The 57,671-nt window shown below is 73.8% G+C and carries 47 protein-coding genes and 1 riboswitch (1 of these 48 running past the window's edge); of the genes, 17 read left to right on the top strand and 30 right to left on the bottom strand.

Features of this window, described 5'->3' with window-relative positions:
• Window positions 1-28: 28 nt before the first annotated feature.
• Both MWU57_RS10130 and MWU57_RS10135 read right to left on the bottom strand, forming a co-directional pair.
• Window positions 29-3,064, bottom strand: coding sequence for a UPF0182 family protein (locus MWU57_RS10130; protein WP_106266983.1), 3,036 nt, complete (start codon window positions 3,062-3,064; stop codon window positions 29-31).
• 144 nt (window positions 3,065-3,208) lie between these two features.
• The gene (locus MWU57_RS10135) at window positions 3,209-4,405 is read right to left on the bottom strand and encodes a PDZ domain-containing protein (RefSeq protein ID WP_243400953.1); all 1,197 of its coding nucleotides are present in this window, start codon (window positions 4,403-4,405) and stop codon (window positions 3,209-3,211) included.
• A gap of 135 nt (window positions 4,406-4,540) precedes the next feature.
• On the opposite strand from MWU57_RS10135, the gene MWU57_RS10140 reads away from it, so the two are divergent.
• Window positions 4,541-6,010, top strand: a complete 1,470-nt coding sequence (locus MWU57_RS10140; protein ID WP_246909049.1) for a zinc-dependent metalloprotease — start codon at window positions 4,541-4,543, stop codon at window positions 6,008-6,010.
• Between the two features lie 9 nt (window positions 6,011-6,019).
• Here the strand turns inward: MWU57_RS10140 and MWU57_RS10145 are convergent, their stop codons facing one another.
• Window positions 6,020-6,601, bottom strand: coding sequence for a M48 family metallopeptidase (locus MWU57_RS10145; protein WP_246909050.1), 582 nt, complete (start codon window positions 6,599-6,601; stop codon window positions 6,020-6,022).
• Window positions 6,602-6,696: 95 nt separating this feature from the next.
• On the opposite strand from MWU57_RS10145, the gene MWU57_RS10150 reads away from it, so the two are divergent.
• Complete coding sequence (locus MWU57_RS10150; protein ID WP_246909051.1) at window positions 6,697-7,752, top strand: ThiF family adenylyltransferase; 1,056 nt, start codon at window positions 6,697-6,699, stop codon at window positions 7,750-7,752.
• 45 nt (window positions 7,753-7,797) lie between these two features.
• On the opposite strand, the gene MWU57_RS10155 is transcribed toward MWU57_RS10150, so the two are convergent.
• Both MWU57_RS10155 and MWU57_RS10160 read right to left on the bottom strand, forming a co-directional pair.
• On the bottom strand, window positions 7,798-8,169 hold the full coding sequence (locus MWU57_RS10155) for a WhiB family transcriptional regulator (protein WP_106266990.1): 372 nt from the start codon (window positions 8,167-8,169) through the stop codon (window positions 7,798-7,800).
• 479 nt (window positions 8,170-8,648) lie between these two features.
• Window positions 8,649-10,697, bottom strand: a complete 2,049-nt coding sequence (locus MWU57_RS10160; protein ID WP_246909052.1) for an ATP-dependent DNA helicase UvrD2 — start codon at window positions 10,695-10,697, stop codon at window positions 8,649-8,651.
• A 60-nt stretch (window positions 10,698-10,757) separates the two neighbouring features.
• On the opposite strand from MWU57_RS10160, the gene MWU57_RS10165 reads away from it, so the two are divergent.
• A complete protein-coding gene (locus MWU57_RS10165) occupies window positions 10,758-11,024 on the top strand; it encodes a mycoredoxin (protein ID WP_106266994.1) in 267 nt (88 codons plus the stop codon).
• 12 nt (window positions 11,025-11,036) lie between these two features.
• Here MWU57_RS10165 and nudC read toward each other — a convergent pair whose 3' ends face one another.
• On the bottom strand, window positions 11,037-11,984 hold the full coding sequence (gene nudC, locus MWU57_RS10170; protein ID WP_246909053.1) for an NAD(+) diphosphatase: 948 nt from the start codon (window positions 11,982-11,984) through the stop codon (window positions 11,037-11,039).
• Between the two features lie 118 nt (window positions 11,985-12,102).
• Here nudC and MWU57_RS10175 point away from each other — a divergent pair, with 118 nt between their 5' ends.
• Window positions 12,103-13,026, top strand: a complete 924-nt coding sequence (locus MWU57_RS10175; protein ID WP_246909054.1) for a phosphotransferase — start codon at window positions 12,103-12,105, stop codon at window positions 13,024-13,026.
• A 50-nt stretch (window positions 13,027-13,076) separates the two neighbouring features.
• On the opposite strand, the gene MWU57_RS10180 is transcribed toward MWU57_RS10175, so the two are convergent.
• Entirely contained in the window at window positions 13,077-16,682 is a 3,606-nt protein-coding gene (locus tag MWU57_RS10180; RefSeq protein WP_374108546.1) for a UvrD-helicase domain-containing protein, read from the bottom strand.
• Window positions 16,679-20,023: an ATP-dependent DNA helicase gene (locus tag MWU57_RS10185; protein WP_246909055.1), complete on the bottom strand. Its 3,345-nt coding sequence runs from the start codon at window positions 20,021-20,023 to the stop codon at window positions 16,679-16,681. The genes MWU57_RS10180 and MWU57_RS10185 overlap by 4 nt, the downstream gene beginning before the upstream one ends.
• Window positions 20,024-20,177: 154 nt before the next feature.
• On the opposite strand from MWU57_RS10185, the gene MWU57_RS10190 reads away from it, so the two are divergent.
• Window positions 20,178-20,402: a DUF3107 domain-containing protein gene (locus MWU57_RS10190; protein WP_246909057.1), complete on the top strand. Its 225-nt coding sequence runs from the start codon at window positions 20,178-20,180 to the stop codon at window positions 20,400-20,402.
• A gap of 89 nt (window positions 20,403-20,491) precedes the next feature.
• Here MWU57_RS10190 and MWU57_RS10195 read toward each other — a convergent pair whose 3' ends face one another.
• Entirely contained in the window at window positions 20,492-21,262 is a 771-nt protein-coding gene (locus tag MWU57_RS10195) for a ferritin-like fold-containing protein (protein ID WP_106267002.1), read from the bottom strand.
• 235 nt (window positions 21,263-21,497) lie between these two features.
• Here MWU57_RS10195 and MWU57_RS10200 point away from each other — a divergent pair, with 235 nt between their 5' ends.
• From MWU57_RS10200 to MWU57_RS10235, 8 genes are all read left to right on the top strand, one after another.
• On the top strand, window positions 21,498-23,165 hold the full coding sequence (locus MWU57_RS10200; RefSeq protein ID WP_246909059.1) for a DEAD/DEAH box helicase: 1,668 nt from the start codon (window positions 21,498-21,500) through the stop codon (window positions 23,163-23,165).
• 210 nt (window positions 23,166-23,375) lie between these two features.
• Window positions 23,376-24,338: an ABC transporter substrate-binding protein gene (locus MWU57_RS10205; protein ID WP_246909061.1), complete on the top strand. Its 963-nt coding sequence runs from the start codon at window positions 23,376-23,378 to the stop codon at window positions 24,336-24,338.
• A gap of 1 nt (window position 24,339) precedes the next feature.
• Window positions 24,340-25,275 carry an amino acid ABC transporter permease gene (locus MWU57_RS10210; protein WP_246909063.1) on the top strand — a complete coding sequence of 312 codons (936 nt, stop codon included), beginning with the start codon at window positions 24,340-24,342 and terminating at the stop codon, window positions 25,273-25,275.
• The gene (locus MWU57_RS10215) at window positions 25,272-26,048 is read left to right on the top strand and encodes an amino acid ABC transporter ATP-binding protein (protein ID WP_106267012.1); all 777 of its coding nucleotides are present in this window, start codon (window positions 25,272-25,274) and stop codon (window positions 26,046-26,048) included. The genes MWU57_RS10210 and MWU57_RS10215 overlap by 4 nt, the downstream gene beginning before the upstream one ends.
• Window positions 26,045-27,283 (top strand): M20/M25/M40 family metallo-hydrolase, encoded by a 1,239-nt coding sequence (locus MWU57_RS10220; RefSeq protein ID WP_246909064.1) that lies wholly within the window; start codon window positions 26,045-26,047, stop codon window positions 27,281-27,283. The genes MWU57_RS10215 and MWU57_RS10220 overlap by 4 nt, the downstream gene beginning before the upstream one ends.
• Window positions 27,280-28,563: a cyanophycinase gene (locus MWU57_RS10225; RefSeq protein ID WP_246909065.1), complete on the top strand. Its 1,284-nt coding sequence runs from the start codon at window positions 27,280-27,282 to the stop codon at window positions 28,561-28,563. Before MWU57_RS10220 ends, MWU57_RS10225 begins: the two co-directional genes overlap by 4 nt.
• 88 nt (window positions 28,564-28,651) lie before the next feature.
• Entirely contained in the window at window positions 28,652-29,527 is an 876-nt protein-coding gene (locus MWU57_RS10230) for a MurR/RpiR family transcriptional regulator (protein WP_181340727.1), read from the top strand.
• Between the two features lie 42 nt (window positions 29,528-29,569).
• Window positions 29,570-29,869, top strand: coding sequence for a DUF1905 domain-containing protein (locus MWU57_RS10235; protein ID WP_246909066.1), 300 nt, complete (start codon window positions 29,570-29,572; stop codon window positions 29,867-29,869).
• Window positions 29,870-29,876: 7 nt separating this feature from the next.
• On the opposite strand, the gene MWU57_RS10240 is transcribed toward MWU57_RS10235, so the two are convergent.
• Window positions 29,877-30,512, bottom strand: coding sequence for a MarC family protein (locus MWU57_RS10240; protein ID WP_246909067.1), 636 nt, complete (start codon window positions 30,510-30,512; stop codon window positions 29,877-29,879).
• Window positions 30,509-31,360 carry a PHP domain-containing protein gene (locus MWU57_RS10245; protein ID WP_246909068.1) on the bottom strand — a complete coding sequence of 284 codons (852 nt, stop codon included), beginning with the start codon at window positions 31,358-31,360 and terminating at the stop codon, window positions 30,509-30,511. The genes MWU57_RS10240 and MWU57_RS10245 overlap by 4 nt, the downstream gene beginning before the upstream one ends.
• 97 nt (window positions 31,361-31,457) lie before the next feature.
• Between MWU57_RS10245 and MWU57_RS10250 the strand changes: the two genes are divergently transcribed.
• Complete coding sequence (locus MWU57_RS10250) at window positions 31,458-32,279, top strand: alpha/beta fold hydrolase (RefSeq protein WP_246909069.1); 822 nt, start codon at window positions 31,458-31,460, stop codon at window positions 32,277-32,279.
• A gap of 43 nt (window positions 32,280-32,322) precedes the next feature.
• Window positions 32,323-33,867 (top strand): aminopeptidase P family protein, encoded by a 1,545-nt coding sequence (locus tag MWU57_RS10255; RefSeq protein WP_246909070.1) that lies wholly within the window; start codon window positions 32,323-32,325, stop codon window positions 33,865-33,867.
• A 66-nt stretch (window positions 33,868-33,933) separates the two neighbouring features.
• On the opposite strand, the gene MWU57_RS10260 is transcribed toward MWU57_RS10255, so the two are convergent.
• The 8 genes from MWU57_RS10260 to MWU57_RS10295 form a co-directional block, all read right to left on the bottom strand.
• Window positions 33,934-34,917 (bottom strand): hypothetical protein, encoded by a 984-nt coding sequence (locus MWU57_RS10260; RefSeq protein WP_246909071.1) that lies wholly within the window; start codon window positions 34,915-34,917, stop codon window positions 33,934-33,936.
• 181 nt (window positions 34,918-35,098) lie between these two features.
• Window positions 35,099-35,965: a general stress protein gene (locus tag MWU57_RS10265; protein ID WP_246909072.1), complete on the bottom strand. Its 867-nt coding sequence runs from the start codon at window positions 35,963-35,965 to the stop codon at window positions 35,099-35,101.
• A gap of 86 nt (window positions 35,966-36,051) precedes the next feature.
• Window positions 36,052-38,916, bottom strand: coding sequence for an FAD-binding and (Fe-S)-binding domain-containing protein (locus MWU57_RS10270; RefSeq protein ID WP_246909073.1), 2,865 nt, complete (start codon window positions 38,914-38,916; stop codon window positions 36,052-36,054).
• Window positions 38,907-39,848, bottom strand: a complete 942-nt coding sequence (locus MWU57_RS10275; RefSeq protein ID WP_246909074.1) for a BadF/BadG/BcrA/BcrD ATPase family protein — start codon at window positions 39,846-39,848, stop codon at window positions 38,907-38,909. Before MWU57_RS10275 ends, MWU57_RS10270 begins: the two co-directional genes overlap by 10 nt.
• Entirely contained in the window at window positions 39,845-40,768 is a 924-nt protein-coding gene (gene murQ, locus MWU57_RS10280) for an N-acetylmuramic acid 6-phosphate etherase (protein WP_246909076.1), read from the bottom strand. The genes MWU57_RS10275 and murQ overlap by 4 nt, the downstream gene beginning before the upstream one ends.
• 35 nt (window positions 40,769-40,803) lie before the next feature.
• On the bottom strand, window positions 40,804-42,303 hold the full coding sequence (locus MWU57_RS10285) for a sodium:solute symporter (protein ID WP_246909077.1): 1,500 nt from the start codon (window positions 42,301-42,303) through the stop codon (window positions 40,804-40,806).
• A 56-nt stretch (window positions 42,304-42,359) separates the two neighbouring features.
• Complete coding sequence (locus MWU57_RS10290) at window positions 42,360-43,553, bottom strand: anhydro-N-acetylmuramic acid kinase (protein WP_246909078.1); 1,194 nt, start codon at window positions 43,551-43,553, stop codon at window positions 42,360-42,362.
• Complete coding sequence (locus MWU57_RS10295) at window positions 43,550-44,269, bottom strand: GntR family transcriptional regulator (protein ID WP_106267036.1); 720 nt, start codon at window positions 44,267-44,269, stop codon at window positions 43,550-43,552. The genes MWU57_RS10290 and MWU57_RS10295 overlap by 4 nt, the downstream gene beginning before the upstream one ends.
• Before the next feature lie 112 nt (window positions 44,270-44,381).
• On the opposite strand from MWU57_RS10295, the gene MWU57_RS10300 reads away from it, so the two are divergent.
• Both MWU57_RS10300 and galK read left to right on the top strand, forming a co-directional pair.
• Window positions 44,382-45,563 carry an Mrp/NBP35 family ATP-binding protein gene (locus tag MWU57_RS10300; protein WP_106267038.1) on the top strand — a complete coding sequence of 394 codons (1,182 nt, stop codon included), beginning with the start codon at window positions 44,382-44,384 and terminating at the stop codon, window positions 45,561-45,563.
• 89 nt (window positions 45,564-45,652) lie between these two features.
• The gene (galK, locus tag MWU57_RS10305; protein WP_246909079.1) at window positions 45,653-46,882 is read left to right on the top strand and encodes a galactokinase; all 1,230 of its coding nucleotides are present in this window, start codon (window positions 45,653-45,655) and stop codon (window positions 46,880-46,882) included.
• A gap of 49 nt (window positions 46,883-46,931) precedes the next feature.
• Here the strand turns inward: galK and MWU57_RS10310 are convergent, their stop codons facing one another.
• From MWU57_RS10310 to MWU57_RS10360, 11 genes are all read right to left on the bottom strand, one after another.
• Complete coding sequence (locus tag MWU57_RS10310; protein ID WP_106267042.1) at window positions 46,932-47,192, bottom strand: hypothetical protein; 261 nt, start codon at window positions 47,190-47,192, stop codon at window positions 46,932-46,934.
• 26 nt (window positions 47,193-47,218) lie between these two features.
• Complete coding sequence (locus MWU57_RS10315) at window positions 47,219-48,457, bottom strand: Na/Pi symporter (RefSeq protein ID WP_246909080.1); 1,239 nt, start codon at window positions 48,455-48,457, stop codon at window positions 47,219-47,221.
• A 157-nt stretch (window positions 48,458-48,614) separates the two neighbouring features.
• A complete protein-coding gene (locus MWU57_RS10320; protein WP_246909081.1) occupies window positions 48,615-49,433 on the bottom strand; it encodes an exodeoxyribonuclease III in 819 nt (272 codons plus the stop codon).
• An 89-nt stretch (window positions 49,434-49,522) separates the two neighbouring features.
• Complete coding sequence (locus MWU57_RS10325; RefSeq protein ID WP_246909082.1) at window positions 49,523-50,005, bottom strand: VOC family protein; 483 nt, start codon at window positions 50,003-50,005, stop codon at window positions 49,523-49,525.
• A gap of 78 nt (window positions 50,006-50,083) precedes the next feature.
• The gene (locus MWU57_RS10330; protein WP_246909084.1) at window positions 50,084-50,947 is read right to left on the bottom strand and encodes a PPK2 family polyphosphate kinase; all 864 of its coding nucleotides are present in this window, start codon (window positions 50,945-50,947) and stop codon (window positions 50,084-50,086) included.
• A 67-nt stretch (window positions 50,948-51,014) separates the two neighbouring features.
• Window positions 51,015-51,896, bottom strand: a complete 882-nt coding sequence (locus MWU57_RS10335) for a bifunctional methylenetetrahydrofolate dehydrogenase/methenyltetrahydrofolate cyclohydrolase (RefSeq protein WP_246909086.1) — start codon at window positions 51,894-51,896, stop codon at window positions 51,015-51,017.
• Window positions 51,893-53,173, bottom strand: a complete 1,281-nt coding sequence (gene glyA, locus MWU57_RS10340; protein WP_106267054.1) for a serine hydroxymethyltransferase — start codon at window positions 53,171-53,173, stop codon at window positions 51,893-51,895. Before glyA ends, MWU57_RS10335 begins: the two co-directional genes overlap by 4 nt.
• Window positions 53,174-53,215: 42 nt before the next feature.
• Window positions 53,216-53,303, bottom strand: a riboswitch (ZMP/ZTP riboswitch).
• A gap of 35 nt (window positions 53,304-53,338) precedes the next feature.
• Window positions 53,339-54,403: an arabinan endo-1,5-alpha-L-arabinosidase gene (locus MWU57_RS10345; RefSeq protein WP_246909088.1), complete on the bottom strand. Its 1,065-nt coding sequence runs from the start codon at window positions 54,401-54,403 to the stop codon at window positions 53,339-53,341.
• Window positions 54,400-55,911 (bottom strand): alpha-N-arabinofuranosidase, encoded by a 1,512-nt coding sequence (locus tag MWU57_RS10350; protein ID WP_246909090.1) that lies wholly within the window; start codon window positions 55,909-55,911, stop codon window positions 54,400-54,402. The genes MWU57_RS10345 and MWU57_RS10350 overlap by 4 nt, the downstream gene beginning before the upstream one ends.
• 89 nt (window positions 55,912-56,000) lie before the next feature.
• Window positions 56,001-56,915 carry a carbohydrate ABC transporter permease gene (locus MWU57_RS10355; protein WP_246909092.1) on the bottom strand — a complete coding sequence of 305 codons (915 nt, stop codon included), beginning with the start codon at window positions 56,913-56,915 and terminating at the stop codon, window positions 56,001-56,003.
• Window positions 56,915-57,671: the 3' portion of a carbohydrate ABC transporter permease gene (locus MWU57_RS10360; protein WP_246909094.1), read on the bottom strand. Its footprint extends 218 nt past the window's final position; 757 of the gene's 975 nt are visible here — the last part of the coding sequence; its start codon lies off the right edge, out of view; the stop codon is at window positions 56,915-56,917. Before MWU57_RS10360 ends, MWU57_RS10355 begins: the two co-directional genes overlap by 1 nt.

A 57,671-nucleotide genomic window follows, 5' to 3' on the forward strand; every position in this document is an offset into this window, starting at 1 on the left:
CTGCGTCCCATCCGCCCGGCGCGAGGCATCAGCCCTCGAGCTCCTCCTCGGCCGCGAGCGCCTGCTCGAGCGCCGTCTGGAGCCGCTCCTGCGCCTCGCCGTACGCGGTCCAGTCGCCGCTCTGCAGCGCCTCCTGGCTGTCCGTGAGCGCCTGGTTGGCGTCCGCCAGCGCGGCGTTCAGGCGAGCCTGCGCGTCGCCCGCCGGCGCGGCGGGCTCCTCCGTCGGCTCGGCCGGCTCGGTGGTCTCGGTCGGCTCCGGCTCGGCCGTGGGCTCCGCCGCAGGATCCGTGACCTCGTCCGTCGGGACGTCCGTCGGCACGTCGGTCTCGGCCTCGTCGGCGTCACCGGCCTGTGCACCGGAGTCACCGCCGAACACCTGGTCAAGGGCTTCGTCCAGCGTCTCGGCGTAGCCCGTCTGGTCACCGAACGCCACCAGCACTCGCCGCAGCAGCGGGAACTGCGTCCCCTCCGCCGACTGGATGTAGACCGGCTGCACGTACAGCAGGCCGCCACCCACGGGCAGCGTCAGCTGGTTGCCGCGCACCACCTCGGAGTCGCCGCGGCCCAGGATGTTGAGCTGCTCGGAGATCGTCGGGTTGGAGTTGAAGTTGTTCTGCACCTGACCTGGCCCCGGGACCGTCGAGTCCCGTGGCAGCTCGAGGAGCCTCAGCGTGCCGTACCCCTCGGCGACCTCGCCCGCCGTCGACCCCGCGTCGGCGTCGGCGGCCAGGTAGCCCGTGAGGATCTCCCGGTCGGTGATCCCGCCGGGGATGAAGGTGCTCGTCAGGGAGAACGACGACTCCTCCTGCTCCGGCATCTTCAGCGTCAGGTAGTACGGGGGCTGCTTCGACGCCGCCGCCTCGGACGACGCGACCGGGTCGTCCGGGGTCACCCACTCGTCCGAGCCGGAGAACAGCTGGACCGCGTCGGTGACGTGGTAGCGCTCGAGGAGGGTGCGCTGGACCTTGAAGAAGTCCTCCGGGTAGCGCACGTGCGACATCAGGTCGCCCGAGATCTCCTCCATCGGCCGCAGCGAGTCCGGGAACACCTGGCTCCACGCCTTGAGCAGCGGGTCCTCGGCGTCCCAGGCGTAGAGCGTGACCGTGCCGTCGTACGCGTCGACCGTCGCCTTGACCGAGTTGCGGATGTAGTTGACCTCGGGAGGCAGGTCCACGGGAACGCCCTGGGCGGCCAGGGTGAGGGAGTCCGTGGTCGCCTCCTGCATCGGCGCGGACGTCGAGTAGGGGTAGGCGTCCGTGGTCGTGTAGGCGTCCACGATCCACTTCACGCGACCGTCGACGACCGCCGGGTAGACCTTGTTGTCCAGGGTGAGCCACGGCGCGACCTTGGCCACGCGCTCCTGCGGGTCGCGGTCGTAGAGGATCTGCGACTCCTCGGTGACACGGTCGGAGAAGAAGATCTGCTCGTCGCCGAACTTCAGGGCGTAGAGCAGCTTCTCCAGGAACGTCCCGATCTCCGGGCCGGCCGAGGTCTCGTCGGTCGGGAACTCGTAGAGCACCTGGCGGCCGCCCTCGTCGTCCGCCTGGTAGTCCAGCTCCCAGCCGTCGGTGTTCTCCGGGGCCCCCACGATGGAGTACTCCGGCGCCTCCGGGCTGAAGTAGATCCGCGGCTCGTAGCCGTCCGAGAACATCTCGGTCAGCGCGCCCTCGGTGGGGATCCCGCCCTCGAAGAAGGCGGGCTGGCCGTCCGGGCCGGGCTGGTTGCCGTAGGCCGCGACCACGCCGAAGCCGTGCGTGTACACCGTGTGGTCGTTGATCCAGTTGCGGTCGGCGAGCCCGTCCAGGTTCAGCTCGCGCACCGCGATCACGGTGTCGCGGGACTCGCCGTCGATGTCGTACCGGTCCACGGACAGGTTCTCCGTGAAGTTGTAGAACTGCTTGTTCTGCTGGAGCTGGCGGAACGACGGGCTGACGACCTGCGGGTCCAGCAGGCGCACCGACGCCGTCGTCTCGGCGTCGTCCCGGAGCTGGCCCTCGGCCGCCTCCGTGGTCGCGTCGTACTGCTCGGACTGGACGTCGTCGATCGCGAACGCGTCGAGCGTGGCGTCGATGTTGCGCTGGATGTAGGGGGCCTCGAGGGACTGGGCGTTCGGGTCCACCTGGAAGCGCTGGACGATCGACGGGTAGATGCCGCCGATCGCGATCGCCGAGACGACCATCAGGCCGACACCGATCGCGGGCAGGCGCCACGTGTCGCGGAACGCCGCCACCACGAAGAGGGCGGCGACCAGCACGGCCACGCCCATCAGGATCTCCTTGGAGGGGATCACGGCGTGCACGTCGGTGTACGAGGCGCCGTCGTAGCGCTCGTTGGAGTTGGTCAGGATGCTGTAGCGGTCGAGCCAGTAGTTCGCGCCGATGAGCAGCATCAGCACGGCGCCGAGCACCGCCAGGTGGATGCGGGCCGCCGTCGTGGTCCGGGGCGTCCCGGCCGGCAGCGAACCGATCCGCAGGCCGCCGTAGAGGTAGTGGGTCACCACCGCGGCGATGGCCGAGATGACCACGACCGCCATGAGGAAGCTGACGGCGAAGCGCACCACCGGGAGCGTGAAGACGTAGAACCCGATGTCGATGCCGAACTCGGGGTCGGTCTCACCGAAGGACTGGCCGTTCAGGGCGAGCATCACGGTGCGCCACTGCGACGACGCCGCGACGCCCGCGAAGAAGCCGATCACCACCGGCGCGGCGTACGTGACGAGCTTGCGCAGCGGCTCCACGGCCTCGCGGTACTGGTCGAGCGTGGCCTGCTCCGGTGTCGACGGCGCGTAGACCGGTCGCGACCGGTAGCCGATCGTGAACGAGCTGTAGACGGCCGCGCCCATGAGCAGGAAGGCGACCAGGAACAGCACGACCCGGGCGATCCACTGCGTCCACACCACGTTGGCGTAGCCGACCTGCGTGAACCACAGGACCTCGGTCCAGAAGGTCGCCAGGAAGATGAGGGCGGCGACGAGGACCGCCAGGATCACGACCGTGATCAGCAGCGGGCTCCGACGCCTCGCTGCTGGCGGTCCGTCCGGTCGTCGGGGTGGGGCGAAGGACACGGTGCGGGCACCTCATTCGTGCTCGGGACGGGACACGTGCAGGCACGCAGGGACGTCAGGACAACGTTCGAACGTCTGCCCAGGTTCCCACGATTCCGACACACGGGGGCACCCGAGCCCTCACGAACCGGTCACGATCCCGCGTCAGGAGCAGCGCGGCAGGTCCTGCCCCTCGCCGGCGCCGATCGCCTCCATCGCCGCCCGCGCCTCGGCGAGCGTGCTGACCGACACCACCTCGAGACCCTCGGGCTCCTGGCCGACCACCTCGGGACAGTTGTCCGCCGGGGCGAGGAACCACTCGGCGCCGTCGCGCTGCGCGCCGTACATCTTCTGGCCGATGCCGCCGATGGGGCCCACCCGCCCGTCGACGTCCATGGTGCCCGTCCCGGCGACGACCGCCCCGGCCAGCTCGTCCTCCGGCGTCATGAGGTCCACGATGCCCAGGGCGAACATGGTGCCCGCGCTCGGCCCGCCGATGTCCTCGATCTGGATCGTGACGTCCACCGGGAAGTCGTAGACCGGGTCGATGAGCACGCCGAGGAGCGCACGGCCGTCGCCCTCCCCCGTCGTGACCGTCAGGTCGACCGGCTCGCCCGCCCGCTCCACGCCGAGGACGACGTCGTCGCCCGGGGTGACGTCGTCGAGCACGGCGAGCAGCTCCGGATAGCTCTCCAGGGGCTCACCGTCCATCGACACGATGACGTCGTCGGGCTCGACCACGCCCTCCGCGCCCGTGCCCTCCGCGGCGGCCACGACCGTCATGGTGGTCGGCACCTCGTACCCGAGCTCCGTGAGGGCGGCCACGGTCGCGGACTCCTGCGAGCTGATCATCTGGGCCTGGCCCTGCTCCTGCTGCTCCTCGGGCGTGACCGGCTCGGGGAAGATGAGCTCCACCGGCTGCACCGAGCGCTCGACCGACGACCAGCCCCACAGGACGTCGCCCATCAGCACGTCGCCACCGGGCCCGCCGTACACCGAGACCGTGGTGAGGCGCAGCTCGCCCGAGGCCGGGTAAGTCTCGGCACCGGAGATCTCGATCAACGGCATCTCCGTCGCGCTCTGCCCGGCGCCCTGCTCCTGCACGCCCAGGGTGTCCTCCGTCGGCCCCGGGGTGCGGACCGCGTAGGGCGTCGGCAGCACGAGGAGCACCGCGGCGACGACGGCGGTCACCAGCAACGACACGACCAGCGTCACCGAGCGGCGGGACGTCGGGCGGTGCCGGATCCGGGGGTCGTGGCCGTCCGCGTCGTCCGTGCCCGCCACGGCGCGGTCCTCGGGCAGCGGGTGCGCCTGGGCGTGCCCGTACAGCTCGGCCGGATGATGGCTGCGATCGAAGCTCACCGGCCCATCATCGCCGATCCACGGGCGACCGGTGCGCCGTGAGCGAACGACGGAACTCGGCACCGCGCGTCGTCGTCGGTCATGGATACCGTGAGCGTGCGGTGGATGCCGCACCGGAAGGAGCCGAGGACTGCGATGAGCGACCTGCCCGACGACCCCGACGAGCGCGAGCGCGCGCTGCGTGACGCCCTGCACGGCATCTTCGGCGAGCGGACCGACGAGGTGCTCGGCCAGATGCGCTCCCAGGGCCTCGACCCGGCCGCGCTGATGGGCGGGGTCGCCCCCGACCCCGCCACCATGCAGCACCTCATGGACCAGCTCCAGCGCCTGTTCACCTCCGGCGAGGGACCGGTGAACACCCAGGTGGCGCACGACCTGGCCCGCCAGGTCGCGGTGGCCGAGGGAGACCCGTCGCTGACCGGTGCCCAGGCCCGGTCGGCGCAGGAGGCCCTCAGCGTGGCGGAGCTGTGGCTCGACGCCGCGACCGACCTTCCGCCGTCGGGCGGGCCGGCCCGCGCCTGGAGCCGCAGCGAGTGGGTCGAGGCGACGCTGCCGGCGTGGCAGCAGCTCGTCGCACCCGTGGCGGCCTCGGCGGCCGACGCCCTCGCCACCGTGCTCGGTGACCAGGTCGGCGACGGCGACATGTCCGGCCTCGAGCTGCCCGGGATGCCGGTGTTCCCCGGCGGGAGCCTGGGCGACCTGGACCCGGCGACCATGATGCGCAGCCTCGGGTCGGCGGTCTACGGCATGCAGGTCGGCCAGGCCGCGGGCACCCTGTCCCGCGAGGTCTTCGGCGCGACGGACGTGGGCGTGCCGCTGCTCACCGAGCCTGCCACCGTGCTGGTCCCGACGAACGTGCGTGCCTTCGCCGACGGCCTCGACTCGCCGTTCGACGAGGTCCAGCTGTACATGGCGGTGCGCGAGGCCGCCCACGCCCGGCTGTTCGTGCACGTGCCGTGGCTGCGGGCACACCTGCACGCTCTCGTCGAGCAGTACGCCCGTGGCATCACGATCGACCTCGACGCCCTCGAGGCGCAGGTCCGCGACATCGACATGGCCGACCCGGAGTCGCTGCGCGGCGCCCTGTCGGGGGACGTCTTCGGCCTGCACAACACCGCCGAGCAGCAGGCGACGCTGCTGCGCCTGGAGACGGCCCTGGCGCTCGTCGAGGGCTGGGTCTCCGAGGTCGCCGCCACCGCGTCCCTGCCGCACCTGCCGCACTCGGTGCCGCTGCGCGAGATGATCCGCCGGCGCCGGGCCGCCGGAGGCCCCGCCGAGCAGACGTTCAAGTCGCTCGTGGGCCTCGAGCTGCGGCCCCGCCGCTCGCGCGACGCCGCGGCGCTGTTCGCCCACCTGCTCGCGACCGGCGGCCCGGAGGCGCGCGACGCGGTCTGGGACCACCCGGACCTGCTGCCCGGCACCGAGGACCTGGACGACCCGCCGGGCTACGCCGCGCGCCGGGCCGCCCAGGCGGACGAGCAGGCGGACGTGGACGCCGCGCTCGCCCAGATCTTCTCGGAGTCGACCGAGAGCGAAGAGCCCGGGGACGCCTCGCCGGGCGAGGAGCCCGGGACGGACGAGGGTGCGCCCGGCGACGGGAGGTAGCCGGGTCCGTCAGGTGGCGGACGAGCCGGAGTCGGCGTCGTCGTCCCGCGAGCCGTCGGTGGTGAACGCCACGCCCTCGAGGAACCCGCGCGCCCGGTCGGTGCGCGGGTAGGCCTCGAGCAGCCGCCAGAAGTCAGGCCCGTGGCCGGCGTGCAGCAGGTGCGCGAGCTCGTGCAGCAGCACGTAGTCGATGACCCACTCGGGCATGCCCTGCAAGCGGGTGGAGAGCCGGATCGAGCCGTCCACCAGCGTGCACGAGCCCCAGCGACGCTCCTGGTTGGTGACCCACCGCACGCTGGTCGCGTGCGCGCGGCCGTCGAGGTACTTCTCGGAGAGCTCGCGCGCCCGGTCGACGAGCTCCTCGTCCGACGGGCGGCGGCGACGTTCCTTGTCCTCGAGGCGCGCCACCATCTTCTCGACCCACTCGCGCTCCTGGGCACGCGAGAAGCGCGCGGGGATGGCCACGACGGTGCGGTCACCGTCGCGGTACGCGCTGACCGTCGCGGTCCGACGACGGCTCCGCCGGACCTCGACGGTCGGCATGGTGTCGTGGGCCACACCATGACCATACCGGGATTGCGTCAAGGGCATGTGTCGGGACACTCCGACGGCCCAGTTCGCAGGCCTTTCCACAGCCCTGTGGACGGCGTCGGCGCGGCCAGGTGCGGACGTGTCATCGTGCCGCCATGGCGTCCTCGAGCACGTCCCCCGAACCGGCTGCTCTCCGGCTGCGCCCCGGCGCGCCGGTGCTCGGCCGCGGCCCGGGCGAGGTCCAGCTCGGTACCGACAGCCGCTGGTCGCTGGTGCTGTCCGGCCTCGCCGACGCCGAGACGCGCTGGCTCACGGCGTCGGCCACGACGCAGCACGCCTCCCTCGAACGCACCGCGGCGCGGCACCGCGTCGAAGACGAGCGCCGTCGCGAGATCGGGACGCTCCTCGCCGACTGCGGGTTCCTCGTGCCGTCGCCGCGACGCACGCCCGACGTGCTCGCCACGGCCGGGGGCGCCGCGGACGCCCCGGTCCTCGGCGCCCTGCTGCCCGACGGCGGAGGCATGGTCACGCTCGCCCGGCGAGCCGTGCGGAGGGTGGGTGTGAGCGGGCTGGGCCGGATCGGCGCGATGCTCGCCGCCCATCTGGCCACCGCAGGCGTCGGCACGCTCGTGCTCGACGACGACTCGCCCGTCCAGGTCACCGATCTCGGGACCGGCACCTACCGCCAGACCGATGTCGGCCACCGGCGCGCTGCACGGCTCGAGGCGGCGTTGGGGGCCAGGTACCCGCGCACGGCGTGGGCCCGGACCTGGCACGCGGACGCCCTGCCCGACGTCGTCGTGGCGGTGTGCGACCGCGTCGTCCGACCGGAGACGTTCACGCTCCTCATGAGCGCCGGCATCCCCCACCTGCCGGTCGTCGTCGGGGAGGCCGACGTCACGCTCGGCCCCTTCGTCCTGCCGGGGAGCACCGCGTGCACGGCCTGCTGGCACCGGCACGCCACCGACGCCGACGAGCGCTGGCCGGAGCTCGTCGACCAGCTCGCGGAGCTCCCCGCGGCCCCCGGCCAAGAGACGGTGCTGTCCGTCACGGCGGCCGCCCTCGCGGCAGGTCAGGTGCTGGCCCACCTCGACGGCACCCGGCCGGCGGCCGCCGGCGCCGTGCTGGAGGTGACGCTGCCCGAGGCGGTCGCACGCACGCGGCCGGTCGAGGCGCACCCGGCCTGCCCCTGCACCGTCCCGCCGAGGTAGCACGATGCCCCACGAGGTAGCACCTCGTGGGGCATCGATCGATGGTCAGGCCGCGGCCTGGTCGGTCTTGCGGGGACGGCCACGACCCCGCTTGCGGGCGACGACGACGCCGTCGACGAAGACCTCGCCGCCCCAGACGCCCCAGGGCTCCGAGCGCTCGAGAGCACCGGCCAGGCAGCCGGACTGCAGCGGGCAGGCACGGCAGAGCGCCTTGGCACGCTCCACCTGGTCGGTGTGCTCGGCGAACCAGAGCTCGGGGTCGTTGGTGCGGCAGGGCAGGAGGGCCGCGAACTGTCGCTCGAGCTCGGCCGCCTCCTCGGGGGTCTGTGCCACCGGTTGGTGGGGGGTCCAGCGACTGGTGCCACCGGCGGGGGCAGCGTCGAGCAGCCGCTCGTCCAACAGCTGTGCGAGACGCACGATGTTCCTCCGTCAGGTCCTGGGTGTGGTGTGAACGTCGGTGTTCAGGACCTGCGGACGGCCCTCTGGTGTCAGAGGGACGGATCGTCCGGCCGATGAGGGCCGATTCCCGGTGGGGAAAAGACGAAGGCCGCGGGTCCTGGTGGACTCCGCGGCCTGGACCGGTCAGTGGACCGGATGTCTCCAGGGTGCGGAGTCGGGTGCGAGATCGACGAGGGCTGCCCCAGCGCCGGGACGCGTGCGAACGCGGAAGGCCGGCACGAGCGTGGTCGGGACAGAGTTCTTCCCCGTCGCGATCCCGGTGCCGCCTGTCAGCTGCGTGGTGATGATGTTCATCGTCGTGCCCACCTCCTTCGTCATCTCGGGCCTCTGCCTCTCGGCAGGTGCCGCTCCAACTCGGTCATGACGAGCATAGACGGCTCGGCCGCGCTCGCCACATCTTTTTCCCAACTTTTTTCGGAGAACTTCCTCCGGGGCTCTCAGTCCCTCTCCGCAGCGCTCTCGACGAGGGTGATGAGGGTCGGTCCGTACCGGTCGATCTTGGCCGGACCGATGCCGTTGATCCGCGCCAGCTGGGCCGTCGAGGTGGGGCGCAGCTCGGCGATGGCAGCGAGCGTCGCGTCACCGAGCACCGTGTAGGCGGGCTTGTCGGTCTCCCGCGCCACCGACAGGCGCCACTCGCGCAGCGCGTCGAAGAGCTCGACGTTCGCGTGCCCGGTCAGCTGGGCCCGCGCCTGGCCGCGCTGCGCGCGTCCCGTGCCGGTGCGCCCGCGCCCCCTGCCGTCGTCGGGCCAGATGCCGTCGAGGAACCGGGTGCGCTTGCGCGTCGCGCGACCGCCGGGGTTGCGCGAGCGCGCGTAGGAGATGTCGAGGTGCTCGCGCGCCCGCGTGATGCCGACGTAGAGCAGGCGGCGCTCCTCGGCGACGCCCTCGTCCGTCTCGGCGAGAGAGATCGGCATGAGCCCCTCGTTCATGCCGGCGAGGAAGACGGCGTCCCACTCGAGCCCCTTCGCCGCGTGCAGGGACGCGAGGGTCACGCCGTCGACCGTCGGCGCGTGCTGGGCGGACGCCCGCTCGGCGAGCTCGTCGACCAGACCCTGCAGGGTGGCAGGAGCGTCCTCGGAGGCAGCGGCCGCCAGGTCGTCGGCGAGGCCCACCAGGGCCTGCATCGCCTCCCAGCGCTCACGGGTCGCACCCCGGGCCGCCGGCGGCTTCTCCGCCCACCCCGCCGAGAGCAGCACGTCGCGGACCTGCTCGGGCATCGGCTGGTCCGGGTCGGAGGACCTGGCGGCGCCCCGCAGCAGCACGACGGCGTCCCGCACGTCCCGGCGCTGGAAGAACCGGGCGCCGCCGCGGACCTGGTAGCTCACGCCGGCGTCCGACAGGGCGGACTCGAACGCCGCCGACTGGGCGTTGGTGCGGTACAGCACCGCGATCTCGCTGGGCCGCACCCCGTCGGCGACGAGCCGCGCCGCCCGCGCGGCGATGCCCGCGGCCTCGGCCTCGTCGTCGTCGTAGGTCGTGAAGGACACCGGCGGGCCGGCCGGACGCTGCGCCACCAGCTCGAGCGCACCGGTGACGCGGCCACGCCGCAGGACGTCGTTGGCGAGGTGCACCACCTGCGGCGTCGAGCGGTAGTCCCGGACGAGCCGCACGACCTGGGCGTCGCGGTACGTGCGCGTGAAGTCCAGCAGGTAGTGCGGGGTCGCCCCGGTGAAGGAGTAGATGGTCTGCGAGGGGTCGCCCACGACGCAGAGCTCCTTGCGCCCGCCGAGCCACTGGTCGAGGAGGAAGTGCTGCAACGGCGAGACGTCCTGGAACTCGTCCACCACGAAGTGCCGGTACTGCGAGCGCACCTGGTCGCCGATGTGCGGGTGCGAGCCGAGCATGTCGGCCAGCATGAGGAGCACGTCCTCGAAGTCGATGACGCCGCGCTCGGTCTTGACGTCCTCGTAGGCGGCGACGAGCCGCGCCACCGTCTGGTGGTCGAACCCCGACGGCGCCGGCCGGTCGTCCGCGGCGGCCGCCTTGACGTAGTCCTCCGCCGTCACGAGGGAGACCTTGGCCCACTCGACCTCGCTCGAGAGGTCGCGCACGGCCACCCGGTCGACGCTGGCACCGATGCGGCGTGCCGCCTCGGCCACCGCGGGCGCCTTGTGCTCGAGGATCTGCGGCGGCGCGCCGCCGACCACGCGCGGCCAGAAGTAGCCGAGCTGCCGCAGCGCCGCCGCGTGGAAGGTGCGCGCCTGCACCCCGGCGACGCCGAGCTCGCGCAGCCGGGTGCGCATCTCGCCCGCGGCCCGCGCGGTGAACGTGACGGCGAGGACCGACGTCGGGGGGTACGCGCCCGTCCGCACGCCGTACGCGATGCGGTGCGTGATGGCCCGGGTCTTGCCGGTCCCTGCGCCCGCGAGCACGCACACGGGACCGGCCAGGGCCAGCGCGACCTCGCGCTGCTCGGGGTCCAGCGCGTCGAGGATCGCGTCGGGATGAAGCGGGGCGCCCGGGGAGTTGGTCAGTACTGGCATCGTCTGCGATTGTCGCAGGCGTCCCCGACACGCACGCAGCACCATCCACAGGAGGCTCGCATGACCGCCCGTCCCGCCCTGCCGGACCTCGGCACCGTCACCATGTACTCGACCGCCTGGTGCGGCTACTGCCGCCGGCTCCGCACCCAGCTGGACTCCGCGGGCATCGGCTACACGGTGATCGACATCGAGGAGCAGCCGGAGACGGCGGAGTACGTCGAGCAGGTCAACGGTGGCAACCGGACGGTGCCGACGGTCGTCTTCCCGGACGGCTCGGCGGCGACCAACCCCTCCCTGGCGGACGTCAAGGCGGCCCTGGACCGCTGAGCGCCGGCCGGGTTACCAGGAGCCCGGCAGCCCTTCCCCGTACCACTCCTCGATGAGCGCACGGGCGATCGAGTGCCGTCCCGGCAGGCTGACCTCGCCGGCGGACGCCGCGGCGGCCAGCTCCGCCCGGGTGAACCACCGCGCCTCCGTGACCTCCTCGTCGTCGGTCTGGACGGCCGTCCCCACGGCGCGCGCCCGGAAGCCGAGCATCAGGGAGGCAGGGAACGGCCACGCCTGGCTGGCGCGGTAGACGACGTCGCCGGGTGCGGTGCCGACCACCACCCCCGTCTCCTCCGCCACCTCGCGGCGCACCGTGTCCTCGAGGCCCTCGCCGGCCTCCACGAATCCCGCGAGCGTCGAGAAGCGCCCCTCGGGCCACGTCGCCGCGTGCCCCAGCAGCAGCCGGTCCGCGTCGTCGACGACGGCCATGATGACGGCCGGGTCGGTACGCGGGTACGTCTCGCGCGCGTCGACCGGGCAGTGGCGCGCCCAGCCTGCCTGGACGACGGCGGTCGGCTCGCCGCAGCGCCCGCAGCGGCGGTGCGTCGCGTGCCAGCCCGCGAGCGCGACCGCCTCCACCGCCAGCCCGTGGACCAGCCGGGCAGCGAGGTCGCCGGCCGCGAGCGCGTCGACCTGCCCCTGGGCGACGTCGCGCAGACCCGCCCAGCCCTGCGCACCGGCCGGCGGCGGCGGGTCGTCGGTCTCCGGCAGGACGAGCGCGAGGTGCGCCGCGCCGTCGGACTCCCCCAGGAACAACCACAGTCCGTCGGGCAACCCGGCGGCCGGGAGCAGCGCGGCACGCGGAGCCTCGTGCCCGACGACGGCGAGCCGCCCGCGATGGACCACCAGCACACCGGTGGTCGGGTCGTCCCGCAGTGCCGCCACCAGGTCCGGCTCGGCGCGGCGGTGCGCGGCGCGGTCGTGGGCGGCACGGGAGAAGGGCAGGTCGAGAGGGTGCACGGCACGACGCTACGTCACCTCTTCTCCGGCGGCGCCGGTCCGTCGAGTGCGGGCGGGCCGCCGGACACGCCCGGCGACGCAGCGCGGCAGGGGCCCGCGGCCGCACTACGGTGGGCACGTGCCCCGCAGCCAGCTCGCCCTCGCCGCGTTGTCGACGGCCGCCGTCCCCGGCCTCGACGCCCGGACCGTGCGGCGCGAGGACGTGCCCGGTGACTACGACGTCGCGGTCGTCACGACGGGTTCCGGCGAGGAGTGGATGGTGCGGGCGCCGACCACCGCGCTGGCCGGTGCCGCTCTCGAGGCCGAGATCGAGCTGCTGGAGTCGCTCCACCTCTACGTCGACGCCGGTGTGCTGCCGTTCACCGTCCCGCGGCTCGCCGGCTCGGCCCTGCTGCCCGAGGGTGGGCGTGCCGTCGTCCACGAACGGCTGGGCGGTGCACCCCTGGACATCTCGGCGCTGCGGCCCGGGCCCGGTCTGGCGGCCGACCTCGGGCGGACCCTCGCGGCGGTCCACGAGCTGCCCGCCGCCGTCGTCGAGGCGTGCGGCCTGCCGTCCTACACCTCCGCCGAGTACCGCGAGCGCCGGCTCGTGGAGCTCGACGAGGCCGCCGCGACCCGGCGCGTCCCCCGCGACCTGCTGCGCCGCTGGGAGACGGCGCTGGAGGACGTGAGCCTGTGGCGGTTCCAGCCCGTGGTGGTACACGGCGACCTCGCCCCGGACCAGGTGCTCGTCTCGGGCAACCGGGTGACCAGCATCAGCGGCTGGTCCGACGCCCGCGTCGCGGACCCCGCGGACGACCTCGCCTGGCTGCTCGCCGCCGCCCCGCCGGAGTGCGTGGACGCGATCATGGAGGCCTACCAGCTCCGGCGGACCGAGCTCACCGACCCGCGCCTCGTGGACCGCGCGCTGCTGGTGAGCGAGCTGGCGCTCGCGCGATGGCTCATGCACGGCGTCCGCCGTCGGCTCCCCGACGTCGTCGCCGACGCCGAGTCGATGCTGGCTGACCTGGACGAGGCGACCCGCGAGGACACCCCGGCCTGAACCGCAGCCTCAGGCGTGAGTGCACCGTCTGGGTCAGGGCGCGCCGCGGCCTATGCGCCCCTGACGAGCGCCTCCAGCCCCGCCTCGTCGAGCAGCTCGGCGGGCCGCACCGTCGTCCCGGAGGCCACGTACACGAACGCAGCGCTCACCTTCTCCACGGGCAGGCCCGTCCAGCGGGCCCAGGCGAGCCGGTACGCGGCGAGCTGCACCTCGCGCTGGGCGCGGTCGTCCGGGTCGCGCGGCTCGCGGCCCGTCTTCCAGTCGACGACGACGACGGCGGGCGGCTCGCCGGGTGCGGGCGGCGGCACGTCGGGATCGACGAAGACGGCATCCATGCGAGACCGCACCATCACGCCACCGATGGGCGTCTCGACGTCCTGCTCGATCGCCACCGGCGTCAGGCCCGCCCACGGGGTCTGCTCGAACCGGGAGCGCAGGTCCGACAGCGCCAGGTCGGTCGCGACGTCGAGCTCGTCCGCACCCGGCAGGTCCTCGACGTCCATGAGCGACGCCGACGAGTAGAACTGCTCGACCCAGGCGTGGAACAGGGTGCCGCGACGCGCGTGCACGGTCGGTTCGCTCGGGACCGGACGGCGTAGCTGCCGGGCGAACGCCTCGCGGTCCCGAGCGAGCCGGACCAGCCCGGACGCCGAGACGTGCGCGGGCATCTCGACCGTCGGCTCGTCGCGCTCACCGCGCTCGGCCAGCAGGATCGCGGCCAGCTCGACGAGGTCGTGCTCGGCGCCGTCGAGCAGGACGCCGTCGCGCGGGACCGTGCCCGCACGGACCGCCTCGTGCACCCGGGCAGCGGTCTCGCGCAGGATGTCACGCGGGCTCGGCGCGGCACCCGCGGCGCCACTCTCGGCGCTCGCCGGGTCCGGTTGCTGTGCGGGCCAGACGTCCGTCCGGTCGTGGTCGTCGCGCGGGTTGGAGGTCTCGGCGTCGGGTGCCGGCACCCAGCCGGCGGCGTCGACGAGCCCGGCCTCCGCGAGCTCCGTGAGGAACGGAGAGACGCGTCGCGGCCGGGAGCCCGTGCCCCACCAGTGCGCGGTGCAGAGGAGCTCGCGGCGCGCACGCGTGAACGCCACGTAGGCCAGGCGGCGCTCCTCCGCGAGCTGGTGCGCTCCGCAGTCGAGCCGGAACTCGTCGCGTCGGGCGACCAGGTCCTTGGTGTCGGTGGCGGCGTCGAACCGGAAGACCGGCAGGTCGTGGGCGTCCCCGCGCAGGTGGTACGGCAGCTCGCCGAGGCCGGTGAGCCAGCCGCTGCTCGTGCGGCCCTTCGACGTCTCCGCCTGCGTGGGGAAGACCCCGTCGACCAGTCCTGGCACGGCGACCACGTCCCACTCCAGGCCCTTGGCGGCGTGCGCCGTGATGACCTGGACCGCGTCGGGGTCGGGCTCGCGGACGGGCATGTCGAGCCCGCGCTCCTGGTCGTCGGCGACGCCCAGCCAGGCGAGGAACGCGCCGAGCGTCGCGACGTCGGCGGACTGGGCGAAGCTCGCGGCGACGTCACGGAAGGCGTCGAGGTGCTCGCGCCCCCGACGGCTGATCCCCTCGGCAGCGGGCGCCCCGCCCGGTCCGGTGGCGACGGCGCCGGCCAGGATCTCGGCGGTCGTCACCTCGACGTCCAGGCCCAGCGCACGCTCGGCGGCGACCACCAGCTCAGGCAGCGAGAGGTACGTCAGCGACCGCAGCTCGCGGAGCAGCCGGGCGAGCGCCGTCAGCCGGGTGCGCCCGTCGGGGGTGAGGACCCGGCCGTCCCGGGCGGGACGGCCCGGCTGGGGCAGGTCGTCGAGCGCGTCGACGATCGACCGGTGGTCGACGACGTCGCCCTCGACCACCGGCGCCTGCTCCTCGTCGAGGTCCGGCTCGTCCGCGGGGGCTGCGGTGTCGGCGGCAGACCGAGGGCGGGGTGCGTCGCGCCGTGCGAGGTCGGCCGCCCACGAGCCGAGGGCGTGGAGGTCGGCGGCACCGAGGTTGACCCGCGGGCCGGTGAGCAGCCTCAGCAGCGAGTCGCCGCGGGAGGGGTCGTGCACCGCCTCGAGCAGCGCGACGACGTCCACCACCTCGGGCGTCGTGAGGAGCCCGCCGAGGCCGACGACCTCCACCGGCAGCCCGCGCCGGCGCAGCGCCGTCTCCAGGGCGGCGAACTGGGAGCGGGCGCGGCACAGCACCGCGGCGGTGACCCGGTCCGCGGCGTCGGGCCGGGTGGCACGCCGCCACCGGGCGGCCACGAAGTCGGCGACGGACTCCGCCTCCTCCTCCAGCGTGGTGGCCACGTGCGCCGTCACCGACCCGCTCCCCGCGCCCGGGCGCAGGTCGAGCGGCGGCACCTGGACCGCCGTCGTCGCGCCCGCCACCTCGCGCAGCGGTGCCGAGGCGATGTTGGCCGCGGTCAGCACCGCGGCGTCGTTGCGCCAGGACGTGCTGAGGTAGCGCACGGCCGCGGCCGCACCGTCGGCGTGGCGGAACCGCTCGGGGAACCGGGACAGCCCCGACGCCGAGGCACCGCGCCAGCCGTAGATCGACTGGTGCGGGTCCCCGACGGCGGTCACGGCGTGGCCCGCGCTGAACAGCCCGGCCAGCAGCTCGACCTGGGCGAACGACGTGTCCTGGTACTCGTCGAGCAGCACCACGCGGTACCGGGCGCGTTCCGCGGCACCTACGGCGGGGACGGTGCGGGCCAGCTCGGCGGCGAGCGACACCTGGTCGCCGAAGTCGAGGGAGTCGCTGTGCCGCTTGCGGCGCCGGTACTCGGCGACGAGCCCGAGCAGCCGCGACCGTTCGGCCACCGAGCCGACGAGCTGGTCGACGTCCTTGGTGCGGGCGCGCTGCTTCGGTCCGAGCGGCAGCTCGTCGAGGCGTTCGACGACGTCGTCCAGCGCGGCACGGGCCGCGTCGACGTCCAGCAGGTGCTCGCCGAGGGCTCCGGACAGGGAGAGCACCGCACCGACGACGGTGCTCACGGCCTTGTCGGTGCCGAGGTCGCCGTCCCACGACTCCACGACCTCTGCCGCGAGCTGCCACTGGTTGGCCTCGCCCAGCAGCCGGGAACCGGGTTCGACGCCGAGGCGCAGCCCGTGGTCCGCGACCAGCGAGGCGGCGTACGCGTTGTAGGTCGCCACGGTGGGGCGGGACAGCAGGTCCAGGTCGCCCGCCGACCGGCCCTGGGCGCGCGCGAGCTGCCCGAGCCTCGACTGCACGCGCGAGGAGAGCTCCCCGGCGGCCTTGCGGGTGAACGTCAGCCCGAGGACCTCCTCGGGCTCCACCAGCTGGTTGGCGATGAGCCAGACGACGCGTGCCGCCATCGTCTCCGTCTTGCCCGACCCGGCGCCGGCGACGACGAGCACCGGCTCGAGCGGAGCCTCGATGACCGCGACCTGCTCGTCCGTGGGGGCCGGCCGGCCGAGCAGGTCCGCGATGTCGCGCGCCGAGAGCCGTGGCCGCGCCGCGCCCGCGACGGCGTCACCCGCCGTGCCACGGTCGGTGCCCGGCTCGTCGAGCGGCTCGTCGAGCTCCGGGAACCCGAGCCGGAGGCTGCGCGCCTCGTTCCCGAGCGCCGCCCAGTCGACGCCGCCGAGCAGGTCCGCGCCGTGCTCGACGTCGCCCTGGTCCCCGGTGCCGCGCGCCGGTTCCGGCGCCTGCGGGGTGGTCACGAGATCACGCTCCGTCCTTCAGCCTGCACGGGGCAGCTGCGCCGCACGGGGCACATGCCGCACAGGTCGTTCTCCCGCGCGACGAAGGCCGAGGCCGCCATCGTGTCCGCGGCCTGCTCGACGAGCGACCGTGCCCAGCTCGAACCGTCCGCTCCGGGCTCCAGGGCGCCCTGTCCGCGCACCGACGGACCCTTGGTCGGGGTGCCGACGAACACGAGTCGTGCGCCGGCGCTGCGCGTGCCCTCCGGCAGGTCGAGCGCTCCGCCCTCCACCGCGAGCTGGTAGGCGCCGAGCTGCGGGTTCTCCGCCGCCTTGTCCTTCGACGGCGCGGTGCGGCCGGTCTTGAGGTCCGCGACGGTCACCGCGTCCTCGCCGTCGGCCTCGACCCGGTCGATCTTGCCGCGCAGCCGGGCCCGGCCGAGCGTCAGGTCGAAGGCCGGCTCCACGAGCACCGGCTCCCCGGCGTCCTGGTAGTAGTCGGCCAGGCGGGCGACCATCTCCTCGGCGCGACGGCGCAGCTGACGGCTGGGCCAGCCCTCCGGCAGGGCGAGCTCCGGCCACCGGCGGTCGAGCTCGGCCCGCAGCACGCTCAGCGAGCCCTCCGGGTGCTCCTCCGCGATGCTGTGCACGAGCGTGCCGAGCGTCTGGTGGGTGGCGTCGGGCGCCGTCCCGCCGGCCGACTCGAAGGCCCACCGCAGCGCACAGGTCGTGACCGTGTCGACCTTGGACGGCGAGACGACGACCTCGTCCTGCGGCCCCCACAGCGGCGCCTCGCTGGAGGTTTCCGCCACGCCGTACCAGGTGCGGGGGTCGGCCTCCGGCACGCCGGCCTCGGCGAGCCGCGCCAGCAGCGCGGCGGCGGTCCCGGAGCGCGCGTCCGTCCCGCCGTCGGCCGCTCGATCGTCCGAGCGCGGCGGCGCGCCGACCGACGCTCCTCGCGGGCCGGCGAGGCGCGCCGTCGCGGACCGCACCAGCTCCGCGCGCGCGGCGGCCACGACGCCACGGAGGTCGAGCGGAGGCCCGACCGGGACCCGTCGCGGGTCAGGCCCCTCCGCGGCGTCGTCGTCGCGGGGCGAGACGAGGTCGCAGAAGACCGACGGGCTGTCCTCGACGTCCTCGACGGCCGTGACGAGCAGCCGGCGGCTCGGCCGGGACACGGCGACGGCGAACGCCCGCAGCTCGTCCGCGAGCACCTGGGCCCGGGCCTCCTTGCCGACGCCGTGCGCGTCCTGCGCGCGGCCTGCGAGCAGCTCGACCAGGGCCTGCGACCCGAGCAGCGAGTCGCGCAGCCGCAGGTCGGGCCAGACGCCGTCCTGGACGCCGGCCACCACCACCACCTCCCACTCGCGCCCGGCGGCGCCGGCCGGCGTGAGCGCCTCGACGGCGCGAGCGCCGCTGGCCGCGGCGGCGAGGGAGTCGGCGGGGAGGTCCTGCGAGGCGAGGTAGTCCACGAAGGCCGCCACCGACGCGCCCGGCATGCGCTCGACGTACGTCTCGGCCGCGCGGAAGAGCGCGAGCACGGCGTCGAGGTCGCGGTCCGCCCGCACGCCTGCCGGCCCGCCGGCCAGCGCCAGGTCACGCCACCGTTCGGCCAGGCCGGTCGCTGCCCAGACGGACCACAGCACCGTCTGCGCCGTCGCGCCGGCGACGTCTGCCGCCTCGCGACCCGCGGCCAGCACCCGCGCGACCGCGACCGGACCGCGGCGGACGGTGGACGGCAGCGTCGCCGCCCGTGCCGGATCGGCCAGGACCTCGACGAGCAGCGCGTCCGAGGACCGCCCACCGCCGCCGGACAGCTCCTCGGCGCGCAGGGCACGGCGCAACCGGCGCAGGGACACCGCGTCGAGACCACCGATCGGCGACGTGAGCAGCAGCGCCGCGGTCTCGGCGTCCAGGCCCGGCATCGGTTCCGCCGCCGGGCGGTCGCCGTCCGGCAGCTCGGCCAGCATCCGGTCGAGCCCGCTCGGGGCTGCGCAGACCCGCAGGGCCGCGAGCAGGGGGACGACGGCGGGCTCGTCGCGCAGCGGCACGTCCGAGCCGAGGAGGGCCACCGGCACCGAGGCGGCGACGAGGTCACGGCGCAGCGCGGCGAGCCGGTCGCCGCTGCGTGCGAGCACCGCCATGCGTTCCCAGGGCGTGCCGTGCAGCAGGTGCTCGGCTCGCAGCTCACGGGCGATGTAGGCCGCCTCCTGGGCGGTGCCCGCGAGGACGGCGACCTCGGCCCGGGCCCCACGGGCCTCGACGGCGGACGGGTCGCCGTCCGGCCGGGGTGCTGCGCCGCGGTGCAACGCTCCCGACACCGTGGCGACGCGCGACGTGATCGCCCGCGTGACCTCGCGCAGCCGCTCCGGCTGGCGCCAGGCCGTCTGCAGCACGACGGTGCGGGCGTCGAACGCGCCGGTCTCGCCGGGGCGGGCGGCGGCGCGGCCGACCAGCGCCGGGGCCGCACCACGGAATCCCTGCACCGCCGCGTCGGGGTCGGCGAGGAGCACCAGCCCCGCCCCGGCGTCGTGCATCGCCCCGAGCAGCCGCGCCGTCGCGACCGTCGACTCCTGGTGGTCGTCCACGACCACCAGGTCCCACGTCGGTGCGGCAGCGCCGGGCACGTCCCACGTGGCCAGCGCGTGGGCGGCTTCGTCGACCACGACGGCCGGGTCGTAGCGTGCCCCCGCGTCGGGCGTGCCCAGCCGCAGCGCGGTGACGTCCAGGTACTCCTCGTAGAGGCGAGCGGCCAGGCGCCACTCGGGGCGCTCGTGGCGGCGGCCGAGCTCGTCCAGGTCGACGGGGGCCAGGCCACGCTCGGCGGCGCGCATCAGCAGGTCACGCAGCTCCTGGCGCAGCCCGCGCAGACCGAGCGACTCCTCGCGCAACCCGTCCGGCAGCGGCAGCGGCGTCCCCTCACCGGCCAGGTGACCCGCCAGGAGCTCCGCGAGCACGAGGTCCTGCTCGGGGCCGGAGACCAGCGTGGGCGGCGGCTCGCCGAGGGCAGCCGCGCGCGTGCGCAGCACCGAGAACGCCGCCGAGGCGGCCGTGCGCACCATCGGTGCGCCGATCGTCCGCCCGGCACCGGCGGCGACCTCGTCACGGAGCCGAGCGGCCGACCGGCGCGTGGCAGCGAGGACGAGGACGCGCGACGGGTCGGCGCCGGACGCGATCGCCCGCACGGCGACCTCCCGGGCCACCGTCGTCTTGCCGGACCCCGGAGCACCCACCACCAGCGTCGCCGGTCCGCGGAGCGCCGTCGCCACCGCCGTCTCCTGCGACTCGTCCAGCACGACGGCGGCCCCGGCGGTCTGCGCAGGGGCCGGCGGCACGAGGCGGACGGTCGCGGTGGCTGTCACGGGTGCGATTCGACCACGAGCCACCGACATGCTCCGTCACCTGTGCGTTCACCCTGCGCGGACGATGCCACCCGGAGCCGCGGCCGTGCATAGGATCGTGGCAGCCCGTCCATCCGGTGCCGCAGGCCGCGGCGCCACGCGCGAAGGAGTCAACGTGGAGATCACGATCGGTGTGCAGAACCTGAGCCGCGAGCTGGTCGTCGAGACCGACCAGAGCGCCGAGGACGTCGCCAAGGCGGTCCGCAAGGCACTCGACGGGGCTCCCGCGCTCGAGCTCAAGGACGCCAAGGGCCGGCTGATCATCGTGCCGTCGGCCACCATCGGATACGTCGAGATCGGCAGCGGCGAGCAGCGCCCGGTCGGCTTCGGGAGCCTCTGAGGCGTCGAGCCCCGACCGGCGCAGCACGACGGCGGCCCGGCGGTCCCTGGTCCTGGCGGGCCGGCGACCGCCGGGCCGCCGTCGTCGCGCTACGCGGCGAGCCGCATGCGGTCCATCCGGCGCGTGTGCTCCCCCGTGAGCCGCGCGACCAGCCAGGACCGCACCGCGACCTCCGTGTCCGAGCTCGCGGTGTCCCGGCCTGCCGGCAGCTCCGCACCCAGCCGGGTGGCCGCCTCCGCGGCCAGCACGACCAGCTGCGGTCGCCGGCCGAGCAGCGCGGTCACGACGCCGAGCGCCTCGCCGACGACGCGCCGGCCCCACAGCGCGAGCCGCGAGGCGAGCACCTCGTCGGCCGCCGCCATGCGGGCCAGCAGCCAGATCGCCTCGGCGTCCGCCCCGGCGTCGGCCCCCGCCTCCGGACCCGGCGCGGGCCGCTCGAGGACCTTGCGCACCGCCCGGCCGCTCGAACCGTCGAGGCCGCCCGCCAGGATGCGGCAGAAGTCCTGCGCGACGCCGTGGCCGACGACCCCCTTGAGGAGACCCTCGGCCCAGTCGTCCGTGTCCGTCCGCGCGTCGAAGTCGGCGAGCGCGTCCTCGAAGGGCGCCATGACGGTGGCGCCCACCACGCCGGGCACGACGCCGTCGTCGGCGCTCACGAGCGCGAACAGCGCGCGCTGCCGTGCGAGCGCCCGGTCGGCGCCGTCGGCCAGCGCCTGCCGGGTCGCGAGGTCCGGCGCGTCCACGGAGCGCGCCGCCAGCAGGCCGAACTCCGCGAGCTCGGTGTAGGCGGCGAGCCCCACGAGCTCGACGACCGGTGCGGGGACGGTGGGGTCGACGCCGGCGGCGGTGCGGGGGCTCATCACCGAACCAGGATAGGCGGCGACGTGACCGACGCCTCCCGCCGGTCGGTGTGCGTTCCGATACGATGGTGTGGTACTTCGGTTGCCCGGTCGTCTCGATGCTGACCCGCCGCGCTCACCGCGCGATGTACTTCCGCGATCGGCTGCCGACCACCTCGGCGCAGCGTGCGACCCGCGGCAGGCCCTCTGGGCAGCCCTCGCGGTCCGTCGCGCCGACGACAAGCGAAGGCATCACGTGACCACCACAGACATCACCCCGGACGGCGCCGCAGGGGCCCCGGCCGGCGACCAGCCGCCCGCCAACGTCGACTACTCGTCGGCCTCGGCCATCCAGGCCCAGGACGTCAGCTTCGCCGACTTCGGCGTGCGCGAGGAGATCGTCCGCGCGCTCAGCGACTCCGGCATCACGCACCCGTTCCCCATCCAGGCCATGACCCTCCCGGTCGCGCTCCAGGGCCACGACATCATCGGCCAGGCCAAGACCGGCACGGGCAAGACCCTCGGGTTCGGCGTGCCGCTGCTGCACCGCGTGGTCGCGCCGGGCGAGCCCGGGTTCGACGCGCTCCCCGCGCCGGGCAAGCCGCAGGCCCTCGTCGTCGCGCCGACCCGCGAGCTCGCCTCGCAGGTGGCCCGCGACCTGGAGACCGCGTCGAAGCACCGCAACGTGCGGATCGTGCAGATCTACGGCGGCCGCGCGTACGAGCCGCAGATCGAGACCCTGAACACCGGCGTCGAGGTCGTGGTGGGCACGCCCGGCCGCATGGTCGACCTGCTCAACCAGGGACACCTCAACCTCACCCGCGCCGCGACCGTGGTGCTCGACGAGGCGGACGAGATGCTCGACCTCGGGTTCCTGCCCGACGTCGAGAAGATCCTGTCCCGCACGCCCGCCGTGCGCCACACCATGCTCTTCTCCGCGACCATGCCCGGTCCCGTCGTCTCCATGGCCCGTCGCTACATGTCCCAGCCGACGCACATCCGTGCGGCCGACCCGGACGACGAGGGCGCGACGGTCAAGAACACGCGCCAGGTGGTCTACCGCGCGCACGCCCTGGACAAGGTCGAGGTGCTGGCCCGCATCCTCCAGGCGGAGGGTCGCGGCCGCACCATCGTGTTCGCCCGCACCAAGCGCACCGCGGCCAAGGTGTCCGACGAGCTGCGCACCCGCGGGTTCGCCGCCGGCGCGATCCACGGCGACCTCGGCCAGGGCGCCCGTGAGCAGGCCCTGCGGGCGCTGCGGCACGGCAACATCGACGTGCTCGTCGCGACCGACGTCGCGGCCCGCGGCATCGACGTCACGGACGTGACGCACGTGGTCAACTACCAGTGCCCCGAGGACGAGCGCACGTACCTGCACCGCATCGGTCGCACCGGGCGCGCGGGCAACAAGGGCACCGCGATCACCTTCGTCGACTGGGACGACGTCCCGCGGTGGCAGATGATCGACCGCACGCTGGACCTCGGCCACCCCGAGCCGGTGGAGACCTACTCGTCCTCGCCGCACCTGTTCAGCGACCTCGGCATCCCCGAGGGGACCAAGGGCCGGCTGCCGAAGGGCGCCCAGAAGCTCGGCGGACTCGACGCGGAGGAGCTCGAGGACCTCGGGGAGACCGGCAAGCGCACGGCGGGCGGGCGCGACGGCGGACGCGGCGGTCAGGGCCGCGGTGGCCAGGGCGGGCGCGACGGCGGACGCGGTGGTCAGGGCCGTGGATCGCAGGGACGTGGCGGCCGTTCCGGTGAGGCTCGCCGGTCGGAGGGCCAGCGCTCGGAGGGTCAGCGGTCCGACGGCGCGGCACGGCCGGACGACAAGCCTGCGGCCGGCGAGGGCTCCGGCGAGGGACAGCGCCGTCGTCGGCGGCGCCGCCGCACCAGCAACGGCTCCACGTCGGCTGACGGCGCGTAGTCTCCGCACCGGCGACGCGGCGTGCCACGCACCCGCCTGACGCCCAGGTGGCCGAAGGGCCCGGACCGACTGGTCCGGGCCCTTCGTCGTGCGGTGACCTGATGACCGCGACGTCACGAACATGTTACTTATACGTGTTACATCTAGACGTGCGTGGCCAGTCTATGTAACTTGCGTTACACCAGGTCCACTCGACGAGGAGCAGCCACCATGCACAGCACTCCCCCCGCCCGCCGCACGATCGCCGCCGTAGCGGTGGCCCTCACCGCCCTGACCGCCGGCTGCTCGACCGCCGCCACGACGGCGGAACCCGCGGCAGGGACCACCACCCCCGAGGCCCGCGAGGTGGTCGGCGTCGAGATCGCCGTCGACCCGGAGGCCCGGGCCCTGGTGCCCGAGACCTTCCTCGACAGCGGAACCGTCCGGGTCGCGACCGACGTGCCGTACCCGCCGTTCGAGATGTACGAGGAAGAGGGCTCCGACGTCATCACCGGCCTCGACTACGACCTCGGCCAGGCGATCGGCGCCGTGCTGGGCCTGGAGTTCGCCTTCGAGGCGCAGAAGTTCGACGGCATCATCCCGGCGATCCAGGCCGGCAAGTACGACATCACCATCTCGGCGATGACGGACACCGTCGAGCGCCAGGGTGCGCTGACGTTCGTCGACTACTCCGCGTCCGGCACCGGGATGCTCGTCGCGGAGGGCAACCCGGAGGGCATCGAGACCTACACCGACCTGTGCGGGCTGCCCGTCGGGGTCCAGAGCGGGACCCAGCAGGTCGACCTCGTCGAGAGCTGGGCGGCCGAGTGCGAGGACCTGGGTGCGGAGCCCGTCGACCTCAAGCAGTACCCCAAGGACTCCGACGCCCAGCTCGCCATCAGCAGCGGCGCCGTCGTGGCGTCGCTCCTGACGAAGCCGGCCGCGGGCTACGTCGCCAAGACCGCCGGCGACGGCGCCACGTTCGACAGCATCGACGATCCGGCGGCACCCAACGGCTACGGCGCCACCCCCAACGGCATCGGGGTGTCCAACACGACGCCCGAGCTGGCCGAGGCGATCCAGGTCGCGCTGCAGTCCCTCATCGACGACGGCACCTACGAGGTGATCCTCGACAAGTACGGCCTCACCGGCATCGCCGTCGACGAGGCCACCATCAACGGCGCCGAGTCCTGACATGAGCTCGACCATGACCCCTGCTCCCGGCGTCACGGCCGACCCGGCCGACCCGGCGCTGCCCGTCGTCCCCCTGCGGCACCGCGGGCGCTTCGTCGCCGGGCTGATCGTGCTCGTCCTGACCGCCTCGTTCCTCGTGAACGTCGCCGGCAACCCGAACCTGGACTGGCCGACCGTCGGCGAGTACCTGTTCGCACCCCTGACGTTCCGCGGGCTCGTCGTGACCCTCTGGCTCACCTTCGCCGGCATGGCGATCGGGATCGTCGGCGGCGTCGTCGTCGCCGTCATGCGGCTGTCCGGCAACCCGGTGCTGCGCACCGTCGCCGGGCTCTACGTGTGGGTCTTCCGGGGCACGCCGATCCTCATCCAGATCATCTTCTGGGGCTTCCTCGGTGCGTTCGTCCCCACGATCACCCTCGGGATCCCGTTCACCGACGTCGTGCTGTACTCGGCACAGACCTCGACCCTGATCCCGGCCACCGTCGCGGCGCTGCTGGCGCTCGGGCTCAACGAGATCGCCTACGGCTCCGAGATCGTCCGGGCCGGCATCCAGGCGGTCGACCACGGCCAGACCGAGGCGGCGAAGTCGCTCGGCATGACCCCCGCGCAGACCCTGCGCCGGGTCGTCCTGCCGCAGGCCATGCGGGTCATCGTCCCGCCCATGGGCAACGAGACCCTCACCATGCTCAAGACCACCGCGCTCGTGTCGGTGATCGCGGGGCAGGACCTGCTGTCCAACCTGCAGGCCGTCTACGCCCAGAACTTCAAGGTGATCCCCCTGCTGATCGTGGCGAGCATCTGGTTCCTCGCCCTGACGACCCTGTTCACCATCCCCCAGCGCCGGCTCGAGCAGCGGTTCGGTCGTGGCGTCGCAGGCAGCGCGGTGGCCCGGCGACCCTTCGCCCGTGCCCTCGAGACCTGGAAGGCCCGCCGATGAGCTCCGCACCCCCCGCCCCGGTCATCGACGCCCGTGGCGTCACCAAGTCCTTCGGCACCAACACCGTGCTGCGGGGCATCGACCTCGAGGTCCACCCGGGCCAGGTCGTCTGCCTGCTCGGACCGTCGGGCTCCGGGAAGTCGACGTTCCTGCGCTGCGTCAACCACCTGGAGCGCATCGACGGCGGCCGCCTGCTCGTGGACGGCCAGGACGTCGGCTACGAGCTGCGCCACGGCAAGCTCTACGAGCTGACCGAGCGCAGGATCGCCCGTCGGCGTGCCGAGATCGGCATGGTCTTCCAGCGGTTCAACCTGTTCCCGCACCGGACGGCTCTGGAGAACGTCGTCGAAGGGCCCGTCGTGGTCCGTCGGCGCTCCCGCGCCCAGGTGCTCGAGCGAGGGCGCGAGCTCCTCGACCGGGTGGGACTCGCCGACCGCGCCTCCGCCTACCCGTCGCAGCTGTCCGGCGGTCAGCAGCAGCGGGTGGCCATCGCCCGCGCGCTCGCCATGGAACCGCGGCTGCTGCTGTTCGACGAGCCGACCTCGGCCCTGGACCCCGAGCTCGTCGGGGAGGTCCTGGACGTCATGCGCGACCTCGCCCGGGACGGCATGACGATGCTGGTCGTGACGCACGAGGTCGGGTTCGCCCGCGAGGTCGCCGACGTGGCCGCCTTCATGGCCGACGGCGTCATCGTCGAGACCGGCCCGCCCCGCCAGGTCCTCGACGACCCGCAGCACGAGCGCACGCAGTCCTTCCTGGCGAGGGTGCTGTGACGGCGCCCGGCCCTGCCGGCGTCCTCGGCACGGGCGACGCCACGGACCTGCTCGGACGCGCCCGGGAGGCCGCGGAAGGCTTCGTCGCGGACCTCGTCGAGCTCACGTCGTTCGACTCCGGGACGTGGAACCCGGCCGGCACGCGCCGTGCGGCCACGTGGTGCGCCGACCGCCTCCGGTCGTTCGGGGCCCGCACGGAGATCGTCGAGGTCCACCGCACGGGCCCGCCGGTGGGCCCGGCCCTCGTCGCGCGGCTCCCCGTGCCCGGCCCCGGGACGGTCCTGCTCGTCGGGCACACGGACACCGTCTACCCCGACGGCACCGCCGCCGCCCGGCCGGCCGTCCGCGACGGGGACCGGCTGATCGGCCCCGGCGTGAGCGACGACAAGGGCGGCGTGCTCGCCGGCATCCACGCCATGCGTCTGCTGGCCGACCTGCCCGGCCCGCACGACGGCGAGGTCGTCCTGCTGCTCAGCCCCGACGAGGAGGTGGGGTCGCCCCAGACGGTGAGCCTGCTGACGGCGCTGGCCCGGGAGGCCGACGTCGTCCTCGGGCTGGAGTGCGCCCGGGAGAACGGCGACCTCGTCCTCGGTCGCAAGGGGGCGTGCGACGTCACGGTGGAGCTCAGGGGGCGGGCTGCGCACGCCGGCATCGAGCCCGAGCGCGGGATCGACGCCGCCGCCGCAGCCGCCGCGCTCGTGCTGTCGGTGCGCGACGCCGCCGCCGCACGGCCCGGCGTGACGATCAACGTCGGTGTGCTGCGCGCCGGCACCCGGCCCAACGTCGTCGCCGACCGCGCGCGCCTCGAGATCGAGGTGCGGGCGCCGTCGGCCGCCGCCCTCGACGAGGCCCTGCTGGCGGTGGACGACCTGGTGGACGCGGTGGCCGTCGGCGGCGTCTCCGGGACCACGGAGCGCAGCGGGTCGTGCCCCCCGCTGGAGCCGACGCCGGCGTCCCGCCGCCTCCTCGACCTCGCCGTGCGCCGTGGCCGCCGGACCGGCCTCGCCGTGGACGGCGCCCTGACCGGAGGGGTGTCCGACGCGAACTTCGCGGCAGCGACCGGCACGCCGACCCTCGACGGCCTCGGGCCCGTGGGCGGCGGCGACCACAGCGCCGCCGAGTGGCTCGACGTCGCGACAGCACCCGCACGGATCGCCCTCCTGGCCGGCCTCGTCCTCGACGCCGGCCGGCTCCTCGCCCCGCAGGAAACGCCCTCACGAAAGGAACACCCATGACGACGTCACCACGTGGTGCCCGTCTGGCCGCCCTCCTCGCGGGCACGGCCGTGGCCGTGCCCCTCCTTCTCGCCGGCCCCGCCGGCGCCACCCAGCCCGAGGCGGGCGACGGCGGCCAGCTGGTCCTCGTCGGCGGCAGCCTCGCGGACGACAACGCAGAGGTCTACGGCGAGATCGTCGAACGCGCCGGTGGTGCCGACGCCCGGATCGGGATCATCACCGCCGCGGCCGTCCCGGCGTCCCAGGACCCTGACGCGGGCACCGAGGACGGCAACAACTCGGTCGACAACGGCACCTACTACGCCGACCTCCTCGAGGGCTTCGGTGCCGGGGAGACGACCTGGATCCCGCTCGACCTCGACCACCCGGAGGTCGCGCACGACCCGGCCGTCGTGGAGCAGGTCGGCGAGCTCACCGGCTTCTTCTTCGGCGGGGGCGACCAGTATCGCTACGTGACCCTGATGACGGAGGGCCCCGAGCAGGAGGACACCCCGCTGCTCGCCGCCGTCCGGGACCGCTTCGAGGACGGCGCCGTCGTCGCGGGGACCTCCGCCGGCATGCAGATCATGGCCGGGGCGAACATGGTCACCGGCGGCGAGAGCTGGGAGGCGCTCGCCGCCGGCAGCGCGCCCGGCTACTTCGACGACCCCACCGAGCTCGGTTACCTCCCTCGCGGCGGCTTCGGGTTCTTCGCCTCGGGGCTGCTCGACACGCACTTCGGCGCGTGGGGCCGCCAGGGGCGTGCGATCCGCCTGGCGAGCGACACCGGCGAGGAGCGGGTGTTCGGCGTCGACCCGAACACGGCGCTGGTGGTCGACCACGCCGGGACCGACCACGAGCAGCTCTCCGTCCTCGGCGAGAACGGTGTCAACCTGCTGGACCTGCGGGACGCCCGTCCCCGCACCTCGCGGGGCGAGTGGAGCATCCGCGGCGTGCGGTGGTCCTGGCTGACCGACGGCGACCGGTACGACGCCGCACGACGGGACGTCACGCCGTCGGCGGCTGCCCGGGAGCTGCGCCCGACGGTGCGAGGCACGGACGCGCGGCGCACGGACGTGTTCTCCTCGCTCGCCGGTGACGGCACCGAGTTCGTGCTGTCCGACCTGGCGCGCGCGCTGGCCTCGTCGAAGGACCGCAGGACGACCGGCACCACGTTCGAGACGGACCCGCGCTTCCAGGTCGGGCTCGTGGAGGGACCGGGGTTCCGCGCCTACACCACCGACGGGTCGCAGGCGTCGTCCTACGAGTCCCTCCGGGTGTCGGTCCGCGCGACCCGCTGACCGATCCCGGGACGGTGCCGGGTGGCGTGGCGACGGGTCCGCGACCCCTTGCTACGCTGCCCGGCACCCGCACAGACAGGAGTCCTCGGTGGAGACCACCAGCCACCCGCGGTCCGGGTTGGCGGACCGGATCCGGCGCGGCCTCGGCGACTGCACCCCCGCCGAGCGCAAGGTCGGCCGGGTGCTCCTCTCGGCGTACCCGTCCGCCGGGTTCGAGACGGTCGCCGTGCTCGCGGCGCGGGCCGGCGTGAGCGGACCGACCGTCGTCCGGTTCGTCGCCCGGCTCGGGTTCACCGGGTTCCCCGACTTCCAGGCGGCGCTGCGCGCAGACCTCGACGACCGCAGCGCCTCGCCGCTGGCGCTGTACGAGACGCGCGACGTCGCGGCGACCTCCGGGACGGAGGACGCGCTGGCGCGGTACGCGCCGGCTGCCGTCCGGGCGGTCCAGCACACCTTCGACCGGCTGCCGCCGAGCGACGTCGCACGCACCGTCGAGCTCCTCGCCCACGAGGGCCGCCGCGTGCTGGTGGTCGGCGGACGGTTCAGCCGGCTCCTCGGCCTCTACCTGGTGCAGCACCTGCAGCAGATGCGGCCCGACGTCGAGTTCGTGTCCGACCGGCCCGAGTGGCGGGCCAACGCCTTCACCGACCTCCACCACCGCGACGTGCTGGTGGTCTTCGACTACCGGCGGTACGAGCAGGAGTCGCTCACGCTCGCCCAGTTCGCCGCCGACCGGAAGGCCTCGATCGTCCTCTTCACGGACGCCTGGCTCTCACCGGTCGCGTCGCTGGCCGACGCTGTCCTGCCCAGCGACACGGGGTCGTCCTCGCCCTACGACACGATGGCTCCCGCGATGGCCGTGGTCGAGGCGGTCGTGTCGGGGGTGCTCACCGCGCGCGGCCCCGACGCCCACCACCGCATGGAGCAGATCGAGGCGACCGGGACCTCGCTCGGGATCCTCTGAGGCTCCCGGCCGGTGTCGGCGGCGAGGCGTAACCTCGCACCCGTGGAGCTCACGTTCACCGCGCCGTTGTGGCGATGGAGTGCCCGGCAGGACGACGCGTGGTGGTTCGTCACCGTGCCGCCCGACGCGTCGGACGTCCTGGCCGACCTGCCGCTGCCGCCGCGGGGCTTCGGCTCGATCCGGGTACGCGTCACGGTGGGCGCCACCACCTGGAGCACGTCGGTGTTCCCCTCCCGGGAGCAGAACGGCTACGTGCTGCCGATGAAGAAGTCGGTGCGGCAGGCCGAGAACCTCGTGGCCGACGCCCCGGTCCACGTCACCCTCGCGCCCCGCGACGTCTGACGCAGGGCTATGCCGTCTGCACGAACTCGATGATGGCGTCGGCGATCTGCTGCACGGCGATCGCCGCGAGCAGGATGCCGGCGATCCGCGTGATGAGCGTGACCCCGGAGTCCTTCAGGACGCGGTGCAGCACGTCGGCGAAGCGCATCGCCAGGTAGAGGCTGACGTGCACCAGCACGATGGCGACCGAGATCGCCACGATCCCCGGCACGCCCTCGTCCTCCGAGCGGGCCTGCTGGACGAACACCATGGTGGCGACGATGGCACCGGGCCCGGCCAGGAGCGGCGTGCCGAGCGGCACCAGCGCCACGTTGGCGCCCGGGGTCGCTGCCGTCGCCTCGCCCGAGTCGAACTTCCCGGTGAGGAGCTGCATCGCGACGATGAGGAGCAGCAGGCCCCCCGAGGCCTGGAGCGCCGCGAGCGAGATGCCCATGTACTGCAGCAGCTGCTGGCCGAACAGCGCGAACACCACGATCACGGCGAACGCGACCGCGACGGCCTGGAGCGCCGCCCTGCTGCGCTGCTTGGAACCCATCGTGGACGTGAGCGCCAGGAACACCGGGATGGTGCCCGGGGGATCCATGATCACCCAGAGCGTCACGAACGCCTGCGTGAACAGGGTCAGGTCGATCACCTGGCTCACGGCCGCAGCACCTCCAGCTTCCCCCGCCGCTCGATCTCGGCCAGCACGGCGGGATCCGTGGTGTTCTCGCCGATCAGGTTGCGCTTGCCGGCGCCGTGGTAGTCGCTGGAGCCGGTGGTCAGCAGACCCAGCTCGGCGGCGACCTCCCGCAACCGTGCCCGGTCCGCCGCGTCGTGGTCGCGGTGGTCGACCTCGAGTCCGGCGAGGCCCGCGTCCGCGAGCGCCGCCAGCGTCTCCTCGTCGACGACGCGGCCCCGCTTCCCCGCCCGCGGGTGGGCCATGACCGGCACCCCGCCGGCGGCCAGCACCGTCCGGACCGCGTCCGCGGTGTCCGTGGCGTAGTGCGGCACGTAGTAGGGGGCGCCCGGGTGCAGCATCGTCGCGAACGCCTCGTCCCGGTGGGCGACGACACCTGCCACGACCAGCGCGTCCGCGAGGTGCGGGCGCCCCACCGTGGCGCCGTCGTGCGTCTGGGCGAGGACGTCCTGCCACGTCAGCGGGAAGTCCTCCGCCAGCCGGTCGGTCATCCGGCGGGCCCGGGTCAACCGGTCGTCGCGGGTGCGGGCCAGCTCGGCCACGAGGGCCGGGTGGGCCGGATCGTGCAGGTAGGCGAGCAGGTGGACGCTGATGCCGCCGTCGGGCGTCGCGATCCGGGTGGAGATCTCGGTGCCGCGGACCAGCGCGACCCCCGTCCGCGCGACCGTGGCGGCGGCGTCGGCCCAGCCGCTCGTGGTGTCGTGGTCGGTGAGCGCCACGACGGCCAGGCCGGCGGCGGCGGCGGCCTCCAGGACCTGACCGGGCGTGTCCGTGCCGTCGGACGCCCGCGAGTGCGTGTGGAGGTCGATCACTCGGCAAGTGTACGGACGGCGATGCGCACAACCTCTCCACGGCCCCCGCCGTTCGCGTCCGCCAGCGGTGCCGAGGCGCGCGCGACCATCGAAAGGTATGGACCAGCACACCGCTCTGAAGCAGCGCGACGCCCACCCGCCGGTCGCGCGGCCCACGACGCCGCCACCGGGGGTCGTGTTCGTGCACGGCATGCGGACGTCGTCCGCGATCTGGCACGCGCAGGTCGACCACGTCCGGCACGCCGGCCACGAGGCGGTCGCCGTCGACCTGCCCGCCCACGGAGCACGGCGCACCGAACGCTTCTCCATGCCCCGCGCGTTCGAGGTGATCGACTACGCGGCGCGCTCGTTCCGCCCCGGCACCCCCGTCGTCGTCGTGGGCCTGTCCCTGGGCGGCTACACCTCGCTGGCCTGGGCCGCCCACCGCAGCCAGGAAGGGGCCGCCGACAACGGACCCGAGCTCGCCGGCCTGGTGGCCGCCGGGTGCACCGCCGACCCGCGCGGCAAGCCGGTGGCCCTGTTCCGCGACGCCGCACGGCTGGCCGTCTCGGGGTCGACGGCGGCACGGCGGGTCGCGCTCCGGACCTGGCGCGGACCGGTGGGCGCGGGGCGAGGCCGACCTGGCGGGACCGAGGTGCCGGACCCGGCGTACCGGCCCGGCTGGGACGTCGTGACGGACGCCCTCACCGGGCTCGCCGGCCGGTCGTCGGTGGCGAGCCTGCGTGCCATCCGGGCGCCGGTCTGGCTCGTCAACGGTGCCCGCGACCGCATGCGGCTCGAGGAGTCGCGCCACCTGGCCGCGGCCGCCCGCGGCGCGCTCGTCGTCGTGCCCGAGGCCGGGCACGACGTCAACACCGAGGCGCCGGCAGCGTTCAACCACACCCTGACCCGGGCCCTGCACGAGTTCGCCCGCCGGTGACCCGGCCTTCGACCTGCCGTGCGGCAGGTGGGAGACTGGACCCATGAGCGACACCACCCCGGTCGACCAGACCCGTGACGACGCCGTCGAGGACCGCGGGAGCAACCGTTCCCACCGCCCCGACTCGCAGGCGTTCAAGGACTTCATCACCTCGCAGTGGGGTCCGCGCCCCGATCTCGGCGTCACGCCGGGCCGCGCGGCACCCTTCACCGCCGAGCGGCGCGCTAGGTTGTCCGCCCGCTTCGCCGGCACCCGTCTGGTGCTCCCGGCCGGACCGCTCAAGCAGCGCTCCAACGACACCGACTACCGGTTCCGCCCCCACTCGGCGTTCGCCCACCTCACCGGGCTGGGCACCGACCAGGAGCCCGACGCCGTGCTGGTGCTGCACCCGGTGGCGGAGGGCGAGGGCGACCCCGGCGCGGACGGCAGCGGGTCGCACCACCACGCCGTGCTGTACGTGCGGCCGCTGGCCCCGCGTGACACCGAGGAGTTCTACGCCGACGCCCGCTACGGCGAGTTCTGGGTCGGCGCCCGTCCGAGCCTGGACGACGTCACCACGCTGACGGGCATCGAGGCGCGGCACGTGGACGAGCTGCGCGAGGCGCTCGCCAAGGACGTCGGCGAGGACGGCGTGCAGGTGCTGGTGATCACCGAGGCGGACGAGGAGATCGCGGCGCTCGTCGAGGCGATCCGCACCGAGGCCGGCACCCAGCAGGACGCGTCCGACGAGGCGCTCGCCGAGGCCGCCTCCGAGCTGCGCCTGGTCAAGGACGAGCTCGAGATCGAGCTCATGCGCGCCGCCGTCGGGCACACGATCGACGGCTTCGAGGCCGTGGTGCTCGCGCTGCCGCGCGCCGTCGGGCACCGCCGCGGCGAGCGGGTCGTCGAGACCACGTTCGACGCCCACGCGCGCCTCGAGGGCAACGCCGTGGGGTACGAGACCATCGCGGCCGCCGGCGAGCACGCCACGACCCTGCACTGGATCACCAACGACGGCGTGGTCCGCTCCGGCGACATGGTCCTGCTCGACGGCGGGGTCGAGGTCGACGAGCTGTACACCGCCGACGTCACCCGCACCCTGCCGGTGGACGGGGAGTTCACCGACGTCCAGCGCCGCATCTACACCGCCGTGCTGGACGCCGCGGACGCCGCGTTCGCCGTCGCGAGGCCCGGGGCGAAGTTCCGCGACGTCCACGCGGCCGCCATGGAGGTCATCGCGGCGCGGCTCGAGGAGTGGGGCCTGCTGCCCGTCACGGCCGAGGAGGCGCTGACCCCGGAGGGGCAGCAGCACCGCCGCTGGATGGTGCACGGCACCTCGCACCACCTCGGGCTGGACGTGCACGACTGCGCGCAGGCCCGCCGCGAGATGTACCTCGACGGCGTGCTGGAGCCGGGCATGGTCTTCACCATCGAGCCGGGCCTGTACTTCAAGGCCGACGATCTCGCCGTGCCGGAGGAGTACCGCGGGATCGGCGTGCGGATCGAGGACGACGTGCTCGTGACCGCGGACGGCAACGAGAACCTGTCGGCGGCGCTCCCCCGACGTCCCGAGGACGTCGAGGCCTGGATGGCCCGACTGCGCGGCTGACCGTCCGGGCAGCCGACTCCGTTCGGCACGAGGTGACCTGTTCGGCACGCATGGGTGCCGAACAGGTCACCTCGTGCCGAACTGGTTCGCAGGTGGAGGCGGCAGGAACGGAACCGTCCGGAAGCCCCTGACCATCCCGGCCGGGAACTGTCGGGCGATACGCTGCACCACCGACTCCTCCCCTCGCCGTGGCGCTGCGTCCGCAGCCATGAAGCGGATCGGATGGATGCCGGCCTCGTGGAGCGCATCGGCCCGCCGCTTCTCCTGCTCGATCTCCCGGCGGGCGTCGTGGCCACGACGCACCCCGTCGTCGACGTACTTCACCCGCCCGTCGAACTCCACGTAGACACCGTGGTCGGGCCAGCCGAGGTCGCAGTGGTACATCCTCCGGCGGGTCTGCACGGGAACCTGCGTGACGGGCCGCGGCATGGACACCCGGAGGCAGACGTAGCGGATCCAGGTCTCCCACGGTGACTCGGCGCCGGCGTCCGCGTGGTCGAGCACCCATCGGGCACGGCGGGTCCCGTTGCGCCTGGTGACGGTGGCCAGGATCGAGCGTGCCGCGTCCACGTCGAGTGCCGGGACGAGACGGAGCGCGGAGTCGGCGACGACGAGCGCCTCCAGGGGATGCATGGCCAGAGCGCAGTCGACGACCGTGCGCTCGAGCGACGTCACGGGCAGGCCGGCGGCCCGGGCCTGCTGTCCGGGTGCGATGACACCGGTGTGACGGCGAAGATCGGCGGCCGCCCTGCCCGACGGGCGATAGGCCTGCCACAGGTGGGTCTGCTCCGGCGTGTCCCAGAGAGCGCACCCCCACAGCAGGGCCGCGGTCTGGTGACTGAAGAAGTGGGTCGCGCGCAGCTGACGGTGCACAGCCTCCGCCAGCCGGACGGCACGGCGGCGCGCGGCGGTGAACGACGACTCGGGCGCCTCCTCGGTGCCGACGTAGGCGCCGACGCGAATCCGTTCGGCGGTGCCGCGGCGGACCGCGCGCACGAGCTGCTGACGATGCGCCTCACGCGCGATGACGAGCTGTCCCGGCTGGATCATGCCGGCAGCCTGGCGGACCTCGCCCGCCTGCACCACGGCCCCCGGCGGTCGGTGGACACTCCGGACCTGTGGTCAGGTTCCGGCGGCGGCGCCGTGCCGGTCACGTCGGCAGGAAGTCACCTGTTCGGCAGAAAAGCCTGCCGGACAGGTCACTTCCTGCCGATCCGATGCGCGGTGGTCGTCACCGGTCGCGCGGGGGCGCGTACGGGTCGTCCGGGTCCGCGGTGGGGCCAGGCGCCGCGGCGGGACCGGTGGCGGGCGGCTGCGGGCCGGTGCGGGACGGGTCCTCGGGCAGGTCCGGACCGGTGGCGGGCGGCTGCGGGTGCGACGGCCCCTCGCCGCCGGCCACCGAGGTGGTCGAGGAGCCGCTCGTGCCCGCCTCACCCGGCCCCGCGTCACGCGAGCCCGCGTCAGGCGCGCTCCCCTCGTCGGACCGTCCGGGAGCCTGCGTACCGCCCGGGCGCATCGCCCCGTAGCGCGGGGCGCCGTCGGGCATGGTCCACCGCGGGTCCGGAGCCGCCGGCGCGGCCGGCGCCACGGGGCGCTCGGGCGTGCGCTGCTTGCCGAGTCCGCTGGGCGAGCCCGCGAGCATCCGCCGCGCCTCGCCGGCCTGCTCGGGGGCGCAGAGGATCGCGTACGTCGAGGCGACGATCTGCGACTGAGAGGTGAAGTCCCGGCGGCCGCCGGTGAACGCGTAGGACAGCACGGAGAACATCAGTCCGAACCCGGCACCGAGGCCGAGCGCGACCAGCAGCACGCTCGTCGCGCCACCCGCGAACAGGGTGAGCAGCAGGCCGACGAAGAACCCGAACCAGGCGCCGGACAGGGCGCCGGCGAGCGCCACGCGCCCGTACGTGAGCCGACCGGTGACGCGCTCGACCATCCGCAGGTCGGTGCCCACGATCGTCACGTGCTGGACGGCGAACTTCTCGTCCGAGAGGTAGTCGACCGCCTTCTGCGCCTCGAGGTAGGAGTCGTAGGCGGCGATCTCCTCCCCCTTGGGCAGGGTCGGCACGCGGGGCACGACGGACTGACGACTCATGCTCATCTGCCCAGTATCCCGCACGGGACCACGGGACGGCTACACGTGGTGGCTGCCCGTCGTGGCGGCGCGGGTCGACCGCTCGGGCACGCTCACCTGCGCGCCCGGGGCCCCACGACCTGCGCCGCGACCTCGAGCAGGTGCCGGTACGTGCGGCCCGTGGCCCGGGTCATCGCGATCTCGCAGGCCCGGTTGGAGGAGGCGTGCTCCGCGGCCGCGAGCTGTACGACCTCGGCGGCCTCGGCGGCCGTGGCCGCCGCGGTGAGCTCGGGGTGCAGCATCCCGCGGTCCCCCGCGAACCCGCAGCACGCCCAGTCCACCGGCACGTGCACCGTGCGGGCCACGGCGCGCGCGAGGGTGTGCAGGTCGCCGTCGGTCCCCGCCTTGACCGACGAGCACGTCGGGTGCAGCGTGACCGACGCGACCCGGCGCCCGTCGTCGACGGTCAGGCGCGGCAGCACCTGGCGCACCACGAACGAGAGCGCGTCGACCACGTCCGCCGCCCGAGGGTCCCCGGCCGCGCGCGCGGCGGCCATGATCGCCGCGACGCCCTCGCTGCACGACGACGCGTCGACCACCACGGGGACGTCGGCCCCGGTGCGCTCGCGGGCGGCCGCACGGGCGGCGTCGACCGCGGCCAGCACGCGTTCGGCCATCACCGCGTGGCCGTCGGCATACCCCTTGGAGGACCACGGCGTGCCGCAGCACAGACCGTCCAGCCCGGCGGGCACGACCAGTCCGACGCCGGCTGCCTCGCACAGCGCGGCGGTCGCCGCCTGCACGCCGTCGCCGCCGGGCTCGCCGGGTGCGAACATCGCGCCCTGGCAGCTCGGCAGGAACACCCCGGCGACGTCGCCGGGCACCCCCGTCCCGCCGCGGGTGCCGCTGCGCCGCCGCCCGCCGCCCGGCAGGTCCGGTGACCACAGCGGCACGACGTCGTCGCCGAGCAGGGCACGGGCGGCCCGGTTCGGCGCCTGGACAGCCGGTGCGGGGACCCGGGCCGCCACGTCGAGCCCCGTGCCTGCGGCCGCGGTCACCGTGTCCCAGTGCGCGGCGGCGGTCCGCCACGCCCGTCGCCCGACGCCGCCACGGTCCTCGGCGCGCAGCCGCTTGACCAGGGCGCCGGTGTCGATACGGACGGGACAGGCCGTCGCGCACATCCCGTCGGCGGCGCAGGTGTCGACGCCGTCGTAGCGGAACTGCTCGGCGAGCTCGGCCGCCAGGGCCTCGTCCCCCTCGGCCGCGGCCCTGGCCTGCGCCCGTCGCACCACGATGCGCTGGCGCGGCGTGAGCGTGAGGTCGCGGCTCGGGCAGACGGGCTCGCAGTAGCCGCACTCCACGCACCGGTCGACCTCGGCGTCCACGTGGTCGACCGGCTTGAGGTCGGCCAGGTGCGCCCGCGGGTCGTCCGTGAGCACGACGCCGGGGTTGAGGATGCCCGCGGGGTCGAAGGCGCGCTTGACCTCGCGCAGCACGGCGACGAGACCGGCCGAGTACTGTCGCTCGACGAACGGTGCCATCGCGCGCCCGGTGCCGTGCTCCGCCTTGAGGTTGCCGCCCTGACGCAGCACCAGGGTCACAAGGTCCTCGGTGAACGCCGCCAGCCGGTCGAGCGCGGCGGGGTCGGTGGCGTCGCCGATCTGCTCGGTCACCATGAAGTGCAGGTTGCCGTCCTTGGCGTGCCCGAAGATCACCGGGTCGACGTACCCGTGCGCGGACAGCAGCGCAGCCAGCTCCCGGCAGGTGTCCGCCAGCCTCTCGACCGGCACGACCACGTCCTCGAGCAGGGCGGTCGTGCCCGGAGGACGCGCACCGGCGACCGCCGCGTAGAGCCCCTTGCGCACGCTCCACAGCGCGGCACGCTCGGCCGGGACGCGGGTCAGCTCGACGGGGACGACGGCGGGCAGCGCGTCGAGCACCACGCCCGCCGCGGCGACGCGGTCGGCCAGGGACGACTCGTCGTCGGCCCGGTATTCGAGCAGGATCGCGGCGTGCTGGTCGATGTCGAACCCGCGGACGGGCGCCGGGGCGCCGGGGTCACGGCGGGCCACGCGCAACGACGTGGCGTCCATCAGCTCGAGCGCCGCGGCACCGGTCCCGACGAGGGCCGGCAGCGCGGCTGCCGCCCGCTCCACCGAGTCGAGCACGAGCAGGCCGGTCGCGGCGCAGGGCTGCACGGAGACCGTCCGGAAGACGGCCTCGGCGACGAACCCGAGCGTGCCCTCGGAACCGACGAGCAGGTGGACAAGCAGGTCCAGCGGGTCGGTGAAGTCGCAGAACGCGTCGAGCGAGTAGCCCATCGTGTTCTTCATGGCGAACCGCTCGCGGATCTCGGCGACCGAAGCGGGATCCGCGCGCACCCGGTCCCGCAGGCGTTCGAGCGCCGCCACCAGGCCGGGCTCCGCGGAGCGCAGCCGGTCCCGCGCGCCGGGCGCTGCCGTGTCCACGACCGTGCCCGACGCGAGCACCACCGTCAGCGACTCCAGCGTCCGGTAGCTGTTGTGCTCGACGCCCGCCGCCATGCCCGAGGAGTTGTTGGCGATGACTCCCCCGATCGTGCAGGCCGCCTCGCTCGCGGGGTCGGGGCCGAGCGCCCGGCCGAACGGCGCCAGTCGCGCGTTGACGGCCCGCACCGTCGCGCCGGGCTGCACCCGCACGCGCGCGCCGTCGTCGAGCACCTCGACGCGCCGGAACCCGCGCCGGGTGTCGAGCAGGAGCCCGCTGCCGGAGGCCTGCCCGGACAGGCTCGTGCCTCCGGACCGGAACGTCACCGGCGTGCCGTGCCGGGACGCGACGCCGAGGGCCCGGGCGACCGCTCCGGCGTCCTCGGCCACCGCCGCCACCTGCGGCACGAGCAGGTAGTGGGAGGCGTCCCGGGCGCGGGCGTGCCGGTCGATCGCCCGGGCGTGCACCCGGTCGCCACCGAGCGCCGCCCGCAGGTCGTCGATCAGGTCCATACGAAGTCCTCCTGCGTGACGACGGTGCCCTGGGCGGCCAGCCGGGCGAGGCGCAGCGCGCCGTCGAGCGGGTCGCCCTGCGCGGCACGGACCTCGACGTCGGGGCGCCGCGCGGCCACGCCGTCCGCGAACGCCGCGGTGAGCGCTCCCCCGGCCTGCGCCATCCCCCCGGTGAGCGCGACGAGCGGGGGCAGGTCGTCGCCGAGCGCGGCGAGCACGCTGACGGCTGCCGCGTCGCCGGCCGCCGCCAGCACGGCGTGCGCGGTCGCGTCGCCGGCCGCGGCCAGTCCCGCGACGTCGGCGGCGAAGGCCGCGAGCACCCCCGCCCGGTCCGGCCGGGGGTAGAGCTGGCCCGGCCAGGTCGACGGCTCGCCGAAGCGCCGGCGTCCCGCCTCCAGGAGCGCGGCGCCGGCCGTGTCGATGCCGTCGGCCGTGCGCAGCGCGGCCTCGAGGCCCTGGCGCCCGACCCACGCACCGCTGCCCCGGTCGCCGAGCAGGTGGCCCCAGCCGTCCACGCGACGCCACGTCCCGCCGTCCGGACCGCCGTGCCCGACGGCGATCGCCCCGGTGCCGAGGGCGACGACGGCACCGCCGGCGCCGCCGAGGGCGCCGAGGTGCGCCGTCACCGCGTCGACCGCGACGGCGGCCGGAGCCGACACCTCCTGCGCGACGGCGGCCACGAGGTCCTCGGGGTGCTCGACCAGGGAGGCCAGGCCCGTCGCCCCGACGCCGACGCCGTCCAGCGCCGCCGTCTCCTGCGGCCACCGCTCGGCGGCCTCCCGGAGCAGCCCTCGGACCACCCGCGTCACGCTGCTGCCCTGTACCCCGATCTCCACGGGGCCGCCCGTGAGCTCGTCGCGGGCGGCGCCGTCGGACCGGCGCAGGGCGACCCGGCTGCCCGACCCGCCGACGTCGAGGCCCAGGACCGTCACGGCTCTCCCGCCGGTGCGTGCACGGCCCGCAGCGCCTCGCGCACGGCCCCGGCGTGCCGCCCCAGCAGCTCGCGCGCCCGCTCGACGTCGACGTCGCCGAGGGCCACGACGATGGCGACCTTCAGGTCGCCGTCGGTCCGGCGGAGCAGCTCGTGCGCCGCGGCGCCGTCCAGCCCCGTGGCCTCGCACAGGATCCGCACCGTCCGCTCGCGCAGCTTCGCGTTGGTCGCGACCACGGAGACCATGAGGTTGCTCCACGTGCGGCCGACGGCGATCATGAGCGCCGTCGAGAACCCGTTGAGCACGAGCTTCTGGGCGGTGCCGGCCTTGAGACGGGTGGAGCCGGTGATGGCCTCGGGCCCGGTGGCCAGCGCGATGTCGGTGTCCGCGAACCGTGCCAGCGGCGCACGCGGGTTGCTGGAGACGAGCACCGTGTACGCGCCGCCCGCCCGGGCGGCCTCCAGCGCCCCGCCGACGTAGGGCGTGGACCCGCTCGCGGCCAGACCGATCGCCAGGTCGTCGGGCCCGAGGGCGGCGCCGGCGCGGCGCCCGTCCTCGACCGAGTCCTCCGCGTTCTCGACGGCGCTCACCAGCGCCTCGGCCCCGCCCGCGACGTGCCCGACGACGCGTCCCGGCTCGAGGTTGAACGTGGGCAGGAGCTCGCTCGCGTCGAGCACCCCGAGGCGTCCGGAGGTCCCGGCACCGAAGTAGTGGACGCTCCCGCCGCGCCGGAACCGCTCGGCCGCGAGGTCGACGACGCGGGCGAGCTCGGGCAGGACCGCGGCGACCGCTCCGACGGCCACGTGGTCCTCGGTGTTGAGCAGGCGCAGGACCTCCAGCGTGCCGAGCGCGTCGAGGTCCTCGGTGGCGGGGTTGCGCCCCTCCGTCGGGGGCAGCGCGTCGGGGTTGTCGGTGTCCATGTCGTCCTGCTCTCTCGTCTCGGGGTGGCCGGGGCTCACCGCGTCAGTGCCGGCTCGGCCGGTTCGGCGGCCGGTGTGCGGTGGCGCAGCGACAGCAGCCCGCCGACCACGAACGTGACGATCACGCCCAGCAACGGGTACCACTGCCAGGCCACCCACACCTCGCCGGTCACGAACTTCTCCATGACGAAGAAGAACGCGTTGACGGCGACGGCGGCGACGAACGCGACGTTCGCGTCCAGGGCGTCCGCCCGCTTGTTGAGGATGCCGAACACGAACGCACCGAGCAGACCGCCGTAGGTGATGCCCGCGATACCGAGGGCGAGGATGACGATGTTGCCCTCGTCGGAACGGAAGAACGCGGCCGGCACGATGAACGCCAGGCCCCAGCCGATCGTGGCCCAGCGCCCCACCCGCAGGCCCTGGGCGTCCGTGACCGGTGTCTTCTTGAAGCGTCCGTACACGTCGGTGACCGTCGAGGAGGACAGCGCCGACAGCGACGAGGACAGCGTCGACATCGCGGCGGCGAGGATGCCGGCGAGCAGCAGGCCCGAGACGCCCTGCGGCAGCCCCTCGACGATGAACTTCGGGAACACCTCGTCGTCGCGGGTCAGGCCGAGCTGGTCGGGGCTCATGCCCTGGTAGTAGCCCCAGAGGGCGAGGCCCACGAGCAGGAACACCGCGAACTGGAAGAACACGATGACGCCGGACCAGATCAGCGCCTTCTGCGCCTCCACCTTGGACCGGCACGTCAGGAGGCGCTGCACCACGAGCTGGTCCGCCCCGTGGGAGGCCATCGCGAACACGGCGCCACCGATCAGCGACGGGACGAAGGACGACGCGTCGGAAATCGGGTTGCCCGAGAAGACGAACATGGTGAGCTTGCCCGCGTCGGCCGCGTCGGCGAACCAGCCCCCGCCGGTCGTCACGGACACGACGATGATCGTCAGCACCCCGCCCAGCACGTAGAGGAACATCTGCGCGACGTCGACCCACACCACGGCCCGGATGCCGCCGATGAACGTGTACAGGATCGTCACGACGGCGAGCACCACGATGATCGTGAAGTAGTTCGCCTGGATACCCATGCCGTCGAGGATGAGCTTCAGGGGGATCGCGGCGGCCAGGACGCGGACGCCGTCGGCCAGGAGGCGGGTGACGAGGAACGTCACGCCCGCCGTCGTCTGCGTGCTCTGGCCGAACCGCTTGCCGAGGTAGGTGTAGGCCGTGACCATCTCACCGTCGTAGTAGCGCGGCAGCATGAAGAACGCCACGATCACGCGCCCGATGATGTAGCCGAGCGCCACCTGCAGGTAGGAGATGTCGCCGAGGAAGCTCATCACGGGGATGCCGACGACCGTCAGGGCACTGGTCTCGGTCGCGACGACCGAGAGGCAGACGGCCCACCACGGCAGGTTCCGTCCACCCAGGAAGTAGTCCTGGAGCCCCTTCTGCTTGCCGCTCAGCCGGAGGCCCAACCAGGCCGTGGCGCCGAGGTAGGCGATGATCACCAGCAGGTCGAGTGTCTGCAGCATGCCGTGTCTCCTTCGTCAGGATGCGTCGATGGGGGGTAGCGGTGAGGGTGCTCGGGTCAGCGGGCGAGGCGTAGGCGCCGGGGGCCGTCGTCGCGCGGCTCGGGGAGCTGCAGCGGCGCGGAGCCGGGGGTGAACCTCCCGGCGACGGTGCCGTGCGAGGCCCCGGTGACGCTGGGCAGCGTCGCGGGCAGGCCGTGCCAGGACAGCCAGCCGACGAGCGCCATGAGGCAGGCCTCCTTGGCCGCCTCGGGCAGACCGAGGGCGTCGTGCGTGGTGCCGACGGCGACGCCGGAGCCCAGCTCGCGGCGCAGGGCCGCCATGAGCGTCGGGTTGCGGGTACCGCCGCCGGAGGCGACCACGGACCGCACGCCGTACCGGTGGCACGCGTCCGCGACGGTCCGGGCGGTGAGCGTGGTGAGCGTCGCGATGACGTCGTGGTCGTCCAGGCCGCCGTGCGCGGCGAGGAAGCGGTCGAGGTACGCGGCGTGGAACAGCTCCTTGCCGGTCGACTTCGGCGCGGGCAGCGCGTAGTACGGCTCGGCGAGGAGGTCATCGAGCAGCGCCGGCACGACGACGCCGCGCGCCGCGAGGGCGCCGCCGGTGTCGACACCGCGCGGGTCGCCGCTCATCCGGCGGGCCATGACGTCGATGAGCGCGTTGGCCGGTCCCGTGTCGAACGCGACCGTGTCGCGGGACGGCGCCACGACGGTCACGTTGGCGATCCCGCCGAGGTTCAGCGCCGCCGTCGGCACGTCGGCACCGGCGAGGAGCAGGTGGTCGAGCATCCCCGCCAGCGGCGCGCCCTGGCCGCCGGCGGCGACGTCGCGCGACCGGACGTCGGACAGCACGGGGCTGCCGGTGCGCTCCGCGACCCAGGCGGGCTGCCCGATCTGCCACGTCCCCGTGACGGCTCCGTCGTGGACGTCGTGGCGCACCGTCTGGCCGTGCATCACCACGAGGTCCGCCGTCACGCCGGCGCGGGCGCAGGCGTCCGCGACGGCGTCCGCGCACGCCTGCCCGAACCGCGTGTCGACGCTGCTCACCAGCGCGAGCGGCACGTCCCGCGGCTCGAGGAGCCGCAGGATGTCGAGCCCGAGATCCTCGTCGAACTCCACCTCGCGGAAGTCGAGCACGTCCATCGCCAGCTCGCCGCCGGGCGCGGTGCCGTCGGACTCGTCGAGCGTGAGCTCGACCAGGGCGACGTCGAGGGCGTCGGCCGAGGTCCCGGCCATGAGTCCGGCGACGATCATCGGTCCTCCTCCTGGCTGCCGGGGACCGACAGCTCCGTACGGATCTTGTAGCGGTCGCCCCGGTACACGGACCGGACGAACTCGATCACCTCGCCGTGCCGTCCCCACGACGTCCGCTCGAACTGCAGGGCGGGGGTGTGGACCGGGACGTCGAGGTCGCGCGCCTCCTGCGCGTCGACGACCGTCGGCTCGGCGGTCTGCACGGCGCGCGCGAGGACGATGCCGTAGCGCTCGCCCAGCAGCTCGTAGAACGACCGGTCCTCGAGGTCGGCCGCCACCAGGCCGGGGACCAGAGCAGCCGGGACGTGCAGCTCCTCGACCGCCATCGGCTCGTCGTCGGCGAGGCGCAGCCGGGTGATCTGCACGACGTCGTCCGACGCCGCGACCTTCAGTCGCCGACCGGTGCGAGCACCGACCGGGCCGACCTCGAAGGTGAGCGTGCGCGCCCCGGGTCGGAGCCCGCGGGCCCGCATGTCCTCGGAGAACGAGCTGGCCATGAGGCCTTGCGACAGCTTGGGCCCCAGGGCGAACACCCCGGCACCGTGCCGGCGGCGGACGGCTCCGCGCACCACGAGCTCGTCGATGGCGCGCCGCAGCGTCATGCGCGAGACGCCGAGGCTCTGCGCCAGGTCGCGCTCGGGCGGGAGCTGCTCCCCGGCCGCCATCGTGTCGAGGCGGTCGAGGATCTGGTCACGCACGGCGTGGTACTTGGTCACCGGGCCATTGAGTCACAGAACGGGGACCAGATCAAGACCACTGGACTAGATTTGCGCGCACGGCGCCCCTGCACCGACCTTCGCGCCCGGTCACGGTCCGTAGGATCGGGGCATGGCTTCACCCACCCCCGACCTCGAGGCGCGCGTCCGGGACGCGCTGTCCGCCGTCGTCGACCCCGAGATCCGCCGCCCCCTGACCGAGCTGAACATGATCCGCTCGGTCACGGTGGACGCAGCGAGCACCACCGGGACGGCGGCCGACGGCGGCGAGACGTCCGGCGCGCACGTCACGGTGGGCGTGGACCTGACCATCGCCGGGTGCCCCATGAAGTCGACGCTGGTGCGCGACGTGACGGCGGCGACCGCGCGGGTCGAGGGCGTCGGCACGGTCGACGTCGAGCTCGGCGTCATGACCCCCGAGCAGCGCAAGTCCCTGCGGTCCCAGCTCCGCGGCGGTGCCGGCGACCCGGTGATCCCCTTCGCGCAGGCAGGCTCCCTCACCAAGGTCTTCGCCGTCGCCTCGGGCAAGGGCGGCGTCGGGAAGTCGTCCGTGACCGCGAACCTCGCGGCGGCGATGGCCGCCGACGGCCTGAACGTCGGTGTGCTGGACGCCGACATCTACGGCTTCTCGATCCCCCGGATGCTGGGCGTCGACCGGCAGCCCACCCGGGTGGACTCGATGCTCCTGCCGCCGATCGCGCACGGCGTCAAGGTCGTCTCGATCGGCATGTTCGTGCCCGCCGGCCAGCCCGTCGTGTGGCGGGGCCCGATGCTGCACCGGGCGCTCGAGCAGTTCCTGGCCGACGTGTTCTGGGGCGACCTCGACGTGCTGCTGCTGGACCTGCCGCCCGGCACCGGCGACATCGCCATCTCCGTGGCGCAGCTCCTGCCGGGCAGCGAGATCGTCGTGGTGACGACGCCCCAGGTGGCCGCCGCGGAGGTGGCCGAGCGCGCCGGGTCGATCGCCACCCAGACGTCGCAGGGCGTGGTCGGCGTCGTGGAGAACATGTCGTGGCTGGCCCAGCCGGACGGGACCCGGCTGGAGATCTTCGGTTCCGGCGGCGGGTCGCGGGTCGCGGAGCGCCTCACCGAGACGGTCGGCACCGAGGTCCCGCTCCTCGGGCAGATCCCGCTGGACGTGTCCGTCCGCGAGGGCGGCGACGAGGGCACGCCCGTGGTCCTCACCGCACCCGACTCCCCCGGCGCACAGGTGCTGCGCGACGTGGCGCGCCGGCTGGCCGGGCGGGCGCGCGGCCTGGCGGGCAGGCAGCTGGGCGTCACGCCCGTCGGCTGAGCCGCGGGCCCGGCAGACCGGCGGGCCCGCCGACCGCTCGGCCGAGATGCCGTCCCGGAGGGACCGGCGGATCAGCGATACTGGGCGCCATGACGTCTCCCCAGTGGCTCGATTCCTGGACCGCCGACGACGGCGCCGCGCGCGTCCGCACCCTGTTCGACCAGGTCTTCGGGGACGACGGCGCCCCGGACGGCGTGTGGTCCGCCCCGGGCCGCGTGAACCTCATCGGCGAGCACACCGACTACAACGCCGGGCTGGCCCTGCCCGTGGCGCTCCCCCACCGCACCTACGTGGCGCTCCGGTCCCGGGCGGACGGGCTGGTCCGGCTCGCCTCCGCCCAGGCGCCGGACGAGCGATGGGAGACGACCCTCGACCAGGTCGCCCCCGGCGCCACCAGCGGCTGGGGCGCCTACGTGGCCGGCGTCGCGTGGGCGCTGCACGAGGCGGGCCACCAGGTCTCCGGGTTCGACGCCGTCGTCGACTCCTGCGTGCCGTTCGGCGCCGGCCTGTCCTCCTCCGCCGCGCTCGAGTGCGCGGTCGCCGTCGCCCTGGACTCTGTGCACTCGCTGGGCCTGGCGGCCGACGACGCCGGACGGGCGGACCTCGTGACGGCCTGCGTGCGGGCGGAGAACGAGATCGCCGGTGCCCCGACCGGCGGCATGGACCAGGCGGCCTCGCTGCGCTGCTCGGCCGGGCACGCCCTGCTCCTCGACTGCCGACCCGGGCTCACCCCGCTCGAGTCCGCCGACCGGGTGCCCTTCGACCTGGCCGCGGCCGGCCTGACGCTGCTCGTCGTGGACACCCGTGCCGAGCACGCGCTGGTCGACGGCCAGTACGCGCAGCGCCGCGCCGCCTGCGAGCAGGCGGCGGAGATCCTCGGCATCGCCTCGCTGCGCGAGATCGCGCCGGAGGAGCTGGACGTCGCCCTCGACAAGCTCGGCGGCGACGCCGAGGCCGACGTGCTGCGTCGCCGGGTCCGGCACGTGGTCACCGAGATCGCGCGCACGGCCGAGTTCGCCGAGCTGGTTCGGGCCGGCCGGGTGACCGAGGTCGGCCCGCTCATGAACGCCTCCCACGCCTCGCTGAGGGACGACTACGAGGTCTCCGCGCGCGAGCTCGACCTCGTGGTCGACGCGGCGCTCGGCGCCGGAGCGCTCGGCGCCCGCATGACGGGTGGCGGGTTCGGCGGCTCGGCGATCGCGCTGGTACGCGCCGGGGACGTCGACGGCGTCACCGCGGCCGTGCAGGTGGCGTTCGACGACGCCGGGCTCACGGCCCCGCGCTTCCTGCTCGCGCCGCCGTCCGACCCCGCGCACTGAGCGCACGTCGGCACCGGGCTGCCGACCCCGCCAGCCGCGCCTCAGGAGATCATGCGGGCGGGTCGTCGCGGCCCTCGCCCCGGCGGAGCTGGGCGAGCACGTCGTCGAAGAACGAGCGCACCTCTTCCCACCGGACGGTGGCGTTGGCGAGGTGCTCCTCGAGCCGGTCGATCTCGGCGTGCTGCGCGTCCTGGCGGCGGCGCTCGGCCAGCTCGCGGCGCACCTCGGCCAGCTTGGCCTCCGCCTCGGCCACGATCCGCTCGAGCTCGCGCTCGACGGCGACGGCGTCCTCCGGCTTCCCGGCCGTCATGGGGTCACCTGCCCGTCCGTGCGGGCTCACAGCACGGTCGTGATGCCGATGAGCGCCAGCGGGATGCCGACGAACACCCCGAGCACCCAGGCCGCGGCCCACACCTTGTTGGTGGCGGCGACATTACCGAGCCAGGTCGCGCCACGCAGCGGGAGCTGGCGCAGCAGCGGCAGCCCGAAGACCACGAGCGCGGCGAACACGTTGAAGAGCACGTGCACGAAGGCCGCCTGCAGGGCGAGGGTGCCCTCCGCCCCGGTGAAGGCGAAGGCGGCGATCAGCGCGGTCACGGTGGTCCCGATGTTGGCACCGACCGTGAACGGGTAGATCTGCTTGAGCGAGAAGGTGCCCGACCCGGCGAGCGGGATCATCAGGCTGGTCGTGGTCGAGGACGACTGCACCATGACGGTCATCGCGGCGCCGCTGGCGATGCCGCTGAGCGGCCCACGACCCACCGAGGCGTGCAGGACCTCCGCCGCCCGGCCGACCATGAGGACCTTGAGCAGCCTTCCGAGCCAGTTGATGACCGCCAGGATCAGGCCGATGCCGAGGACGATCATCGCGATCCCGTGCCACGCGCCGGGCAGGAACGAGGTCGTCCACCCGAGCAGGTCGGCGAGCGGCTCGGTGACGGTGTCGACGACCGTCCCGAGCGCGCCGAACACCGTGGCGACCACGCCACCGTCGGACCCGGACGTCGCGTCCGCGAGCCAGGCCGACGACTTCTCGAGGAAGCCGGTCACCAGCTCGAGCGGCAGGAAGAGTGCCACCGCGATCAGGTTGAAGAAGTCGTGGACCGTCGCGGCGGAGAACGCACGACGGAAGCTCTCCTTGTCCCGGACCATGCCGAGGCTGACCAGCGTGTTGGTCAGGGTGGTCCCGATGTTGGCACCCATGAGCATCGGGATCGCGATGCTCATGGGGAGCCCACCCGCCACCAGGCCCACCGTGACCGAGGTGGTCGTCGAGCTCGACTGCGTGGCCGCCGTGAACAGCACGCCGACCATCAGCGCGACGAACGGGTTCGACGCGAAGGCGAACAGCGACTCGGCGGTGCCGCCCGTCGCCACCTTGAAACCGGAGCCGATCAGCTCGACGGCGGTGATGAGGACGTAGACACCCACGACGACACCGAGCCAGTTGGCGGTGCGGAGCGCACGGCCCGACAGGCCCAGGCGCTCGAACGGGCTGACCAGCCGCGTGTCGCGCTGTGCGACCTCGGCCGGTACGGCGGAGGCAACGGACGCCTGCGGCAGGACGTCGGTCATGGAGTCTCCCGTCGAGGTGAGGTGGTCACCCCGGCGGCGACCACTACTCGTCATTGCTCTCCGAGAGAACCAGGGCCGGATGACGCCATCACGGATGCCAGGTGAACAGCAGATGAACAGGCGCAGTTTCGTGCATCACACGTTCACCTCGGCCTGGTCACAGCGGCAGCGAGTACGTCGCGACCACCGCCGCGTGGTCGCTCCACCGCTCCTCGTACGACGGCGCCCGGTCGACCTCGACCTTCACCGCCCGGCCCGCGAGCGCCTCGTTCGCGAGCTGGTAGTCGATGCGCCACCCCCGGTCGTTGGTGAACGCCTGCCCCCGCCAGGTCCACCACGTGTACGGACCCGGACCGTCACCCCCGTGAGCGCGCCCGAGGTCGGTCCACCCGGCGTCGAGCCAGCGGTCGACGTAGGCACGTTCCTCCGGCAGGAACCCGGCGCTCTTGCGGTTGCCCTTGAAGTTCGCGATGTCGACCTCACGGTGCGCGATGTTCAGGTCCCCCGCGACGAGGGCCGGCACGCCACCGGACGCGAGCTCCGCCAGCCGCGCGGTCACCTTCTCGAGGTGGGCGTACTTGGCCACCAGGGTGTGCTCCTGGCCCGGGCTGGACGACGCCGAGTGCAGGTACGCCGAGACCACGGTGAGCGTCCCGCCGTCGGGGAGCGTCAGGTCGGCCTCCACCCACCGCCCGGTGTCGACGTCGGGCTCGGTGCCGTCGGCTGGCCGGGCGAGCCCGCCGCGCACCGCGGCGATCGGGAGGCGCGACGCGACGGCGACGCCGGCCCGGCCCTTGAGCTCGGACGGCAGGTGCGCGACGTGCCAGCCCTCGAGGTAGTCGCGCACGATCGCGTCCGGGGCGCGGACCTCCTGCAGCAGCAGGACGTCGGGCGAGCGGTGGGAGATCCAGTCGTGCATGCCCCGGCGGAAGGCGGCACGGATCCCGTTGACGTTGGCGGTCGCGATGGTCAGCACGCGGGCAATACCACCACACGCCGCCGACAGGCGGCCAGCCGCCGACCGCCGCAGCGGCGGATCTCACGCACCGACCGCCCGCGCTCCCGTCAGGTGCCCGCGTGAGCGGCCTCCAGGGCGGCGACGTCGATCTTGGACATCTTCAGCATCGCCTGGACCGTCCGCTGGTTCGCCGCGGTGGAGTAGTCGCCGCTGAGCTCCTCGAGCTGCTTCGGGACGACCTGCCAGCTGACCCCGAAGCGGTCGGTGCACCAGCCGCACGGTCCGGGCTTGCCGCCGTCCGCCGTGAACAGGTCCCAGTAGTGGTCGACCTCCTGCTGCCCGTCGCACAGGAGGTAGAAGCTGAAGGCCTCGTCGAGCCGGAGGTCCGGCCCGGCGTTCAGGCCGACGACGTCGAGCCCGCAGACCGTGAACTCGACGATGAACGGTTCGCCGGCCGTGACGCCCGGGATGCCCTCGGCCGCCGTGCGCACGGTCCCGACCCGGGAGCCGGGCACGTGCTCGGCGTAGAAGGCCGCAGCCTCGTGCGCGTTGTTGTCGGCGAACCACAGGTGCGGTCGCACGGTGACCATGTCGACTCCCTCCGTCGCCCCCGCGGTCCGGGGGTCTCGAGAGGTACGACGCCCCGGGGGTCCGGGACTCATCGGTCCTCAGGTGGCTGCGAGACGCCGCTTCTCCGCCGCCACGTCATAGGTGGCTGCGGGCCACCGGGGGTCGATGTCCTCCAGGGTGGCCACCAGCAGGGCCTGGACGGCGAGCCGCGCGTACCACTTCGCGTTGGCCGGCACCACGTGCCACGGAGCCTGCGAGGTCGAGGTCCGGTCGAACACCGTCTGGAACGCCTCCATGTAGCGCGGCCAGAGCTGCCGCTCGTCGACGTCGCCCGGGTTGTACTTCCAGTGCTTGTCCGGCCGCTCGAGGCGCTCCATGAGGCGCGCGCGCTGCTCCTCGGACGAGATGTGGAGCATCACCTTGACGAGTCGCGTCCCGGAGGCCGCGAGCCGCCCCTCGAAGTCGTTGATCGCCTCGAAGCGACGTGCGACCTCCGCCGGCGGGGCGAGCTCGCGCACGGCGCCGATGAGCACGTCCTCGTAGTGCGAACGGTCGAAGACCCCGATGTACCCGGGATCCGGGACCTCCTTCTCCACACGCCAGAGGAAGTCGTGCTCGATCTCCTCGGGCGTCGGCTTCTTGAACGCCTTGAGCCGGATCCCCTGCGGGTCGGTCGCCCCGATGACGTGCCGGACGATCCCGCCCTTGCCCGCGGAGTCCATCGCCTGCAGGACGAGCAGCACCGCCGGCGTGGACGGGTCGGCGCTGCTCTGGGCGTAGAGGCGCTCCTGCAGTGCGGCCAGCTGCTCCGCGCCGGCGAGCAGGTCGCGCCGGCCCTCCTTCTTGCGTCCGTCGTACCCGGGCGTCGCGTCCGGGTCGACGTCGGCCAGCAGGAACCCCTCGGACACCCTGAGCAGCTCGCCGGGGTCGGCGGTCCAGCGGTCCTCGCTCGTCGTGGTCATCCGACCATCATGGCAAAGGCGGGGCACCGGCGTCGGCCGTGCTGCACGGCCGACGCCGGTGCGACGGTCAGCCTGCCGCGCGCTCCGCCGACTCGACGACGTTCGCCAGCAGCATCGCGCGGGTCATCGGTCCGACGCCGCCCGGGTTCGGCGAGTACCACGCCGCGACCTCGCGGGCGTCGGGTGCGATGTCGCCGACCACCCGCGACTTCCCGGTCTCGGGGTCCGTCCGGCGCGACACGCCCACGTCGACGAGCACCGCACCGGGCTTGACCATGTCGGCCGTCACGAGCCCTTCGACGCCCGCCGCGGCCACGACGACGTCGGCACGCCGGACGAGCGCCGGCAGGTCCCGGGTGCCGGTGTGCGTCAGCGTGACCGTGGCGTTCACGGCCTTGCGGGTGAGCAGGAGCCCGATCGGCCGGCCGACGGTGACACCGCGGCCCAGCACGACGACCTCCTTGCCCGCCCAGTCGACGCCGTGCCGCTCGACGAGCTCGACGATCCCGCGCGGGGTGCAGGGCAGCGGCGAGTCGAGCTCCCCGTCCACCCGCAGCACGAGCCGGCCGAGATTCGTCGGGTGCAGGCCGTCGGCGTCCTTGGCGGGGTCCACGAGCTCGAGCACACGGTGCGTGTCGATCGCGGCGGGCAGCGGCAGCTGCACGATGTAGCCGGTGCAGGCCGGGTCCTCGTTCAGGCGCGCCACGGCGGCCTCGACGTCCTCCTGCGTGGCGTCGCCCGGCAGGTCCTCGCGGATGGACTCGATGCCCACCTCGGCACAGTCGCGGTGCTTGCCCGCGACGTACCACTGCGAGCCCGGGTCGTCCCCGACGAGGAGGGTCCCCAGGCCGGGGACCACACCTCGGGAGCGCAGCACCGCGACCCGCTCGCGCAGGTCGTCCTTGATGGCCGCCGCGGTCGCCTTGCCGTCCAGCTTCTGTGCGCTCACTGCTGCAGCTCCGGGTAGAGCGGGAACGCGGCGGTGAGCTTCGTGACGCGGGCCCGGAGGGCGTCGACGTCGGCCGCCGCACCGTCCTTCAGCGCGGTGGCGATGATGTCGGCGACCTCGGTGAACTCGGCGTCGCCGAACCCGCGGGTGGCGAGCGCCGGCGTGCCGATGCGCAGCCCCGAGGTGACGCGCGGCGGGCGCGGGTCGAACGGGACGGCGTTGCGGTTGACGGTGATCCCGGCGTCGTGCAGGAGGTCCTCGGCCTGCTGGCCGTCCATCGCGGAGTGGCGCAGGTCGACGAGCACCAGGTGCACGTCGGTGCCGCCCGTCAGGACGGAGACGCCGGTGTCGGCGACGTCGGCCTGGAGCAGCCGCTCGGCGATGATCTGCGCGCCGCGCACGGTGCGCTCCTGACGGGCCCGGAACTCGTCGGTGCCCGCGACCTTGAACGCCACCGCCTTGCCCGCGATGACGTGCATGAGCGGACCACCCTGCTGGCCCGGGAAGACGGCGGAGTTCAGCTTCTTCGCGTACTCCTCCTTGGCGAGGATGAACCCGGAGCGCGGGCCGCCGATGGTCTTGTGCACCGTGGAGGAGACGACGTCGGCGTGCGGCACCGGGGACGGGTGCAGCCCGGCGGCCACGAGGCCGGCGAAGTGCGCCATGTCCACCCAGAGCTTGGCGCCGACCTCGTCCGCGACCTCGCGGAACGCCGCGAAGTCGAGGTGGCGCGGGTAGGCGGACCACCCCGCGATGATGACGTCCGGGCGGTGCTCGAGGGCGCGCTTGCGGACCTCGTCCATCTCGATGCGGTGCGTCGTCGGGTCCACGCCGTAGGCGCCGACGTCGTACAGCTTGCCGGAGAAGTTGATCTTCATCCCGTGCGTGAGGTGGCCGCCGTGCGCCAGCTCGAGGCCCAGGATCTTGTCCCCGGCGTTGATCAGCCCGTGCAGCACGGCCGCGTTGGCCTGGGCGCCGGAGTGCGGCTGGACGTTCGCGTACTCGGCACCGAAAAGCTCCTTGGCGCGGGCGATCGCCAGGTTCTCGGCGATGTCGACCTGTTCGCAGCCGCCGTAGTAACGGCGGCCGGGGTAGCCCTCGGCGTACTTGTTGGTCAGGACCGAGCCCTGGGCCTGCAGCACGGCGCGCGGGACGAAGTTCTCCGACGCGATCATCTCGAGGGTGTCGCGCTGCCGGGCCAGCTCGCCGTCGAGGACGGCGGCGATCTCCGGGTCGAGCTCGGCGAGCGGCGCGTTCATGGGGTCGGGAGTGCTCATGGCGTCTCCTGCTGTGTCGGCGGGTGCACGGGTTGTCGATACCGACCGGGCCCAGGCGACCGACCCGTCGTCAGCACAGCGCGTCGCTCCCCGGTGGTGATCCACCTGTACGCCAGTCGCGACGGTCCGATAGTAGCCGATGGCCGGTCGGCGGGGCAGAGGTGCCTACCCCGGTGGGACGGGGACCTCCGGGGTCGCGACGGGCCAGCCGTCCGACCAGCCGAGCTCCTGGACCGCCAGGCGGAACGCGCCCGCGGCGTCGCCGTCGTAGAAGTGGTACCCGAGGTGCCCCTGCGAGACCGACTGCCCGCCCGGACCGATCATGGAGCCGTCGGTGGCGAGCACCTCGGTGCCGCCGCCGTCGGCCATGTCCCGCCCCTCGGCATCGAGGTACGGGCCCGTGACGTCGCGCGAGCGCCCGACCTGGATCGAGTACGTCGAGCTCACCCCGGAGCAGCACTTGCCCCACGAGACGAAGAGGTAGTACCAGCCGTCGCGCTCGACGACGTACGGCGCCTCGATCTGGTTCTCCCCGTCGCCGCGGCTCGCGACCAGCACCGGCTCGGCGCCGTCCGCCGGCATCCCGGAGGGCCACTCGAGGGGCACGGCGTGGATGCCGTCCCAGAAGGACCCGAAGAACAGCCACGGGTTCCCGTCGGCGTCCTCCACGACGCCGGGATCGATGGCGTTGTAGGTGTCGCCGGCCTGTGAGCGCCAGACGGCACCCTGGTGGGTCCAGCCGTAGTCCGGGTCGGCGGGGTCGAGCGTGGAGCCCGTGGCCAGCCCGATCGCGGACGTGTTGGAGCCGAAGGTGGAGGCGGAGAAGTACAGGTACCAGGTGCCGTCGTGCTCGACCAGCTCCGGCGCCCAGTAGTGCTCGACGCCCTCGATCGACTCGCGCACCCACTGCGGGTCCTCGTCGCTCCCCCAGGCCGGGCCGACCTGCTCCCAGGTGGCCCCGCCGTCGTCGGACCGGTTCACGACGGGGGCGCCCAGCGCCTTGTTGGGCACCCCGGTGGAGTAGACGAACCAGGGCTCCCCCGCTGCACCGACGACGAGCGCCGGGTCGTGGGTGGCGAGGTCGCCGTCGAGCGCGATCGGTCGCGGCTCGGTCGCCGGCTCCGCCCAGGGGCGCAGGACGCCGAGCCCGATGCCACTCGCGACCGCGGCGACGCAGAGCACGGCGAGGGCGACGACCACGGGCCGACGGCGACGCCCGGCGCGGCTCACGCCCGCCCGAGCCGGATGATGGTCCAGGACACGGGGGGTAGCTCGGCGTACGCCCGGTCGTCGGCGATCTTGGCGCTGGTGTTGGCGCGCGGGACCACGGTGGTGTCGTCGTCGGCGGTCGCGGTCCAGGTGTGGTCGGGGTTGGACAGCGTGAGCGCCTCGAGCAGGCGCAGCGCGCCGAAGCCGCGCAGGTCGACGTCGAGGGTGACGGGGTCGGTCACCGAGCGGTTGGTGGCGAGCAGCACGACCTCGCCGGTGTCCGGGTCGTGGGTGGCCACGGCGTCGAGCACGGGCACCTCGCCGAACCGGGCGGTCTCGGTCACCGGTGAGTCGATCGCCAGGCGCAGCACGTCGCCCGTGGCGTGCCGGGAGGTCAGGGCGAACGGGTGGAAGATGGTCTGCTTCCAGCTGCGCCCGCCGGGTTCGGTCATGATCGGGGCGATGACGTTGACGAGCTGGGCCTGGGAGGCGGCGTGCACCCGGTCGGTGTGCCGCAGCAGGCTGATGAGCAGGTTGCCGACCACCACGGCGTCGGCCACGTTGTAGCGGTCCTCGAGCAGCACGGGCGCGATGGGCCAGTCGTCGCCCGACGGCGGGCGGGACTCGGCGCGCTGCTGGTACCAGACGTTCCACTCGTCGAACGAGATGTTGATGCGCTTGCTGTGCTTGCCCGCGGCGCGCACCGCGTCCGCGGTGGCGGCGACCGAGTCGATGAAGTGGTCCATGTCGACCGCGGAGGCCAGGAACGAGGCCAGGTCGCCGTCGGTCTCGTAGTAGTAGGCGTGCGCCGAGACGTGGTCGACGTGCTCGTAGGCCTCGGTGAGCACGGTGTGCTCCCACGCGCCGAACGTCGGCATGGCGGAGTTGGACGACCCGCACACCACGAGCTCGAGGTCCGGGTCGATCATCCGCATCGCGCGCGCCGTCTCGGCGGCGAGGCGACCGTACTCGGCGGCGGTCTTCGCGCCGATCTGCCACGGCCCGTCCATCTCGTTGCCCAGGCACCACATCGTGACCCGGTACGGGTCCTGCGCACCGTTGGCCCGCCGGCGGTCGGACCACTCGGTCCCGCCGGGCACGTTGCAGTACTCCAGCAGGTCCAGGGCCTCCTGGACCCCGCGCGTGCCGAGGTTGACCGCCATCATCGGCTCCACGCCGGCCTTGGCGGCCCACCGCATGAACTCGTCGACACCCACGAGGTTCGGCTCGGTGGAGTGCCACGCCAGGTCCAGGCGCCGCGGCCGCTCCGCGACCGGCCCGATGCCGTCCTCCCACCGGTAGCCGGAGACGAAGTTCCCACCCGGGTAGCGCACGGTCGACACCCCGAGCTCCCGGGTGAGCTCGACCACGTCGCCGCGGAACCCGTCGGCGTCCGCGGAGGGGTGCTCGGGGTCGTGGATGCCGGTGTACACGCACCGGCCCAGGTGCTCGACGAACGAGCCGAAGGTACGACGACGCACGGGCCCGACGACGAACGCGGGGTCGACGGTGACGGTGGCGGGCAGCATGAGACCTCCCGTGTGAGGGGTGATGGCGGTCGACGATGGAGCCCGGTGGGCACCGTGCCAGTGCCCACCGGGAGCTGGGAGGGAACGGTCTACTTGACCGAGCCGAGGGAGAGCCCGCCCTGCCAGTACTTCTGCAGGCCGAGGAACGCGGCGATGAGCGGGATGATCGAGACCATGGCGCCGGTGACGATGAGGTTCCAGACCTGCTCGCCGCCCGCACCGGCGTTCGACAGGGCCTGCCACTGGTTGAGGCCGACCGTGACCGGCAGCAGGTCCGTGTCGCGCAGCACCGCCAGCGGCAGGAAGAAGTTGTTCCAGCTGAACACCGTGGCCAGCAGCAGGACCGTCACGATCGCCGGCCGCAGCAGCGGGAGGGCGACCTGGAAGAAGAGGCGCAGCTCGCCGGCGCCGTCGACGCGGCCCGCGTCGAGCATCTCGCTCGGGATCGCGTCCTGCGAGTAGACGCGGATGAGGTAGACGCCGATCGGGCTCAGGAGCGACGGCAGGATGACGGCCCACATCGTGTTGATGAGGCCGATGTCGCTCAGCAGCACGAACGTCGGGATCGTCAGGGCCGTGAGCGGCACCATGACCGAACCGAGCAGCACCGTGAAGTAGGCGGTGCGTCCCCGGAAGTGGTACTTCGCCAGCCCGTACCCCGCGAGGACGGCGAGCACCGTCGCACCGACACCGCCCGCGAACGCGTAGATGAACGAGTTGCGCAACCAGATCCAGTAGATGCCACCCTGGTGCTCGAAGAGCCCCCGGATGTTGTCGACGAGGGAGAACTCGTCGTTGAACCACAACGCCCCGCCGGAGCCGACGAACAGGCCGCTGTTCGACTTGGTCGATCCCACCACGAGGAACCACAGGGGGACCACGAAGTACAGCGCCATCAGCACCAGGAACGCGTGCGAACCGATGCGGCGACCGCCGTTCGCACCTGTCCCGGAGCGGCGGGCGCGCTTCGTCGCGGTCGGGCTGGTCTGGGTGTCCGTAGTCATCACTTGAGTCCACTCTGCTTGCGGGTGACGTACAGGAAGATGTACGACCCGATGAACACGAAGATGCCGAGTGCGAACGCGATCGTGGACGCGTAGTTGAACTGGCTGTAGGAGAACGCCAGCGAGTAGGCGTACATGTTCGGTGTGTAGTCCGACGGGATCGCCCCCTGCGCCACGGACCTCAGCACCGTCGGTTCGGTGAAGAACTGCAGCGTCCCGATCAACGAGAAGACGACGACCATGACCATGGACGACGACACCATGGGCACCTTGATGCGCAGCGCCGTCTGCAGGCCGTTCGCACCGTCGATCCGCGCGGCCTCGTAGACCGAGGGGTCGATCGTCCGCAGCGCCGCGTAGATGATGATCATGTAGTAGCCGACCCACTGCCAGGTCACGATGTTGACCAGCGAGGCGAAGATCATCGACGAGCTGAGGAAGTCCGGGGCCGTCAGGCCGAACAGGCCGAAGACGTCGGTGGCCGGGCCGAACCGCGGGCTGTAGAGGAAGCCCCACATCAGCGCACCGATGACGGCGGGCACGGCGTACGGCACGAAGATCAGCAGCCGGGAGGCCTTGGACAACCGGGTGGCCAGCGTGTCGAGCACGAGGGCGCAGACCAGCGCCAGGCCGATCTGGACGGGCACCATCACCGCCACGAACTTGGCCACGCGGAGCAGACCCTCGAGGAACACCGGGTCGGTGAACGCCCGCACGTAGTTGTCGGCACCGACGAACACGGACTCACCGCCGGTC

It is taken from the genome of Isoptericola sp. S6320L (assembly GCF_023015685.1).
In the GTDB taxonomy this organism is placed as follows: domain Bacteria; phylum Actinomycetota; class Actinomycetes; order Actinomycetales; family Cellulomonadaceae; genus Isoptericola; species Isoptericola halotolerans_A.

What these genes read in the sequence shown, in the direction of transcription:
- MWU57_RS10355 (WP_246909092.1), bottom strand. Translation starts at nt 56,915, where the DNA reads ATGACTACGGACACCCAGACCAGCCCGACCGCGACGAAGCGCGCCCGC.
- MWU57_RS10265 (WP_246909072.1), bottom strand. Translation starts at nt 35,965, where the DNA reads ATGAGCATGAGTCGTCAGTCCGTCGTGCCCCGCGTGCCGACCCTGCCC.
- MWU57_RS10205 (WP_246909061.1), top strand. Translation starts at nt 23,376, where the DNA reads ATGCACAGCACTCCCCCCGCCCGCCGCACGATCGCCGCCGTAGCGGTG.
- MWU57_RS10210 (WP_246909063.1), top strand. Translation starts at nt 24,340, where the DNA reads ATGAGCTCGACCATGACCCCTGCTCCCGGCGTCACGGCCGACCCGGCC.
- glyA (WP_106267054.1), bottom strand. Translation starts at nt 53,173, where the DNA reads ATGAGCACTCCCGACCCCATGAACGCGCCGCTCGCCGAGCTCGACCCG.
- MWU57_RS10260 (WP_246909071.1), bottom strand. Translation starts at nt 34,917, where the DNA reads ATGATCCAGCCGGGACAGCTCGTCATCGCGCGTGAGGCGCATCGTCAG.
- MWU57_RS10290 (WP_246909078.1), bottom strand. Translation starts at nt 43,553, where the DNA reads ATGATCGTCGCCGGACTCATGGCCGGGACCTCGGCCGACGCCCTCGAC.
- MWU57_RS10315 (WP_246909080.1), bottom strand. Translation starts at nt 48,457, where the DNA reads ATGACCGACGTCCTGCCGCAGGCGTCCGTTGCCTCCGCCGTACCGGCC.
- MWU57_RS10350 (WP_246909090.1), bottom strand. Translation starts at nt 55,911, where the DNA reads ATGCTGCCCGCCACCGTCACCGTCGACCCCGCGTTCGTCGTCGGGCCC.
- MWU57_RS10225 (WP_246909065.1), top strand. Translation starts at nt 27,280, where the DNA reads ATGACGACGTCACCACGTGGTGCCCGTCTGGCCGCCCTCCTCGCGGGC.
- MWU57_RS10300 (WP_106267038.1), top strand. Translation starts at nt 44,382, where the DNA reads ATGGCTTCACCCACCCCCGACCTCGAGGCGCGCGTCCGGGACGCGCTG.
- MWU57_RS10195 (WP_106267002.1), bottom strand. Translation starts at nt 21,262, where the DNA reads ATGAGCCCCCGCACCGCCGCCGGCGTCGACCCCACCGTCCCCGCACCG.
- MWU57_RS10150 (WP_246909051.1), top strand. Translation starts at nt 6,697, where the DNA reads ATGGCGTCCTCGAGCACGTCCCCCGAACCGGCTGCTCTCCGGCTGCGC.
- MWU57_RS10330 (WP_246909084.1), bottom strand. Translation starts at nt 50,947, where the DNA reads ATGACCACGACGAGCGAGGACCGCTGGACCGCCGACCCCGGCGAGCTG.
- MWU57_RS10250 (WP_246909069.1), top strand. Translation starts at nt 31,458, where the DNA reads ATGGACCAGCACACCGCTCTGAAGCAGCGCGACGCCCACCCGCCGGTC.
- MWU57_RS10140 (WP_246909049.1), top strand. Translation starts at nt 4,541, where the DNA reads ATGAGCGACCTGCCCGACGACCCCGACGAGCGCGAGCGCGCGCTGCGT.
- MWU57_RS10215 (WP_106267012.1), top strand. Translation starts at nt 25,272, where the DNA reads ATGAGCTCCGCACCCCCCGCCCCGGTCATCGACGCCCGTGGCGTCACC.
- MWU57_RS10310 (WP_106267042.1), bottom strand. Translation starts at nt 47,192, where the DNA reads ATGACGGCCGGGAAGCCGGAGGACGCCGTCGCCGTCGAGCGCGAGCTC.
- galK (WP_246909079.1), top strand. Translation starts at nt 45,653, where the DNA reads ATGACGTCTCCCCAGTGGCTCGATTCCTGGACCGCCGACGACGGCGCC.
- MWU57_RS10165 (WP_106266994.1), top strand. Translation starts at nt 10,758, where the DNA reads ATGACCGCCCGTCCCGCCCTGCCGGACCTCGGCACCGTCACCATGTAC.
- MWU57_RS10270 (WP_246909073.1), bottom strand. Translation starts at nt 38,916, where the DNA reads ATGGACCTGATCGACGACCTGCGGGCGGCGCTCGGTGGCGACCGGGTG.
- MWU57_RS10285 (WP_246909077.1), bottom strand. Translation starts at nt 42,303, where the DNA reads ATGCTGCAGACACTCGACCTGCTGGTGATCATCGCCTACCTCGGCGCC.
- MWU57_RS10325 (WP_246909082.1), bottom strand. Translation starts at nt 50,005, where the DNA reads ATGGTCACCGTGCGACCGCACCTGTGGTTCGCCGACAACAACGCGCAC.
- MWU57_RS10160 (WP_246909052.1), bottom strand. Translation starts at nt 10,697, where the DNA reads ATGCCAGTACTGACCAACTCCCCGGGCGCCCCGCTTCATCCCGACGCG.
- MWU57_RS10145 (WP_246909050.1), bottom strand. Translation starts at nt 6,601, where the DNA reads ATGCCCTTGACGCAATCCCGGTATGGTCATGGTGTGGCCCACGACACC.
- murQ (WP_246909076.1), bottom strand. Translation starts at nt 40,768, where the DNA reads ATGGACACCGACAACCCCGACGCGCTGCCCCCGACGGAGGGGCGCAAC.
- MWU57_RS10255 (WP_246909070.1), top strand. Translation starts at nt 32,323, where the DNA reads ATGAGCGACACCACCCCGGTCGACCAGACCCGTGACGACGCCGTCGAG.